Genomic DNA, 56,045 nt, shown 5'->3' with positions numbered 1-56,045 from the left:
ACGACCGTGAGGCCGCGCGGGCCGCGGGCCACACCGACGTCGTCGCCCCGACGACGTTCCCGGTGGTCTTCACCTGGCCCGCGACCCGGCGCGTCGTCGACGACCCGGCGCTGGGCCTCGACTTCACCCGCGTCGTGCACCGCGAGCAGTCGATCGAGCTGTCCCGCCCGCTGTACGCCGGCGACGTCGTCACCTCGGTGGTCGTCGTCGAGGACATCCGCGACCTGGCGGGCAACGACGTCATCACCTTCCGCTGCGACGTCACCGACGCCGACGGTGGCGACGTCCTGACCACCCGGGCCGTCCTCGTCGGCCGCGCGGAGCCCGACGCATGAGCGCCCTGTCCGACGCCGCCGCGGGCGACCAGCTGGAGCCACGCACGGCGATGATCACCCGCGCCGACCTCGTCGCCTACGCCGGCGCCTCGGGCGACCTCAACCCGATCCACTGGAACGAGCGCGTCGCCGTCGACGTCGGCCTGCCCGGCGTCATCGCGCACGGCATGCTGACCATGTCGCTGGCCGCGCGCTACGTCGCCGACCTGGCCGGCGACCCGGCCGCCGTCGTCTCGTTCTCCACGCGCTTCACGCGCCCCGTGGTCGTCCCGGACGACGACACGGGCGCCACCGTCGAGCTGGGCGGGAAGGTCACCGAGATCGCCGACGACGGTGCCCGCACGGTGAGCATCACGGCCACCCACGAGGGCAAAGGCGTCCTCGGCAAGGCCGTCGCCGTCGTCCGCCCGCGCTAGACCGTCGAGGCGGTCGTCCGCCCGGCGAGACGGACCCCGCTGCCGCCGGTCGGTGGGGATCGCTGCGCCGTGTGCGCCCACGCCCGACGAACGAACGGCACTCTCGCTGCTACCGAAGCAGCGAGAGCGCCGTTCGTTCGTTCTCGGAGGGCGCACTCGCGGGCGGGCGCGCTCCCGGGGCGGGCCCGGGGATGTCAGGCGGCGGCGGGGACGCCGAGGGTGGCGAGGACGGCGCGGGCCAGGGCCTGGGCGCCGAGGGCGTTCGGGTGCACCGGGGCGGCCGGGGCCGTGGGGACGAGCCCCTCGATCCAGCGCTGCCCCGGCACCGCGCAGACGTCGTGGCCGACGGTCGGCGTCGCGGTGTCGACGTAGGTCGCGTCCCCGTCCGACGCGGCGTCCGCGATGGTGTCGTTGAGGTGCCCGAGCACGCCGCGGAGGTACGCGACGTCGCCGGCGGTGTAGGGCACGAGCGGGTAGCAGCCGGGACCCTCGGCGGGCAGCACCGACGGGTAGCCGACGAGCAGCACGCGGGCGGCGGGGGCGCGGTCGTGGACCTCGTCGAGGACGTCGTCGAGACGGTCGCCCAGCGTGTCGATGCGCGCCTCGATCTCGTCGTGGCTGCCCACCGTGTAGCGGTCCTCGCAGGGCGTGCCGAACGGCGTCGGGCTCACGCAGTTCTGGACGATCTCGGAGAACCCGATGTCGTTGCCGCCGATGCCCACCGTCACGAGCTGGGTGCCGGTGCCGAGGGCGTCGTACTGCGGCGGGTTCGCGCCGCCCTGCACCGCCTGCGGCGCCGCGAAGTCCTTGGTCTGCGCGCCGCTGCAGCTGACGTCGGTGAGCTGCGCGCCGGTGCGCTCCGCGACGAGGTGCGGGTAGTTGTTCTTCGACCGCAGGCAGCCCGGCGGCGGGCCGGCGGGTGCTCCGGTCAGCGGCGAGGCCGTGTAGGAGTCACCGAGCGCGACGTAGGTCTGCCCGGCGGACGCCGGGGCGCCCATCGCCACGGGCGCGACGACGAGCCCGAGGACCCCGACGGCGACGGTGACGAGCACGCGCAGGACGACCGGGCGAGAGCCCACCGGCACTCCTCCAAGGACACGGGGGCCCCGGCGGGACCGTCGGGCGGGATGATCGCGCGGCTCAGCGGGCTTCGGCCAGCAGCTCGCCCATCCGGGTGACGCCCGCGCGCAGGTCGTCGTCGCCGAGGGCGTAGGAGAGACGGAAGTAGCCCGGGGTGCCGAAGGCCTCGCCCGGCACGACCGCCACCTCGGCGTGCTCGAGCACCAGGGCGGCGAGGTCGACGCTGGTCTGCGGGCGCTCGCCGCGCAGCTCCTTGCCGAGCAGGCCGGCCACCGAGGGGTAGGCGTAGAAGGCGCCGCGCGGCGTGGGGCACGTGACGCCGGGGATCCCGGAGAGCAGCTCGACTATCACGCGACGGCGGCGGTCGAACGCCGCGCGCATCTCCGCGACGGCGTCGAGCGGACCGGTGACGGCCGCGAGCGCCGCGCGCTGGGCGACGTTGCAGACGTTCGAGGTCAGGTGCGACTGCATGTTGATGCCGGCCGCGACGACGTCCGCCGGCCCGATCATCCAGCCGACGCGCCAGCCGGTCATCGCGAAGGTCTTCGCGACGCCGTTGAGCACGACGCAGCGGTCGGCGATCTCGGGCACGGCGACGGGCATGGACACGTGCTCGGCGCCGTCGTAGACGAGGTGCTCGTAGATCTCGTCGGCGATCACCCACACGCCGTGCTCGGCGGCCCAGCGCCCGACGGCCTCGACGAGCTCGCGGGGCGCCACCGAGCCGGTGGGGTTCGACGGCGAGCACCACAGCAGCGCCTTCGTGCGCGGGGTGCGCGCGGCCTCCAGGGCCTCGACGGTCGGCAGGAAGTCGGTCGACTCGTCGGTGTCGATCTGGACGGGGTCGCCGCCGGCCATCCGCACGGCCTCGGGGTAGGTCGTCCAGTACGGCGCGGGCAGCAGGACCTCGTCGCCCGGGTCGATCAGCGTCGCGAACGCCTCGAACACCGCCTGCTTGCCGCCGTTGGTGACGAGGACCTGGCGGGCCTCGACCTGCCACCCCGAGTCGCGGGCGGTCTTCGCCGCGATCGCGTCGCGCAGCTCGGGCAGGCCTGCGGCGGGGGAGTAGCGGTGGTTCTTGGGGTCCGAGCAGGCCGCGATCGCCGCGTCGACCACCGGCTGGGGCGTGGGGAAGTCCGGCTCGCCGGCCCCGAACCCGATGACCGGTCGGCCGGCGGCCTTCAGCGCCTTCGCCTTCGCGTCCACGGCCAGCGTCGCCGACTCCGCGATGCCGCCGACCCGGGCCGAGATGCGGCGGTCGGTGGCAGCGGGTTGGAGGGACACCGAGGTGGACGACGACGTCATGACAAGGGATTCTGGCAGACCGCTTCCCGCGACCGGCCTGCCCGGGGAGGTCTCCCGGCGCCGACGCGCCCCGGCGCCGTCCTCCTCCGGTGCTTGACGTAGCATGGTTCTCCAGGACGCTTCGTCCGTCGCTCCCGCGCGCTCGTCGCCGTGGGACAGCGCCGCCGATCCGTCCGGGGCGTGCCTCCGGGGACGCCACAGGGGCGTAGCTCAATTGGCAGAGCAGCGGTCTCCAAAACCGCAGGTTGCAGGTTCAAGTCCTGTCGCCCCTGCACCGATGGCGAGGAAGGCCCCGCGGGGGCGACGAGGACGGTGAGGACGGCGTAGTGAGCGAGGACAGCAGCCGGCGTCGGCGCGCGAGCGACGACGACGACGCGCGTCCGGTCACCGCCGCGGGACGTCGTCGGCGCGCGGGGGCGGACAGCGCGGGCGACGGGTCGGCCGACGGGTCCGGCGACTCCGCGCGGCGCACCGGCGGGAAAGGGACGGCCACCCCGACACGTGACCGCCCCCAGGCGACGTCGGAGGGGTCGGTGCTCGCCCGCCTCCGTCGGTTCCTGCGCGAGGTGGTGGCCGAGCTCCGCAAGGTGCACTGGCCGACCCGGCGGCAGATCGTGGTCTACACGGCCGTCGTCCTCGTGTTCGTGTCGTTCATGGTGGCCCTCGTGGCGGGTCTCGACTGGGTGTTCGCCAAGGCCGTGTTCGCCCTCTTCGGCTGACCGTTCCGCCGAGCGGCCGGCCGGGCACCGCGCCGCGGTGCCCGCCGTGCAAAGGAAGTGAGACAGAAGTGACCTCCGCAGGATCCGGCGCAGAGCCCGACGACGGCACGACCCCCGACGGCGGCGAGCCCGAGCTCGTCGGCGAGTCGCGCACGCGTGGCGTCATGGTGCGCGAGGGCAGTGGCACCTACGGGGACCTCAGCACCGAGGAGAACCCCGCCACGCTCGACGACGGCGAGGTCGCCCGGGCCGCGCGGGAGGCCCGTGAGGCCGGCGAGGGCGAGGACGTCGACGAGGCGCACGACCCGGAGGCCGACCTGGCCGCCGCCCGGGCCGCGCTCGGCGGCGACGAGGACGACAGTGATCTCCCCGAGGAGTCCGCGGGCACCGGCGATGTCGCCGCCCGCGAGGACACCGAGGACGACCTGCAGGTCGAGGAGGAGCCCGCCGCCGAGACCGCCGACGTCGCCGAGGCCGCCGAGGCCGAGGAGGAGGTCGACCCGGCCCAGGCCCTCAAGGACTCGCTGCGGCTCGCCCCCGGCGACTGGTACGTCGTGCACTCCTACGCGGGCTACGAGAACAAGGTGAAGGCCAACCTCGAGACCCGTGTCCAGACCCTGGACGTCGAGGACTTCATCTTCCAGGTCGAGGTGCCCACCGAGGAGGTCACCGAGATCAAGAACGGGCAGCGCAAGCAGGTCCAGCGCAAGGTGCTGCCCGGCTACATCCTCGTGCGGATGGACCTCAACGACGCCTCGTGGAGCGCGGTGCGCAACACCCCGGGCGTCACCGGCTTCGTCGGCGCGACGTCGCGCCCGTCGCCGCTGACCCTCGACGAGGTCGTCAAGTTCCTCCTCCCGCGCCAGGAGACGCCGAAGAAGGCCAAGGGCGCGGAGAAGGCCGGCACCGAGTCGTTCGGCAGCAAGCCCGCGGTCGAGGTCGACTTCGAGGTCGGGGAGTCCGTCACCGTCATGGACGGCCCGTTCGCGACGCTCCCGGCCAGCATCTCCGAGGTCAACGTCGACGCCCAGAAGCTCAAGGTGCTCGTCTCGATCTTCGGCCGGGAGACCCCGGTCGAGCTGGGCTTCAACCAGGTCTCGAAGATCTGATCCAGCCCGCCCCTGACGTCGGCGCCAGCTCCGCTGCGCTCCGTGTCGCCACCATCCCGACAACGAGGAAGTCATGCCCCCGAAGAAGCGGCGGCTCTCCGCCATCGTCAAGCTGCAGATCAGCGCCGGCGCGGCGACGCCGGCACCGCCGGTCGGCCCGGCCCTGGGTCAGCACGGCGTCAACATCATGGAGTTCTGCAAGGCCTACAACGCGGCCACCGAGGCGCAGCGCGGTCAGGTCGTGCCGGTGGAGATCTCGGTCTACGAGGACCGGTCCTTCACCTTCGAGCTCAAGACCCCGCCGGCGGCCAAGCTGCTGCTCGCCGCGGCCGGCGTGAAGTCCGGCTCCGCGACGCCGCACAGCAAGAAGGTCGGCTCGGTCACGCAGGAGCAGGTCCGCGAGATCGCGCAGACCAAGATGGCGGACCTCAACGCCAACGACCTCGACCAGGCCTCGAAGATCATCGCCGGCACCGCCCGGTCGATGGGCCTGACGGTCGCCGAGTGACCCCCGTCGGCCGGTGACCACCGGCCGACGACCCCGTGGGAGGGCCGCGCAGCCCTGACCACACCTGATCCACGAAGGACAGAACATGAAGCGCAGCAAGGCGTACCTGAAGGCCGCCGAGAAGGTGGACTTCGACAAGCTCTACAGCCCGCTCGACGCGGCCACCCTGGCCAAGGAGACGTCGACGACGTCCATGGACGCGACCGTCGAGGTCGCCATGCGCCTGGGTGTCGACCCGCGCAAGGCCGACCAGATGGTCCGCGGCACCGTGAACCTGCCGCACGGCACCGGCAAGACCGCCCGCGTCATCGTGTTCGCCACCGGCGATACCGCCGCGGCCGCCGAGTCGGCCGGCGCCGATGTCGTGGGCTCCGACGACCTCATCGAGCGGATCCAGGGCGGCTGGCTCGAGTTCGACGCCGCCGTCGCCGCGCCCGACCAGATGGCCAAGGTCGGCCGGGTCGCCCGCATCCTCGGGCCGCGCGGGCTCATGCCGAACCCGAAGACCGGCACGGTCACCCCGGACGTCGCGCGCGCCGTCGGCGACATCAAGGGCGGCAAGGTGAACTTCCGCGTCGACAAGCAGGCCAACCTCCACCTGATCATCGGGAAGGCCAGCTTCGACACCGAGAAGCTCGTCGAGAACTACGGCGCCGCGCTGGACGAGATCCTGCGCGCCAAGCCGGCCGCCGCGAAGGGCCGGTACATCAAGAAGATCACCGTCACCACGACGATGGGTCCCGGCATCCCCGTCGACCCGAACCGCACGCGCAACCTCCTCGCCGCCGAGGCGTGAGGTCGGTGGTGGTGCCGCCCTGCTGCGCGGGGCGTCACCACCGCCGCGTAGACTGAAATCAGATCGAACCTGAGATCCACCCGAGACCGCTGGTCTCCGTCCGGGCCCGCCCGGTCGGACGAAGTGCCCCACGACGGGGCGGCCCGCGCAGGAGGACGAGGGTCGCGACGCCGTCCGGGCCATCGGCCCGCGCTCGTCCCGACGCCCCGTGCGCCTGCGCACGGGGCGTTTCGTCGTTCCGGGCCCCCCGCGGTCGCCCGAGGACAGAAAGGAGGCGCGCATGGCTGCTGAGACGAGAGCTCCGGCCGCCGACAAGGTGGCCTCGGTCGCCGAGATCGCCGCGGAGTTCCGCGACGCGTCGGCCATGGTCGTCACCGAGTACCGCGGCCTGTCGATGAAGCAGATCTCCAAGCTGCGTCGTTCGCTGGGCTCGGACGTCACCTACACCGTCGCCAAGAACACCCTGGTCAAGCGGGCTGCCGCCGACGCCGGGGTCGAGGGTCTCGACGACCTGCTGGTCGGCCCGACGGCCATCGCGTTCGTCGCCGGTGAGCCCGTGGACGCCGCCAAGGCGCTCCGCGAGTTCCAGCGCGAGAACCGGGCCCTGGTCGTCAAGGGTGGCTACATGGAGGGCCGCGCGCTCTCCGCCACCGAGGTCGAGAAGCTCGCCGACCTCGAGTCCCGCGAGGTGCTGCTCGGCAAGCTCGCCGGCGCGATGAAGGGCAACCTCACGAAGGCCGCCCAGCTGTTCAGCGCCCCGGCCTCGCAGGTCGCCCGCCTCGCGGCGGCCCTGCAGGACAAGCGCGCCGCTGAGGGCAGCGCCAGCACCGAGGACGCGGTCGCCGCGGTCGAGTCCGCGGACGCCGAAGCCGACGCCTGAGTCCGGCTCCCCCACACACCCCCATCATCGAAGAAGGAGCGCCCACCATGGCGAAGCTGTCCACCGACGAGCTGCTCGACGCCTTCAAGGACATGACCCTGATCGAGCTCTCGGAGTTCGTGAAGAAGTTCGAGGAGGTCTTCGAGGTCACCGCGGCCGCCCCGGTCGCGGCCGCCGCCCCGGCCGCCGCCGGCGGCGGTGCCGCTGCCCCGGCCGAGGAGGAGAAGGACGAGTTCAACGTCGTCCTCGACGCCGCCGGCGACAAGAAGATCCAGGTCATCAAGGTCGTCCGCGAGGTCGTCTCGGGCCTCGGCCTCAAGGAGGCCAAGGAGCTCGTCGAGAGCGCCCCGAAGCCGATCCTCGAGGGCGTCAACAAGGAGGCCGCCGACGCGGCCAAGGCGAAGCTCGAGGAGGCCGGCGCCTCGATCAGCCTGACCTGATCGGGCGCGCTCTCCAGCGCGACACCGCACGACGGGGCGGGGACCTGAGGGTCCCCGCCCCGTCGTCGTCTGCGGGGCCTGTGGCACTGTCGAGAAGTGCCCGCCCGGGTGTCGCCCCGTCCGGCGATCCGGCACGGTGCGGCGGTCGTCTGCGAGACGAGCGGCAGCTCGACACCCGCCGATCGCGTGAAACACACCGCCCGTCGCCACCCGCCCGGCCCAGTCACCGTTCGTGACCGGCCCACTGCGACCCGGCCGTTGCCCAAGTTTCCGGCCGAGTAACCTCCGACCTCACTCCGTCGTTGCAGACGTGACGCCCCTCTCGTGGGGTGCCGGCTCCATGGCGTCGGTAACAGCAGGGCGTGCATGCGTCGACACCACGACTCTCCGGGAGGACTGCATGGCCGGCGTCGAGGTCGGGATCAAGAATCTGTCGAAGTCGTTCGGCAGCTCCAACATCTGGTCCGACGTCACGCTGACCCTTCCCGCCGGGGAGGTGAGCGTGCTGCTGGGCCCGTCGGGCACGGGTAAGTCCGTGCTGTTGAAGTCGATCATCGGACTGCTCAAGCCCGAGAAGGGCTCGATCTTCATCCACGACACCGACCTCGTGCGGTGCTCGGAGTCGAAGCTCTACGAGATCCGCAAACTGTTCGGGGTGCTGTTCCAGGACGGCGCGCTGTTCGGGTCGATGAACCTGTTCGACAACATCGCCTTCCCGCTGCGTGAGCACACCCGCAAGGGCGAGAAGGAGATCTCCGACATCGTCATGGAGAAGCTCGACATGGTCGGGCTCTCCGGCGCCGAGGACAAGCTCCCCGGCGAGATCTCGGGCGGCATGAAGAAGCGCGCCGGGCTGGCCCGCGCACTCGTGCTCGACCCCGAGATCATCTTGGTCGACGAGCCCGACTCGGGACTGGACCCGGTGCGCACCGCGTACCTCAACCAGCTCATCGTCGATCTGAACGCCCAGCTGGACGCGACGATCCTCATCGTCACCCACCACCTCGGCACCGCCCGGTCGCTCCCGGACAACATCGGGATGCTGTTCCGCCGCAACCTCGTGATGTTCGGTCCCCGCGAGGTCCTGCTGACCTCGGAGGAGCCGGTGGTCCAGCAGTTCCTGCAGGGCCGGCGCATCGGCCCGATCGGCATGTCCGAGGAGAAGGACTCGGCCCAGATGGAGGCCGAGATGGCGGAGCTGAAGAAGAAGGGCGGTTCGGCCGAGGCCGAGGAGTCCTTCATCGACCCGCAGCTCGACGTCAGCGAGGGCCTGCCCCAGCGCAAGGCGGTGCAGCGGCGCAAGGACCGCGTCATGCAGGTCCTGCACACCCTGCCCCCGAAGGCTCAGACGGCCATCCTCGAGTCGCTGACCGAGGAGGACATGGAGCGGTACGGGATCTCCCGTGACCAGGACCGCACCGAGCTCATCGAGATCACCTACAACAACCCGCCCTCCGACGCCGACCCCTTCGGGTACCAGGCGATGCAGGAGGCCGAGGACAACTCGATGGTCGAGGAGGCCCCGGCCGGCGAGGGCGAGGGCGAGGGCGACCAGGCCGGCAGCGGCGACCCCGACGCGGACGCCGAGGCGCGCAAGGCGCCGCCTGCCCCGCCGGAGTCCGACGAGCCCCTGGTCGGCGTGCCCGCCGACGAGGACGCCGGCGGCACCGTCGTGCTCCCGCAGGCCGGCGAGCACACCAAGAGCGACGACGAGGAGTCCGACGAGGCCGGCAACCCGCCCGAGGACCAGCAGTCGGGTCAGGACGACCAGCAGGGCGACCAGCAGGACGCCTCCGACGACGCGCGGACCGAGCAGATCGCGGTGCCCCAGCAGGATCAGCAGTCGCAGCAGTCGCAGGAGTCCCAGCCGCCGGGCGACGACGCGCAGACCGGCCGGCACCACTGGCGCGACCAGCCCGCGAACGACCAGGGCGCCCAGACGAACCTGAGCGCGCGGTCCGACCAGGGCGCGCAGGGCGGCCAGGCCGGCGGGATCGTGCCGATGGAGCGCCGCGAGGACCGCGAGGGCAGCGAGGACGCATCGCACGGCGACCAGGGCGCCGGCGCCCCGAGCGGCCGCGAGCCCGCCCCGCAGCAACAGCAGGACGAGGGTCTCGTGGGCGGGCTGCGCCGCATGTTCCGCCGGGGAGACTCGTGAGCAACCGCATCGCGACGGGCAACTTCCCGGGTGCCGGGGCGCTGTCCGCCACCGGGAAGCTGTTCGCTCTCGGCCTCGACGTCGTCGTCGGCATCTTCCAGCGGCCGTTCCAGACGCGCGAGTTCATCGAGCAGTGCTGGTTCATCTCCCGGGTGTGCATCCTCCCCTCGGCGCTGGTCTCGATCTCCTTCGGTTCGGTCATCTCGCTGCAGCTCGGGTCGCTGATCCGCCAGTTCGGTGCGCAGTCGTTCTCCGGTGCGGCGAGCACCCTGGCCGTCATCCAGCAGGCGGCGCCGGTCATCTGCGCGCTCCTGGTCGCCGGTGCCGGCGGCTCCGCGATCTGCGCCGACCTCGGTGCCCGCACCATCCGCGAGGAGATCGACGCGATGGAGGTGCTCGGGGTCAACCCCATCCAGCGCCTGGTCGTGCCCCGGGTCCTCGCCGCGATCCTCGTGTCGTCGCTGCTCTTTGGGCTGGTCTGCCTCGTGGGTGTGGCCGGCGGCTACTACTTCAACGTCGTGCTGCAGGGCGTCACCCCGGGCGCCTACGTGCAGGGCTTCTCGGCGCTGTCGAAGACCGGCGACCTCATCGTCGGCTTCATCAAGGCAGCGCTCTTCGGTCTCGCCGCGGGCGTCGTCGCCGCCTACCGGGGGCTCAACCCCGCCGGCGGACCGAAGGGTGTGGGCGACGCGGTCAACCAGGCCGTCGTCATCACCTTCATCCTGCTGTTCGCGATCAACGTGATCGTGACGGCCGTGTACCTCAACCTCGTGCCCCCGTCCAAGTTCTGATCTCTCCGACCCAGCTCTGACGTTCTGACCGCCGCTCCCCAGGCCAGGATTCGATGACGATCACTTCACGCGCTCGGCGCGTCGCCGAGGCACCCCTGGGTGTCCTCGACACCCTCGGCGACCAGGCGTCGTTCTTCGCGCGCACCATCGGGTGGATCCCGAAGTCGGTCACGCGCTACCAGCGCGAGGTCCTCCGTCTGCTGACCGAGGTGGCCTTCGGGTCGGGCGCGCTCGCGCTCATCGGCGGCACGGTGGTCATCGTCGGCACGCTGACCTTCTTCACCGGCAGCGTCGTCGGCCTCCAGGGCTACTCGGCGCTGAACCAGATCGGCACCTCGGCGTTCGCGGGCTTCGTCACCGCCTACTTCAACACCCGCGAGGTCGCGCCGCTGGTGTCGGCGCTGGCGCTGTCCGCGACGGTCGGCGCGGGCTTCACCGCCCAGCTCGGCGCCCAGCGGGTGTCGGAGGAGATCGACGCCCTCGAGGTCATGGCGGTGCCCTCGCTGCCGTTCCTGGTGACCACCCGCGTGGTCGCCGGGTTCATCGCGGTCATCCCGCTCTATGTCATCGGCCTCGTGAGCTCGTACCTCGCGTCCCGGCTGCTCGTCACGAACTTCTACACGCAGTCGCCGGGAACGTACGACCACTACTTCAACCTGTTCCTGCCACCGCAGGACGTGGTCTATTCGTTCGCGAAAGTGCTCGTGTTCGCCTTCGCGATCATCCTCGTGCACTGCTACTACGGCTACAACGCCAGCGGCGGGCCGGCCGGGGTGGGCGTCGCGGTCGGCAACGCCGTCCGGAACTCGATCGTCATCTTCAACATCCTCGACAACCTGCTGACGCTGGCCATCTGGGGCACCACGACCTCGATCAGGATCGCCGGATGAGCGCCCCGACCCAGACCATGGAGCGGGAGGACGAGGGCCCGCAGGTCAAGGACAAGCGGCCGCCGCTGAGCCCCACCCGGCGGCGCCTCAGCGGCCTGGTGCTGCTCCTGATCATGGCGCTGATCGTCGCGCTGTGCATCGCCAACTTCAACAAGGTGTTCAAGCCGGTCGATACGGTCTACCTGCGCACGGACACGGTCGGCAACCAGCTCTCCAAGCAGGGCGACGTCAAGGTCCGCGGCGTCATCGTCGGCGAGATCAAGTCCGTCGACAGCGACGGGTCGGGCGCCGTGATCGAGATGGCGATGGACCCCGACTTCCTGCCGACCATCCCCAGCAACACCACGGCGATGCTGATCCCGAAGACCCTCTTCGGCGAGCGCTACGTGTCGCTCTCGATCCCGCCGAACGGGAGTGCGCGCCCCCTCGAGGAGGGCGACACGATCGCCCAGGACCGCTCGCAGAACGCCACCGAGACCGAGCAGGTGCTCAACAACCTGCTGCCGGTGCTCACGGCGGTGCAGCCGGAGAAGCTCTCGGACACCCTGGGTGCGGTCTCCCAGGCGCTGTCCGGGCGCGGCAAGAACCTGGGCAACACCCTGGTGCTGCTCAACCAGTACGTCGAGGGCGTCATCCCGGCGCTGCCCGACCTGCAGGCCAACCTGCGGGCGCTCGCCCCGACGGCGGACATCTACAACCAGGCGAGCCCGGACCTGATCCTCGCGCTCGACAACCTCGTCACCACCAGCCGGACCCTCGTCGAGCAGCGCGCGGCGTTCGAGTCGACCTTCCGCTCGGTGACCTCGGCGTCGGACACGACGACGGCCTTCCTCGCGGCGAACCGGGAGAACATCATCGAGCTCGCCGCCACCTCGCGACCGATCCTCGAGCTGCTCGCGCGCTACAGCTCGGAGTTCCCCTGCCTGTTCCGGCAGCTGACGGACCTCACACCGAAGATCAACGAGGTCCTGAAGCCGGACACCGGTATCCAGATCGACGCCGAGATCACGATCGACCGGGGCAAGTACGTGCCCGGCGAGGAACCTCGGTACCTCGACACCCGCGGCCCGCGCTGCTACCAGATCCAGGGCCAGGCGCCCCAGGACCCGCCGGGAGGTCCCATCCAGGACGGGTCCAACCACCCGGAGGCGTCGCGGAGCACGCAGGACGCCTACGCCGGCGGGCAGGGCGAGCAGATCGACCAGGACTCGCAGACCGGTGACGAGTCCGCCTCGGCGGCGCGCACGGGCGGCCAGAACGGCGGCGGCCAGACCGAGGGCCAGGCGGCGTCGGGCCGCGTCGACGGCGCCAACATCGGCCTGCCGAACAGCCCGAACTCGCCCGAGGAGCGGGGGCTGGTGACCGAGGTGACGGCCATGCAGATGGGGATCACCCCGGCGCAGGTGCCCTCGTTCGCGCCCTACCTCACGGCGTCGACGCTCCGCGGGGCCCCGGCGGTGGTCCGATGAGGGGGCTCGCTCCGCCGCTGATCAAGCTGGTGATCTTCACCATCGTCACGGTGCTGTCGGTGGCCCTGCTGGCCACGGCCATCCAGAACTCCTACTTCGGCAGCACCGAGAACTACAAGGCGCGGTTCACCGACGCGTCCGGCCTCATCTCCGGCAGCGACGTGCGGATCGCCGGGGTGCGGGTCGGTCAGGTCACCGACGTTCAGCTCGTCGACCGCAACGTCGCGGAGGTGACGTTCAAGGTCGACGAGAACCGCAAGCTGCCGACGGGGTCGATCTTCTCGATCAAGTACCAGAACCTCGTCGGTCAGCGGTACCTCGAGATCGCCCGCGGCAACGGGCCGATGAACGCGATGCTGGCGCCCGGCGCGACGGTCCCCCAGAGCCAGACCCGGCCGCCGCTGAACCTGACGGTGGTCTTCAACGGCTTCAAGCCGCTGTTCCAGGCGCTGAACCCGACCGACATCAACCAGCTGTCGTTCGAGATCATCCAGGTGCTGCAGGGCGAGGGCGGCACGGTGAACTCGCTGCTGGCCCGCACCGCGTCGCTGACGTCGACGATCGCCGACCGCGACGCCGTGATCGGCAGTCTGATCAACAACCTGAACGCCGTGCTCGACACGGTCAACGCCCGGGACGACCGGCTGTCCGGTCTCATCGTGTCGCTGCAGCAGCTGGTCAGCGGCCTCGCCGCCGACCGCGTCTCGATCGGGGAGACCCTGCAGCCGATCGCCGACCTGACGACGACCACGGCCGGCCTCCTGGCCGACGCCCGCCCGCCGCTGCGCGACGACATCGTGCGGCTGGGGCAGCTGTCGTCCAACCTCAACGACAACCGGGGCCTCGTGGAGAACTTCCTGCGGCTCACGCCGCAGAAGGCGAACAACTTCGGCCGGGCCGGCAGCTACGGCTCCTGGTTCAACTTCTACCTGTGTGCCGCGGGCGGCAGCATCAACTTCGGCGGCAAGCCGATCGGCGACGTGTTCCCGATCCTGGGACCGGTCCTCCCCGATCCCGACGGCGCCGGTCCGCAGAAGCCCGGCGACTTCACCCTCCCCCTCCCGGATACGGCGGACCGATGCAGCGGATGAAGCCGTTCCGCAAGCGGAACCCGATCCCGATCGGCGCGGCGAGCCTCGCGATCCTGCTGCTGCTCATGGCCGCGTCGCTGAACATCAAGGACCTGCCGCTGATCGGGCAGGGCCCGACGTACACGGCACGGTTCAGCGAGTCGGCGGGTGTGCTGCCCGACGACGATGTGCGGGTGGCCGGCATCCGGGTCGGCACCGTGACCGACCTCGAGCTCGACGGCACGGACGTCGTCATCTCGTTCAAGGCGCCCGACGCCTGGATCGGGAACCGGACCTCGGCGTCGATCGAGATCAAGACGGTGCTCGGGCAGAAGTACATCGCCCTCGACCCGGCCGGTGACCAGCCGCTCGACCCGGACCAGGCGATCCCCCGGCAGCGCACGCGGGCGCCGTTCGACGTCATCCAGGCGTTCTCGCAGCTGTCGACGACGGTCGAGGACATCAACACCGACCAGCTCTCCCAGAGCCTCGGCGTGCTGTCGACGACCCTCGACGGCGCCGCCGGCCCGGTCCGGGGCGCGCTCGACGGCCTGAGCAGGCTCTCGCGGACGATCTCCTCGCGCGACCAGGAGCTGTCGAGGCTGCTGGCGAACACCCGCACGACCACCCAGGTGCTCGCCGACCGGGACGCCGAGGTGGAGCGGCTGATCAACGACGGCAACCTCCTGCTGGGCGAGCTGCGGGCCCGCAAGGCCGCCATCGACAACCTGCTCAACGGCACGATCGCGCTCGCCGAGCAGCTCCGGGGCCTCGTCGCCGACAACGAGGCGACGCTGCGCCCGACGCTCGAGGAGCTCAACGGCGTGCTCACGACGCTCGAGGAGAACTCGGCGAACCTCGAGAACGGCCTGCGCCTGCTGTCGCCGTTCATCCGGGTGTTCGGCAACGTCGTCGGCAACGGCCGGTGGTTCGACGCGTACATCTGCAACCTGGACCCGCCGGGTGACCAGGCGTGCGACCCGGGCTCGAGCCTGGATCCGGCCGGCCTGCTCGGCGCGGTCGACCCGGCGGTGCTCCTGCAGATCCTGCAGGCCGCGCTGGCCCAGCTCGGCCTGCCGGCGCTGCCGGCCACCCCGGCCGCGCTGGCGCAGGCCATCGCCGGCCTCAACCCCGCACAGCTCACCCAGCTCCAGGGTCTGCTCGGCGGTGGCCCGAACGGTCTGACTCCGCAGCAGCTGGCGATCCTCTTCCCGAACGGGGTGCCCGACGTGAACGCGCTGACGGCGGCGCTGGCCCCGCGTGCGGGCGGCGCCGCGCCCGCCCTGCCCGGTGAGACTCCCGGCGGCACGGGCGGGGGCAACTGATGTCGAACCGTGTCGCCACGTTCTTCGAGAGCGCGTCGCGCACCCTGGCCGTGGCCGTCGTGCTCGCCCTGCTCGCCACGGTCGGGCTCTGGTACGCCCTGCAGCGCGGGACCCAGCGCACCGTCACCGCGTACTTCGCCAACACGGTCGGCCTCTACGTCGACAACGAGGTGACGATCCAGGGCATCCCGGTGGGGTCGGTCGACGCGATCGTGCCCCAGGGCAACGTGGTGCGGGTCGTGCTCAAGGTCGACAACGATGCGCCGGTGATGGCCGACCCCCAGGCCGTCATCGTGGCGCCGACCCTGGTCAGCGACCGTTACGTCCAGCTCGGCCCGACCTACACCGGCGGGCCCCAGCTCGCCGACGGCGCGGTGATCCCGGTCGAGCGCACGGCGACGCCGGTCGAGCTCGACCGCGTCTACCAGAGCCTCGACACGATCGCGAGGGCCCTCGGGCCGAACGGCGCGAACCGTACGGGCGCCCTCAACCAGCTGCTGCAGTCGTCGGCGGGTGCCCTCGGCGGGAACGGTGAGCTCCTCAAGAGCACCATCACCGAGCTCGGTGGCGCGGTCGGCACGCTGGCCGACAACCGCGACAACCTCTTCGCGACGGTGGACAACCTCGGGCAGTTCACGAACATGCTCGCCCGCAACGACGGGGCGGTCCGGGACCTCAACAACCAGCTCCAGGACATCGCCGGCTTCCTCGCCTCGGAGCGCGGCAACCTGTCGACGGTGCTGGCGACACTGCCGCCGGCGCTCGACGACGTCGCCCGCTTCATCCGGGACAACCGCGACATCCTGCGCACCGACGTCGGCCGCCTCGCCCGCATCACCGACATCCTCGTGCGCCAGCGCGCCGCGATCACGGAGTTCGCCAACGTGGCGCCCGCGGCCCTGGGCAATCTGACGAACTCGTACAACGCCACGTCCGGGACGCTCGACGTGCGACCGGTCCTCGCGCCGGAGCTCATCGGTGACGGTCTGGACCCGCGGGCCCTGCTCTGCAACCTGCTCGCGAACCAGCCAGGGGTGCCGGCGATCCTCCAGGGGCCGCCGAGCGCGGCCGTGACGCAGCTGGCGCGGGCCTCGGTGGTGTGCGGGGCGATCCTCGGGAACGGCACGGGGGGCACCACGCCGCTCGGCGTCTCCCTGGCCCCGATCCAGAACCTGCTCAACCTCTTCAACGGCACGCCGACTCTCGACGCGCTGAAGCCCGTGACGAACAACCTCTTGCCGGGCGCCGGCGGCCAGAACGGCGGCGCCACCACGGGCGAGGGCGGCAACGGCGGGGGCGGCGGCGCCGGCGGGGGCGGGGTCCTCCAGCCCGGCAGCGGCATCCTCGGCTTCGAGAGCACCGGAGGTGGCCAGTGAGCGCGCCGCGGAAGGAGCGCCGGACGCTGCCGCGTCGGACGCGGGTGGCGACGCTGCTGGTGGTCGCCGTGTTCGCGCTGACGGGCTGCGGCCTCAACTCACTGCAGGAGGTCCCGCTCCCCGGCGGCGCGGCCCTCGGCCCGAACCCGTACACGGTGACGGCGCAGTTCTCGAACGTCGTCGACCTGGTGCCCAACGGCAGCGTGCGGGTCAACGACGTGCCCGTCGGGATCATCCGTGACGTGTCGCTCGCTCCGGACGGCTGGACCGCGCAGGCGACGGTCGAGGTCAACGGCGCCGTCGTCCTGCCGGCCAACGCCACGGCCAAGCTGCGCCAGACGAGCCTCCTCGGCGAGAAGTTCGTCGAGCTCCTGCCCTCGCCCACTGACCCTCCGCACGGACGCCTGCAGGCGGGCGCGGTGATCCCGGTCGACCGGACCGACGTCGGGGCCCAGGTGGAGGAGGTCCTCGGGGCGCTCTCGCTGCTGCTCAACGGCGGCGGCGTCGAGAAGATCCAGACGATCTCCCGCGAGCTCAACGCGGCGACCACCGGCAACGAGGCGCAGCTGCGGTCGCTGCTGACGAACCTCGACACCCTGGTCGGCACGCTCGACCGCCAGAAGGCGGACATCGTGCGGGCGATCGACTCCCTCGAGCGCCTGACCCGCACGCTCGCCGACCAGCGGGCGCGGATCGCGAACGTCATCGACAACCTCGGCCCGGGCCTGGACGTGCTCAACCAGCAACGGGCCCTGCTCGTGCAGACCCTGCAGTCGCTGAACCGGCTCTCGGACGTCGGGACCGACGTCATCCGCCGCAGCCAGGCGAACACCGTCGCCGACCTGCGGGCCCTCCAGCCGATCCTGCGCAACCTCGTCGAGTCCGGCGACGCTCTGCCCGGGTCGCTGCAGATCCTCCTGACGATCCCGTTCGCGGACAACTCGCTCAACGTCATCAAGGGCGACTTCGCGAACATCAACGTCACGGTCGACCTGGACCTCCAGGCGATCCTGACGAACATCCTCAACAACCCGCAGGTGCCGGGGGTCGACGCGATCTTCAAGCTCCTGCAGCCGCCGGGCACGACGCCGCAGGAGGGCACGACGGCGACCGAGGGCACGGGTTCGCCTGGGAACAACCAGACCGCCGCCGGACCGTCGCCCCAGCTCCCAGGCCTCGGCGGCGGGAACAGCGGAGGGAGCGGCGGATGATCGGCACACGCACGCTGCGGCTGGTGGCGCTCTTCGCCGTCATCTCGATCGTCGGCATCGGCTACGTGAGCCTGCGCTACGTCGGCGCCGACTCGCTGATCGGCCTCGGCCCGTACGTCGTGAAGGTGGAGCTGGCCGACTCCGGCGGCATCTTCCCGGACGCCTCGGTGAGCTACCGCGGGGTCGAGATCGGCAAGGTCGGCGACATGCGGGTCACCCCGCAAGGTCTCGAGGTCGACCTCGAGATCGAGAACGACTCGCCGGACGTCCCGGCGTCGGCGACCGCGGTGATCGCCAACCGGTCGGCTGTCGGTGAGCAGTTCGTCGATCTCGAGCCGCCGTCGGACGCCGGCCCGTACCTCGAGGACGGGTCGATCATCCCGCAGGAGCGGACCCGCACCCCCGTGCCGGTGGACCAGCTGCTCGCCGACCTCAACGCCCTGGCGACCTCGGTGCCCCTGCCCGAGCTCCGCACCACGGTCGACGAGCTCTACAAGGCGTTCGACCGCGCGGGGCCGGACCTGCAGCGCCTGCTCGACGGGACGAACGCCCTGATCCCCGACGCGATCCGCAACCTGCCGCAGTTCACGCAGCTGCTGCGCGACGGGCGCATCGTCCTGAACACGCAGGCCTCCCTCGGGCCGCAGATCATCTCGTTCAGCCGCGACCTGCAGCTGTTCACGGCTCAGCTCAAGGCCGACGACCCGAACCTGCGTCGGCTGGTCAACTCGGCCCCGCCGGCCGCGAGGGAGCTCGAGGGCCTCATCCGGGACGTCGGCCCGGACCTCAGCCGCACGATCGCGAACCTGCTGACCGTCACCCGCATCATCCAGCCGCGGCTGGCCGGGGTGGAGCAGGTGCTCGTGACCTACCCGGCGCTCTCGGCGGCGGCCCCGACCGTCGTCCCCGGCGACGGCCGCGTGCACTTCGGCCTGGTGCTGAACATCGCCGACCCGCCGTACTGCCGCAACGGCTACCTGACCCCGGACAACGGCTGGCGGCCGGCGACGGCGAAGGACTTCATCCCGATGGACACCAGCGTGCGTTGCAACGAGGCACCGCCGGTGGACGTCCGCGGCAGCCAGAACGTGGGGCCCGCGCCGTTCAACTCGTCGAACCCCGGCGGACCCGCCGCCAGTGGCGGATCCGGGCAGCAGCAGAATGACCAGCAGGACACGACGGCGCTGGCCTCGTTGCCGGCCGGCGGTGTCCTGGCGGGCAGTGGCCGGGGCGCACCTCCGGTGATCATTCCGGGGCTGGGCACCGACTGACCCGAGCAGCACGACCGCCGGGACCCCGAGACCCGGCGGACGACCTGAGGAGCTGAGCGCCACGTCTTCCACGGACACGGCCGACAAGCCCACCGAGACCACCGACGGTTCCCCCGACGCCGCGGCCACCGCCGCGCGGCGTCGCCGTCGAAGCATCACGGTGCTGGCGATCCTGACCGTCCTGGCCCTCGCGGCCGCCGTCGTGAGCGGCGTCTACTGGTGGTCCGGCACGCAGAGCGAGAACGCGACCTCCGCGGCCATGCGCGACGAGGCCGTCGACGCCGCCCAGCAGATCGTCGTCAACATCAACACGGTGCGGCCCTCGACGCTGGACGCGGATCTGAACGCCGCGCAGACGTCGCTCACCGAGCCGATGCTCGGCCAGTACCAGCAGGTGCGACAGAAGTTCGCCGAGAACCTGCGCCAGTCGCAGGCCGAGGTCGTCGCGACCCCGGTCTCCGCGGCCCTGACCGCGTTCGATCCGCAGCACGACCCGCCGACGGCCTCGGCAATCGTCGCGATCGACGTCAACGCCCGCAGCGCCACGGCGCAGCCCCAGTCCAAGCAGCAGCTGTTCCTCGTCGAGATGATCCGCACGCCGGAAGGCTGGAAGGCCTCCAAGGCGACGCCCTCGACCGGCCAGCAGTAGCTCGGCGACCCAGAAAGGGGGAGTGACCGTGCCACCCCGCTCCCGCACGAAGCCCGGCTCGACCAACCGTCGCCCCAAGGTCGCCGGCCTGCGTCAGCACGCCCACGCCGGCGCGGCCGGACCGGGCGTCGATGACGACGACCTGGACACCCTCGAGGACTCCGTCACCGAGGCCCCCGCCGCGACCGAGACCTCGGAGACGCCGCGCGACGCGGCTCCCGGGGCGCCGCGCGAGACCGAGGACGCCACGAGCGCCTCGGCCACGGCCGACACCACCGAGGCGCCCGCGGCCGACGCCGCGGACGTCACGGACACCACCGCGCTCCCGATGGGGGCCACCGAGCCCGCGGAGGGCGCCGACGCCGCCGGGGACACCGCGACGACCGCAGCGTCGACGACGTCCGCCGTGACCGCGGAGTCGCCGTCCCCGACGGCACCGGGAGAGCCCACGGCGGTCACGGACGCCGCCGACACGACGGACACCACGGACGCCGCCGACACCACCGGGGCGTCCGGGGCGACCGCCACGACCGACGTCGACGACGCCACCGAGACGACCGACGACGCCTCGGCCGAGGCGGCGACGGCCGGCACCGCGAGCACCGCCACGCGGGCCGGCAAGGTCCGCCGGGGCTCCGGGATGGCGCCGCGCGCCTCGGCGCCCACGACGGAGCGTCCGCGCCGCGCCGCGGACGACATCGCCGCGTCCCCGACGCGGACCGCGCGCCCGGTCCGCACCGGCGGTCGGAAGACCGAGCCGGAGGCGGCCCCGAGCCGCCTCGACGGCGTCCGCGAGCGCCTCCGGACCTTCGGGGACTCCCGGGCCCTGCCGGTCACGCTGGTCGCCGTCATCGTCGTGTGCCTCGTGCTGGCCGGCCTGGCGTTCTGGCAGGGCCGCCAGGCGTGGACGTCGGGCCCGGTGAGCAACCAGGCCACGGTGGACGTCGGCGGCACCGCGGAGCTGGTCGGTCAGAGCCGCGAGTCCATCGAGAAGATCTTCTCCTACGACTTCTCGAAGCTCGACGACTCGGTCGACGCCGCGCGGCAGATGTCGACCGGCCAGTTCACCGACCGCTACCTCTCGGTGTTCGACCAGACGATCCGGCAGCCGGCACAGCAGCAGCAGCTGCGGCAGACCGCGACCGTCGTGAACATCGGCGTGGTGTCCATGAACGGGGACCGCGCCGAGGTGATGGCGCTGACCCAGTTCTCCGCCCAGCGCACCACGACCGGCCAGTCGACGAATGCCCCCGGTCTGCTGCGCCTGCAGATGGAGCGCGTCGACGGGCGCTGGAAGCTGGCCGAGCTGACGCCGCTGACCGCCAACCGCTGATCACCACCACGACGCGCCGGGCGCGCCACGACGACACCGTGGCGGGCCCGGCGCGTTCGTGTGTGTCCTGACCTGCACCGAACCCGGTCGGGCCGAGGGGATGACACCGGGCGCGCCCCACTTGACTCCGGGGGCACGGGCGGTCACTCTGTTCGCAGCGCGGCACCCCGCGTCCGACCCCGGAGGTCGATCCCGCCCCAGGCGGAGCATCCTTCCCGGCGCGTCACGAGGGGGGCCGTTCGACAGGTGCCACCATACGTGGCTAGACTGTCGGATCGCGCTGCCCTACGTCTGTCCGCCCCCTCGTGTGTCGACGCACGGGCCGCGCCCCCGCCGCCCGGGTCGCTGCGCTGCTTTCCGGACGGTACAGCTACTGACAGCGTTCAGACAGCGTTGTTCCGGAAGGACGCATCTTGGCAGTTACCCGCGCCACCAAGGTCTCGAACCACCACGCGTCGTTCCCCGGGGCACCCACCCGGGTCTCCTTCGCCAAGCTGGACCAGCCCCTCGAGGTTCCCGACCTGCTCGCCCTGCAGACCCAGTCGTTCGAGTGGCTGGTCGGCAGCGAGGAGTGGTTCGAGCGTCGCGTGGAGGCGGGTGAGGAGCTCCCCGCCGGTGGCCTGGAGGAGGTCCTCGCCGAGATCTCGCCGATCGAGGACTTCTCAGGCTCGATGAGCCTGTCCTTCTCCGACCCGCGCTTCGACGAGGTCAAGGCCTCCGTCGAGGAGTGCAAGGACAAGGACATGACGTACTCGGCGCCCCTGTTCGTCACCGCCGAGTTCACCAACAACACCACCGGCGAGATCAAGAGCCAGACGGTCTTCATGGGCGACTTCCCCGTGATGACCGACAAGGGCACCTTCATCATCAACGGCACCGAGCGCGTCGTCGTGTCGCAGCTCGTGCGTTCGCCCGGGGTGTACTTCGACCGCACGGTCGACAAGACGACCGACAAGGACGTCTACAGCGTCAAGATCATCCCCAGCCGCGGCGCGTGGCTGGAGTTCGACGTCGACAAGCGCGACACCGTCGGCGTGCGCATCGACCGCAAGCGCCGCCAGCCCGTCACCGTGCTGCTGAAGGCGCTGGGCTGGACCACCGAGCAGATCCAGGAGAAGTTCCACTTCTCCGAGACGCTGCTGGCCACCCTGGAGAAGGACTCGACCGCCGGGCAGGACGAGGCCCTGCTCGACATCTACCGCAAGCTGCGTCCGGGCGAGCCGCCGACGCGCGAGAGCGCGCAGACGCTGCTGGAGAACCTCTTCTTCAAGGACAAGCGCTACGACCTCGCGAAGGTCGGCCGCTACAAGGTCAACAAGAAGCTGGGCTCGGATGTCGAGCCGTCGGTCGGCACGCTGACCGAGGACGACATCATCAACACGATCTCCTACCTCGTGCGCCTGCACGCGGGGGAGACCGAGGTCGAGGCCCCCGACGGCTCCGGCGAGATCCCCGTCGAGACCGACGACATCGACCACTTCGGCAACCGCCGCCTGCGCACCGTCGGCGAGCTCATCCAGAACCAGATCCGGGTGGGCCTCTCCCGCATGGAACGCGTCGTGCGCGAGCGCATGACGACCCAGGACGTCGAGGCCATCACGCCGCAGACCCTGATCAACATCCGGCCGGTCGTGGCCGCGATCAAGGAGTTCTTCGGCACCTCGCAGCTCTCGCAGTTCATGGACCAGACCAACCCGCTCGCGGGCCTGACCCACAAGCGCCGGCTCTCGGCGCTGGGTCCGGGCGGTCTGTCCCGTGAGCGCGCGGGCATGGAGGTCCGCGACGTCCACCCGTCGCACTACGGCCGCATGTGCCCGATCGAGACGCCGGAAGGCCCGAACATCGGCCTGATCGGCTCGCTGTCGAGCTTCGCGCGGGTCAACCCGTTCGGCTTCATCGAGACGCCGTACCGCAAGGTCGTCGACGGGGTCGTCATCGACCAGATCGACTACCTGACCGCGGACGAGGAGGACCGCTTCGTCGTCGCGCAGGCCAACGCGCCGCTCGACGAGGACGGCCACTTCACCGAGGACCGCGTGCTGGTCCGCCGCAAGGGCGGCGACGTCGACCTCATCGCGCCCGGGCGCGTGGACTACATGGACGTCTCGCCGCGCCAGATGGTGTCGGTCGCGACGGCGATGATCCCGTTCCTCGAGCACGACGACGCCAACCGCGCCCTGATGGGCGCGAACATGCAGCGCCAGTCGGTGCCGCTGCTGCGCTCGGAGTCGCCGCTGGTCGGCACGGGCATGGAGCTGCGGGCCGCCGTCGATGCCGGTGACGTCATCGCCACCGACCGCGCCGGCGTCATCGAGGAGCTCTGCGCGGACTACATCACGATCATGGACGACGAGGGTCAGCGCACGACCCACCGTCTCCACAAGTTCACGCGGTCCAACCAGGGCACCTGCATCAACCAGAAGCCGATCGTCGCCGAGGGCGACCGCGTCGAGGCCGGCCAGGTCCTCGCCGACGGTCCCTGCACCGAGGACGGCGAGATGGCCCTCGGGAAGAACCTCCTCGTGGCGATCATGCCGTGGGAGGGTCACAACTACGAGGACGCGATCATCCTGAGCCAGCGCCTGGTGCAGGACGACGTGCTCACCTCGATCCACATCGAGGAGCACGAGATCGACGCCCGCGACACCAAGCTGGGTGCCGAGGAGATCACGAGGGACATCCCGAACGTCTCCGAGGAGGTCCTGGCCGACCTCGACGAGCGCGGCATCATCCGCATCGGCGCCGAGGTCGCGGACGGCGACATCCTCGTCGGCAAGGTGACCCCCAAGGGCGAGACCGAGCTGACCCCCGAGGAGCGCCTGCTGCGCGCCATCTTCGGTGAGAAGGCCCGCGAGGTGCGCGACACCTCGCTGAAGGTCCCGCACGGCGAGACCGGCAAGGTCATCGGCATCCGGGTGTTCTCCCGCGACGACGACGACGAGCTGCCGCCCGGGGTCAACGAGCTGGTCCGCGTCTACGTGGCCCAGAAGCGCAAGATCTCCGAGGGCGACAAGCTCGCCGGCCGCCACGGCAACAAGGGCGTCATCGGCAAGATCCTGCCGGTCGAGGACATGCCGTTCCTCGCCGACGGGACGCCGGTGGACATCGTCCTCAACACCCACGGCGTGCCGCGACGCATGAACATCGGCCAGGTCCTCGAGACCCACCTCGGGTGGATCGCGAAGAGCGGCTGGGAGGTCGACCCGGACAACACGGCCGAGTGGGCCGTGACGATGCCCGACGACATGCGGCACGTGCCGCCGGACACGAACACCGCGACGCCGGTGTTCGACGGCGCGCGGCAGGCCGAGATCTCGGGGCTGCTCGGGTCGACGCTGCCCAACCGCGACGGCGTGCGGCTGGTCGGCGAGGACGGCAAGGCGCAGATCTTCGACGGACGTACCGGCGAGCCCTACCCGCACCAGATCGCGGTGGGCTACATGTACATCCTCAAGCTGCTGCACCTCGTGGACGACAAGATCCACGCCCGGTCGACGGGGCCGTACTCGATGATCACCCAGCAGCCGCTGGGCGGGAAGGCGCAGTTCGGTGGCCAGCGCTTCGGCGAGATGGAGTGCTGGGCGATGCAGGCCTACGGCGCGGCGTACACGCTGCAGGAGCTGCTGACGATCAAGTCCGACGACGTGCTCGGCCGCGTGAAGGTCTACGAGGCCATCGTCAAGGGCGAGAACATCCCCGAGCCGGGCATCCCCGAGTCGTTCAAGGTGCTGCTCAAGGAGCTCCAGTCGCTGTGCCTCAACGTGGAGGTGCTGTCCTCGGACGGCGCCGCCATCGAGATGCGCGACGGCGACGACGAGGACCTCGAGCGCGCCGCGGCGAACCTCGGCATCAACCTCTCGCGCAACGAGTCGCCGTCGGTCGACGACGTCGTGAACTGACCTCACAGTCGGGGGGCTCCGCCCCCCGACGACCCCCCGGGCTGTGGTCACCGCCCGGCCCGGGGGGCCTGTGGGCCCCCTCTAGAAAACAGCTCACCCATCCAGGGGAGAACCTTTGCTCGACGTCAACTTCTTCGACGAGCTGCGGATCGGTCTGGCCACCGCCGACGACATCCGCCAGTGGTCCTTCGGCGAGGTCAAGAAGCCCGAGACCATCAACTACCGCACGCTCAAGCCCGAGAAGGACGGACTCTTCTGCGAGAAGATCTTCGGTCCGACGCGGGACTGGGAGTGCTACTGCGGCAAGTACAAGCGCGTCCGCTTCAAGGGCATCATCTGTGAGCGCTGCGGCGTCGAGGTGACCCGGGCCAAGGTGCGCCGTGAGCGCATGGGCCACATCGAGCTGGCCGCGCCGGTCACGCACATCTGGTACTTCAAGGGCGTCCCCTCGCGCCTGGGCTACCTGCTCGACCTGGCGCCCAAGGACCTCGAGAAGATCATCTACTTCGCTGCCTACGTGATCACCGAGGTGAACACCGAGCAGCGGCATAACGACCAGTCGACGCTCGAGAACGAGATCTCGGGCGAGCGCAAGCGTCTCGAGACCCAGCGCGACAACGACCTCGAGGCCCGCGCCCAGAAGCTCGAGTCCGATGTGGCCGAGCTCGAGGCCGAGGGCGCGAAGTCCGACGTGCGGCGCAAGGTCAAGGAGGGCGGCGAGCGCGAGATGCGCCAGCTGCGCGACCGTGCGCAGCGCGAGCTCGACCGCCTCGACGAGGTCTGGACCACGTTCACCAAGCTCGACCGTGGCCAGCTGATCTCGGACGAGACGCTTTACCGCGAGCTCTACGACCGCTACGCCGACTACTTCACCGGTGCCATGGGTGCCGAGGCGATCCAGAAGCTCCTGGAGACCTTCGACATCGACGCCGAGGCCGACAACCTCCGCGAGACCATCCGCAGCGGCAAGGGGCAGCGCAAGCTGCGCGCGCTCAAGCGGCTCAAGGTCGTCGCGGCCTTCCAGGCCACCGGCAACCGGCCCACCGGCATGGTGCTCGACTGCGTCCCGGTCATCCCGCCGGACCTGCGCCCGATGGTGCAGCTCGACGGTGGCCGCTTCGCGACGTCGGACCTCAACGACCTGTACCGCCGGGTCATCAACCGCAACAACCGCCTCAAGCGACTGATCGACCTCGGTGCGCCCGAGATCATCGTCAACAACGAGAAGCGGATGCTGCAGGAGGCCGTCGACGCGCTGTTCGACAACGGCCGCCGCGGCCGCCCGGTCACCGGGCCGGGCAACCGCCCGCTCAAGTCGCTGTCCGACCTGCTCAAGGGCAAGCAGGGCCGGTTCCGCCAGAACCTGCTCGGCAAGCGCGTCGACTACTCGGGCCGTTCGGTCATCGTGGTCGGCCCGCAGCTCAAGCTGCACCAGTGCGGCCTGCCCAAGCAGATGGCGCTCGAGCTGTTCAAGCCGTTCGTCATGAAGCGGCTGGTCGACCTCAACCACGCCCAGAACATCAAGTCCGCGAAGCGGATGGTCGAGCGTCAGCGCGGCCAGGTCTGGGACGTGCTCGAGGAGGTCATCAACGAGCACCCGGTGATGCTGAACCGGGCGCCCACGCTGCACCGCCTCGGCATCCAGGCCTTCGAGCCGCAGCTGGTCGAGGGCAAGGCGATCCAGCTGCACCCGCTGGTCTGCGAGGCGTTCAACGCCGACTTCGACGGCGACCAGATGGCCGTCCACCTGCCGCTGTCGGCCGAGGCGCAGGCCGAGGCCCGCATCCTCATGCTGTCGGCGAACAACATCCTCTCGCCGGCGTCGGGCAAGCCGCTGGCCATGCCGCGCCTGGACATGGTGACCGGCCTGTACTACCTCACCCAGCGCACCGAGGGTGCCGACGGCGAGGGCCGGGCCTACTCGTCGCCCGCCGAGGCGATCATGGCGTACGACCTGGGGTCGCTCGACCTCCAGGCGCCGATCAAGATCCGCCTCAGCGAGACGGTCGTGCCCGGGCCGGGCATGACCAACGGCGAGTACGAGCCCGGCAAGCCGTGGCTGGCCGAGACGACGCTGGGCCGGGTGCTCTTCAACGAGCTGCTTCCGGAGGACTACCCCTTCGTCAACGACCAGCTCCCGAAGAAGCGCCAGGCCGCGATCATCAACGACCTGGCCGAGCGGTACTCGATGACCGAGGTCGCGATGACCCTGGACCGGCTCAAGGACGCCGGCTTCCACTGGGCCACGCGCTCCGGGGTCACCATCGCCATCGACGACGTCGTCGTGCCCCCGCGCAAGCAGGAGATCCTCGACGAGTACGAGGGCCGCGCGGAGCAGGTCAACAAGCGCTACCAGCGCGGTGCGCTCTCCTACCAGGAGCGCAACGACGAGATGGTGCGCATCTGGGGCCAGGCCACGGAGGAGGTGGCGAAGGCGATGGAGGACAACTTCCCCGCCGACAACTCCATCTCCAAGATCGTCGCCTCGGGGGCGGCCGGCAACATGACCCAGGTCCGCCAGCTGGCGGGCATGAAGGGTCTGGTCGCGAACCCGAAGGGCGAGTTCATCCCGCGGCCGATCAAGTCCAACTTCCGCGAGGGCTTCTCGGTGGTCGAGTACTTCATCTCGACCCACGGCACCCGCAAGGGTCTCGCCGACACCGCCCTGCGCACCGCCGACTCGGGCTACCTGACCCGGCGCCTGGTCGACGTGTCGCAGGACGTCATCGTCCGCGAGGTCGACTGCGGCACCGAGCGCGGCATCCCGATGCCGATCGGCGAGGAGGGCCCCGACGGGACCCTCGTGCGCGACGTGCACGTCGACACCAGCGTCTACACCCGCACGGCGGCCTCGGCCGTCACGGACGACGCCGGCAACGAGCTGCTCGGCCGCGGTGCCGACATCGGCCAGCAGGCGATCGACGCCCTCCTGGGCGCCGGCGTCGGCAAGGTCCGGGTCCGCAGCGTCCTGACCTGCGACTCGGCGCAGGGCGTCTGCGCGATGTGCTACGGCCGCTCGCTGGCGACCGGCAAGCTCGTCGACGTCGGCGAGGCGGTCGGCATCGTCGCCGCCCAGTCGATCGGTGAGCCCGGCACGCAGCTGACGATGCGCACCTTCCACACCGGTGGCGTCGCGGGTGAGGACATCACCACGGGTCTGCCGCGTGTACAGGAGCTCTTCGAGGCCCGCGTCCCGAAGGGCAAGGCGCCCATCGCCGACGTGGACGGCCGCATCCAGCTCGAGGACGGCGACAAGTTCTGGAAGATCACCCTCATCCCGGACGACGGGAGCGAGGAGGTCGTCTACGACAAGCTGTCCAAGCGCCAGCGGCTCGCGACCATCGCGGCCGACGGCTCCGAGCGCCCGCTGCAGGACGGCGACCACGTCGGCGTCGGCCAGCAGCTGCTCGAGGGCACGGCGGACCCGCACGAGGTGCTGCGCGTGATGGGCCCCCGCGAGGTGCAGCTGCACCTCGTCGACCAGGTGCAGAAGGTGTACCGGTCGCAGGGTGTGTCGATCCACGACAAGCACATCGAGGTCATCGTCCGGCAGATGCTGCGCCGGGTGACGATCATCGACTCGGGCGCCACCGAGTTCCTGCCCGGTGGTGTCGTCGACCGCGCCGAGTTCGAGGCGGCCAACCGCAAGGTGGTCTCCGAGGGCGGCGACCCGGCGGCGGCCCGCCCGGTGCTCATGGGCATCACGAAGGCCTCGCTGGCCACCGAGTCGTGGCTGTCCGCCGCCTCCTTCCAGGAGACGACGCGCATCCTCACGAACGCGGCCATCGAGGGGAAGTCCGACAGCCTCGTGGGGCTGAAGGAGAACGTGATCATCGGCAAGCTGATCCCGGCCGGCACCGGCATCAACCGGTACCGGAACATCCAGGTCCAGCCCACCGAGGAGGCCCGCGCGGCCGCCTACGCCCTGCCGAGCTACGACGACGGGTACTACGCCCCCGACGTGTTCGGCTCCGGCACCGGTGCCGCGGTCCCGCTCGACGACTACGACTTCGGGCAGTTCCGCTGATCTTCGGAGACGAAGCGGAGCGGAGCTCGACCATCGAGTCCTAGTCGCCGCACGACACCGGAGGGCGTCCCCGCACCGCGGGGGCGCCCTCTGTCGTGTGTGCGGGCGACCCGCGGCGTCGGCGAGATCAGGAGCGCGTCATCCACCCCGGTGCGCCCGCCGAGGTGGACCAGGTGCTCGTGATCTCCGAGGTCGCCGCCGCCGGGCGCGCAGCGAGGGCGTCCCTCGCTGCCTGGGACGCAGCGAGGGACGCCCTCGCTCCACCACCCTCGCTCCACCACCCTCGCTTCAACGGAGGCCCCCGGTCCGCCGCGGGACGCCGGCCCGCGCAGCGGAATGGGCGGGGCGGGCGGGGCGTTGCACATCACGCGAGGGCGGGTGCCGGGTGTGGCTTGCGGGCCGTGGCGGTGGAGGTATCCTCGCGATCAGTCCGGTCGACGTGGTGGCTCCACCCTCGTCGGCATGGCCGCCACCGACAGGCGGTCGAGGACGTCCGAGGGGCCGCGGCACAGGACACCGACGGCGTCGCCGGGCCGCTGCGAGCGGCGTCCGGCACCCTGATCCGACCCGCCGGAACGCGCTCTCGCGCGGGCGCGTACCCTGGCTACCAGTGCCCGACGTGGTCGGGTCGCTCCGCGTGCCGGTCCCCGTGCGGTGCGCCGGTCCCCGTGCGAGAGGGATCGCGCCGCTCGGAGGGGGAGCCGGCCGGTGCACCGGGGGAGTCCCCGCGACGACGCGTACGACGTCGCCGGGGTGTCCCGGGCGCGGAGGTACGAGCCCGACGCAGAACACAGAGGAACGGAAGACAACTACCTCGATGCCCACCATCCAGCAGTTGGTCCGTCGGGGCCGCGAGGACAAGGTCGAGAAGACCAAGACCGCGGCCCTCAAGGGGAGCCCGCAGCGCCGCGGCGTCTGCACGCGCGTCTACACCACCACGCCGAAGAAGCCGAACTCCGCGCTGCGCAAGGTCGCGCGTGTCCGGCTCTCCAACGGCATCGAGGTCACGGCCTACATCCCCGGTGAGGGCCACAACCTCCAGGAGCACTCGATCGTGCTGGTGCGCGGCGGTCGTGTGAAGGACCTGCCGGGCGTGCGCTACAAGATCATTCGCGGTGCCCTCGACACGCAGGCGGTCAAGAACCGCAAGCAGGCCCGCAGCCGCTACGGGACCAAGAAGGACAAGAGCTGACATGCCGCGCAAGGGACCCGCTCCGAAGCGTCCGCTCGTCGCCGACCCGGTCTACGGGTCGCCGCTCGTGACGCAGCTCGTGAACAAGGTGCTCGTCGACGGCAAGCGCTCGCTGGCCGAGCGCATCGTCTACGGCGCGATGGAGGGCTGCCGCGAGCGCAACGGCGCCGACCCGGTCGTCACGCTGAAGCGCGCGCTGGACAACGTGAAGCCGGCCCTCGAGGTCCGCAGCCGCCGTGTCGGTGGCGCGACCTACCAGGTGCCGATCGAGGTGCGTGCCGGGCGTTCGACCACCCTCGGCCTGCGCTGGCTGATCACGTATTCCCGGGCGCGCCGGGAGAAGACCATGATCGAGCGGCTCACGAACGAGCTGCTCGACGCCTCGAACGGCTTGGGCGCGAGCGTCAAGCGCCGCGAGGACACGCACAAGATGGCGGAGTCGAACAAGGCGTTCGCGCACTACCGCTGGTGATCGGCGCGGCCTCGGCGGGTGTGATCCACCCGCGGGGCCGTCCGGTCCGAGAACACCCCGCCGCGGGACCCGCGGCGACGAACCGACGGGAAGAGGAATCTCGTGGCACGCGAGGTGCTGAGCGATCTGGGCAAGGTCCGCAACATCGGGATCATGGCCCACATCGACGCGGGCAAGACCACCACGACCGAGCGCGTCCTGTTCTACACCGGCATCAACTACAAGCTCGGTGAGGTCCACGACGGCGCGGCGACGATGGACTGGATGGAGGAGGAGCAGAAGCGCGGCATCACGATCACGTCCGCCGCGACGACCTGCTTCTGGAAAGACCACCAGATCAACATCATCGACACGCCCGGCCACGTCGACTTCACGGTCGAGGTGGAGCGCTCCCTGCGCGTCCTGGACGGCGCCGTCGCCGTCTTCGACGGCAAGGAGGGCGTCGAGCCGCAGTCCGAGACGGTGTGGCGCCAGGCCGACACCTACAACGTCCCGCGCATCTGCTTCGTCAACAAGATGGACAAGCTCGGGGCGGACTTCTACTTCACCGTGCGCACCATCAAGGACCGCCTCGGCGCCAAGCCGCTGGTCCTGCAGCTGCCGATGGGGTCGGAGTCGGAGTTCTACGGCGTCATCGACCTGGTGCGCATGCGCGCGCTGACGTGGCGCGGCGAGGTCTCCAAGGGCGAGGACTACGCCGTCGAGGAGATCCCGGCCGACCGCATGGACGAGGTCGAGGAGTACCGGACGACGCTGCTCGAGGCCATCGCCGAGAACGACGAGGCGCTCATGGAGCGCTACTTCGCCGGCGAGGAGCTCACGGTCGAGGAGATCGAGCACGGCATCCGCGCCGTCACGGTCACCGGCGACTACTACCCGGTGCTGCTGGGCTCGGCGTTCAAGAACAAGGGCGTGCAGCCCATGCTCGACGCCGTCATCGCCTACCTGCCGGCGCCGACCGACGTGCCGCCGGTCAACGGCACGCTGCTCGACGGCGAGACCGCGGTGCAGCGCTCGGCCTCGACGGACGAGCCCTTCTCGGCGCTCGCGTTCAAGATCGCCGCGCACCCGTTCTACGGGAAGCTGACCTACGTCCGCGTGTACTCGGGCAAGCTCGCCCAGGGCACGCAGATCATCAACTCGACCAAGGACCGCAAGGAGCGCATCGGCAAGCTGCTGCAGATGCACTCCAACAAGGAGAACCCGGTCGACGAGGCCCGCGCCGGCCACATCTACGCGGTGGTGGGCCTGAAGGACACGACCACGGGCGACACCCTCTGCGACCCGCAGAACCCGGTGATCCTCGAGTCGATGACCTTCCCGGAGCCGGTCATCTCCGTCGCGGTCGAGCCGAAGTCGAAGGCCGACCAGGAGAAGCTCTCGACGGCGATCCAGCGGCTCGCCGACGAGGACCCGACCTTCCGCGTCAACCTCGACGAGGAGACCGGGCAGACGATCATCTCGGGGATGGGCGAGCTCCACCTCGACGTGCTCGTCAACCGGATGAAGTCGGACTTCAAGGTCGAGGCCAACATCGGCAAGCCGCAGGTGGCCTACCGCGAGACCATCCGCCGGCCGGTCGAGAAGTTCGAGTACACGCACAAGAAGCAGACCGGTGGGTCGGGTCAGTTCGCGCGCGTCATCATCGCGCTCGAGCCGCTGCCCCGCGGGCCGGAGCTGCCGCTCTACGAGTTCGCCAACAAGGTGACCGGCGGCCGCGTGCCGCGCGAGTACATCCCGTCGGTGGACGAGGGTGCCCAGGACGCCATGCAGTACGGCGTCGTCGCCGGCTACCCGCTGGTGGGCATGAAGGTGACGCTGCTCGACGGTCAGTACCACGAGGTCGACTCGTCCGAGATGGCGTTCAAGGTCGCTGGGTCGATGGCGCTCAAGGAGTCGGTCCGCAAGGCCGACCCCGCGCTGCTCGAGCCGGTGATGGCCGTCGAGGTGTCGACCCCCGAGGAGTACATGGGCGACGTCATCGGCGACCTCAACTCCCGCCGTGGCCAGATCCAGGCCATGGAGGAGCGGACCGGCGGTGGCCGCGTCGTGCGCGCGATCGTCCCGCTCTCGGAGATGTTCGGCTACGTCGGCGACCTGCGGTCGCGGACCCAGGGCCGGGCGAACTACTCCATGCAGTTCGACTCCTACGCGGAGGTCCCGGCCAACGTGGCCAAGGAGATCATCGCGAAGGCGACCGGCGAGTGACACCGGTCCGTGACCCGGGCGAGAGCCCGGGTCACGGCGGCCGGAGGCGCGGCGGAGCTGCCGCGCCGACGGCCGACGACGGACCAGGTCGCGGGCCCGCGCGAGGCTTTCGCTAGCCTCGTGACGGGTCTCTCGGTCCTCCGAGACACGGCAGGACCCACACCGACGAGCACCACTTGGCCCGGCTCCACCACGGGACGGGTCAGGAGAACAGAAGTCCAGGAGGACGAGAGCAGTGGCGAAGGCCAAGTTCGAGCGGACCAAGCCGCACGTCAACATCGGCACGATCGGTCACATCGACCACGGGAAGACGACGCTCACCGCGGCGATCACCAAGGTGCTGCACGACAAGTTCCCGCAGCTCAACCAGGCGTCGGCGTTCGACATGATCGACAAGGCGCCCGAGGAGCGGCAGCGCGGCATCACGATCTCGATCGCGCACGTCGAGTACCAGACCGAGAAGCGCCACTACGCGCACGTCGACTGCCCCGGGCACGCCGACTACGTCAAGAACATGATCACCGGCGCGGCCCAGATGGACGGCGCCATCCTCGTGGTGGCCGCCACCGACGGCCCCATGCCGCAGACCCGCGAGCACGTGCTGCTCGCCCGCCAGGTCGGCGTCCCCTACATCGTGGTGGCGCTGAACAAGGCGGACATGGTCGACGACGAGGAGATCATGGAGCTCGTCGAGATGGAGGTCCGTGAGCTGCTCAGCTCGCAGGACTTCCCCGGCGACGACCTGCCCGTGGTCCGCGTCTCCGCGCTGAAGGCGCTCGAGGGCGACGCCGAGTGGGGCGACGCCATCATGAGCCTGATGGACGCCGTCGACGACAGCATCCCGTCGCCCGAGCGTGACACCGACAAGCCGTTCCTCATGCCCGTCGAGGACGTCTTCACGATCACCGGTCGCGGCACCGTCGTCACCGGCCGCGTCGAGCGCGGCATCGTCAAGGTGAACGAGGAGGTGGAGATCATCGGCATCCGCGCGAAGTCGACGAAGACCACCACCACGGGCATCGAGATGTTCCGCAAGCTCCTCGACGAGGGTCGCGCCGGCGACAACGTCGGCCTCCTCCTGCGCGGCATCAAGCGCGAGGACGTCGAGCGCGGCATGGTCATCGGCAAGCCGGGCTCGATCACCCCGCACACCGAGTTCGAGGGCCAGGTCTACATCCTGGGCAAGGACGAGGGCGGGCGGCACACGCCGTTCTTCAACAACTACCGCCCGCAGTTCTACTTCCGGACCACCGACGTCACCGGCGTCGTGACGCTCCCGGAGGGCACCGAGATGGTCATGCCCGGTGACAACACCGAGATGTCCGTCCAGCTGATCCAGCCGATCGCCATGGAGGAAGGCCTCCAGTTCGCCATCCGCGAGGGTGGCCGGACGGTCGGCGCCGGTCAGGTCACGAAGATCCAGAAGTAGTACCGGGGCCCCGGTGCAGGGCCGCGAGAGCGGCCGTGCGACACTGGAGTCCTAGCTCGCACAGGGCGGTCGGCTCATGCGGTATCGAGTCGGCCGCCCTGCTGTGAGCGGGGGTCCGAGAGCCACACCGTGGGCCCGGGTCCCCGGCCATGCCGGGGCCCACCGTGCCGCCGCCCGCCACGGGCGCGGGACGGACACACGTTGAACAGCGCGAGGTCCGCGGGCCCGCACCGTGCGCGAGCACGTGGCGGAGCCCGGCGACGGATTCGACACGCCCGACCGCGTGGACCGCCAGACGGTCCCGGTCGGGGATGTGGATCCGGCCGGCACGCACCGGGGCGTCTCGAGAACCTGGCCAGCCACCGGGGGCGCACGCCCCCGGCGGGACGAGAAGAGGAACGGCAAAGCCACCATGGCGGGACAGAAGATCCGCATTCGGCTCAAGGCCTACGACCACGAAGCGATCGACGCGTCGGCTCGAAAGATCGTCGAGACCGTGACGCGCACCGGCGCCTCCGTGGTCGGGCCCGTGCCGCTGCCGACCGAGAAGAACATCTACTGCGTCATCCGCTCGCCGCACAAGTACAAGGACTCGCGCGAGCACTTCGAGATGCGCACCCACAAGCGACTGATCGACATCGTCGACCCGACGCCGAAGACGGTGGACGCGCTCATGCGCATCGACCTGCCGGCGAGCGTCGACGTGAACATCCAGTGAGGTCGGCAGTGACTACAGCGACTGCAGCGAACGTCGCTCCGGCGCGGCCGGAGCGGAAGATGAGCGGCGTCCTCGGCACCAAGGTCGGCATGACCCAGGTCTTCGACGAGTCGAACCGCGTCGTGCCGGTCACGGTCGTCAAGGCCGGGCCGTGCGTCGTCACGCAGGTGCGCACCCCGTCGGTGGACGGCTACAACGCCGTGCAGATCGCGTACGGCGCGATCGACCCGCGCAAGGTGAACAAGCCGGAGACCGGCCACTTCTCGAAGGCCGGCGTGACCCCGCGCCGCCACCTCGCCGAGCTGCGCACCAGCGACGCGAGCGAGTACGAGGTCGGCCAGGAGATCAACGCCGAGGCGTTCTCCGCCGGCGCCGTCGTGGACGTCTCGGGCACGAGCAAGGGCAAGGGCACCGCCGGTGTCATGAAGCGCCACGGCTTCGGCGGCCTCGGGGCCAGCCACGGCACGCAGCGCAAGCACCGCTCGCCCGGCGCCATCGGCGGCTGCGCCACCCCGGCGCGTGTCTTCAAGGGCACGCGCATGGCCGGCCGCATGGGCCACGTCAAGACCACCACCCAGAACCTGACCGTCCACGGCGTGGACGCCGAAGCGGGCCTGCTGCTGATCCGCGGCGCGGTCCCCGGCCCCCGCGGCGGTCTGGTCCTGGTCACCACGGCCGCCAAGGTCGATCCCGCGAAGGGCGGTGCCCAGTGACGACCCCCGACGGACACACCCCCGGTGTGAGCGACACCGAAGGTGTCGACGGCGGCGAGCAGGTCTCCGCCGGCACCGGCTCGGCGACGGCGGCCGCCACGGCCACGCTCGAGCGGTCCCGGCGCGGCGGCGAGACGCGCCGCAGCGGCTACTCGGCCGGCGAGGCCCGGCGTCTCGCCCGTCGCGACGCGCACGCGCAGGCCGCCGGCGAGACGCGCTCGGTGCCGGTGCACACGCCCGCGGGCGGCACCGACGGCTCCGTCGAGCTCCCCGGTGAGCTCTTCGACGCGCCGGCCAGCACCGCGCTGATGCACCAGGTCGTCACCGCGCAGCTCGCGGCGGCCCGCCAGGGCACGCACGACACCAAGACCCGCGGTGAGGTCCGGGGCGGCGGCAAGAAGCCGTACCGGCAGAAGGGCACCGGCCGCGCCCGCCAGGGTTCGGTGCGCGCCCCGCAGTTCACCGGCGGCGGCACCGTCCACGGCCCGACGCCGCGCGACTACGACCAGCGGACCCCGAAGAAGATGAAGGCGGCGGCCCTGCGCGGCGCGCTGTCGGACCGCGCCCGCCACGAGCGCATCCACGTCTTCTCCGCGCTGGTCGACGGCGGGGCGCCGTCCACCAAGGGCGCGCGCAGCGCGCTCGAGGGCGTCGTGGAGCCGAGCCGGGAGCGCCGCACGGTGCTCGCGGTCATCACCCGCGACGACGAGGCCGGCCGCCGCAGCGTGGCCAACCTCCCGACGGTCCACCAGCTCACGCCGGACCAGCTGAACACCTACGACGTCCTGCGCGCCGACGACGTGGTCTTCACGTCGGCCGCGCTCGAGGCCTTCGTGGCCTCGCGCCTGCGGGGACAGGAGGACGAGAAGTGATCACCGACCCGCGAGACGTGATCATCGCGCCGGTCATCTCCGAGAAGAGCTACGGCCTGCTCGAGGAGCGCCAGTACACGTTCCTGGTGCGCCCGGACGCGAACAAGACGCAGATCAAGATCGCCGTCCAGGAGATCTTCGACGTGCAGGTGGCCAGCGTGAACACGCTGAACCGCGAGGGCAAGCGCAAGCGCTCCCGCCGCGGCTTCGGCAAGCGCAAGGACACCAAGCGCGCGGTCGTGACGGTGACGCCCGAGAGCCGGACCATCGACGTCTTCGGCGCACCCGGGGCAGGGAGCTGACCATGGGAATCCGCAGGTACAAGCCGACGACCGCCGGGCGGCGCGGCGCGAGCGTCTCGGACTTCGCCGAGATCACGCGCGACCACCCCGAGAAGTCGCTGGTCCGTCCGCTGCACAACAAGGGCGGCCGCAACGTCCACGGGCGCATCACCACCCGACACCAGGGCGGCGGCCACAAGCGGGCGTACCGGCTCATCGACTTCCGTCGCAACGACAAGGACGGCGTGCCGGCCAAGGTCGCGCACATCGAGTACGACCCCAACCGCAGCGCCCGCATTGCCCTGCTGCACTACGCCGACGGCGAGAAGCGCTACATCATCGCGCCGGAGCGTCTGGGCCAGGGCGACACGGTCGAGGCCGGCCCCAAGTCCGACATCAAGCCGGGCAACAACCTGCCGATGCGCAACATCCCCACCGGCACGGTGATCCACGCGATCGAGCTCCGCCCCGGCGGCGGCGCGAAGATCGCCCGCTCGGCGGGCGCCCGCGTGCAGCTGGTGGCCAAGGACGGCCCGTACGCCCAGCTGCGGATGCCCTCGGGCGAGATCCGCAACGTCGACGTCCGCTGCCGCGCCACCATCGGCGAGGTCGGCAACGCCGAGCACTCGAACATCAACTGGGGCAAGGCGGGCCGCAACCGCTGGCGGGGCAAGCGCCCCACCGTCCGCGGCGTCGTCATGAACCCGGTCGACCACCCGCACGGCGGTGGTGAGGGCAAGACCTCCGGCGGTCGCCACCCGGTCAACCCCGCCGGCACCCCCGAGGGCCGCACCCGGAGCCGGAAGGAGAGCGACCGCATGATCGTGCGTCGCCGCCGCACCGGCAAGGGCAAGAAGAAGCGCTGACGAGAGCAGGAGGGAGCGAAGCGATGCCACGCAGTCTCAAGAAGGGCCCGTTCGTCGACGACCACCTGCTCAAGAAGGTGGACGCGCTCAACGAGGCCAACCGCAAGACCGTCATCCGGACCTGGTCCCGGCGATCGACGATCATTCCGGACATGATCGGCCACACGCTGGCCGTGCACGACGGGCGCAAGCACGTCCCGGTGTTCGTCTCGGAGTCCATGGTCGGGCACAAGCTCGGCGAGTTCGCCCCGACCCGCACGTTCCGCGGGCACGTCAAGGAGGACCGCCGCTCCCGTCGCCGCTAGGCGACGGCGAGAGCGCGGGACCCCCCATGGCTCGAGACAAGGAAGGTACGTCCGAATGACCGCAGCAGCCGACACCGCCACGGCCCCCCGCGGGGCCGTCGCGCGGGCGCGCTACGTGCGCATGTCGCCGATGAAGGTCCGCCGCGTGGTGGACCTGGTGCGCGGCATGCCCGTCGGCCAGGCCGCCTCGGTGCTGGAGTTCGCCGAGCTCAAGGCGGCCCGCCCGGTCGCCAAGCTCGTCGCGAGCGCGGTGGCCAACGCCGAGAACAACTTCGACCTGGACTCCGCGAACCTGGTGATCTCCACGATCACCGTGGACGAGGGTCCGACCATGAAGCGGTTCCAGCCCCGCGCGCAGGGCCGGGCGTACCGCATCCGGAAGCGGACCAGCCACATCTACGTCGAGGTCACCGAGGTGGCCCCGGCGCAGGGCGGCCGGTCGCGCGCGAAGAGGAGTGGCCGCTGATGGGCCAGAAGATCAACCCGCACGGCTTCCGCCTCGGCATCACCACCGACTGGAAGTCGCGCTGGTACGCCGACAAGCAGTACGCCGACTACGTCGCCGAGGACGTGAAGATCCGCCGCATGCTCTCCAAGGGCATGGAGCGGGCCGGCATCTCCAAGGTCGAGATCGAGCGCACCCGTGACCGCGTGCGCGTCGACATCCACACCGCCCGCCCGGGCATCGTCATCGGCCGCCGCGGCGCCGAGGCCGACCGCCTGCGGGGCAACCTCGAGAAGCTGACCGGCAAGCAGGTCCAGCTCAACATCCTCGAGGTCAAGGGCGCCGAGGCGGACGCGCAGCTCGTCGCGCAGGGCGTGGCCGAGCAGCTGTCCAACCGCGTGTCCTTCCGGCGCGCGATGCGCAAGGCCATGCAGTCGGCCATGCGCTCGCCCGGCGTGAAGGGCATCCGGGTGCAGTGCTCCGGCCGGCTCGGCGGCGCCGAGATGTCGCGCTCCGAGTTCTACCGCGAGGGGCGGGTGCCGCTGCACACGCTCCGCGCGGAGATCGACTACGGCCTGTTCGAGGCCCGGACCAACTTCGGCCGCATCGGCGTGAAGGTCTGGATCTACAAGGGCGACGTCGTCGGCGGCAAGCGCGAGTCCGAGCGCCAGGCCGCGCTCGACGCCGCGACCCGCGACCCGCGCGGCGGCCGTGGTGGCCGCGGTGGTGGTGGCGACCGTCCCCGTGGCCGTCGGTCCGGCTCGTCCGGCACCACCGGCACGAGCACCGAGGCCGGGCGCGCGGCGGCGGAGCAGGCGGCTGCCGGTGCCAGCACGGGCGGGGCCCCCGCCGGCGCCGCCCCCGAGGCGACCACGCAGACGGAGTCCTAGAGCCATGCTGATCCCCCGCAAGGTCAAGTACCGCAAGCAGCACCGGCCGGACCGGACGGGCGCCGCCAAGGGCGGCACCCAGATGTCCTTCGGCGACTACGGCATCCAGGCCCTGGAGCACGCCTACGTCACCAACCGGCAGATCGAGTCGGCCCGTATCGCCATCACGCGGCACATCCGTCGTGGCGGCAAGGTGTGGATCAACATCTTCCCGGACCGGCCGCTGACCAAGAAGCCCGCCGAGACCCGCATGGGCTCCGGCAAGGGCTCGCCCGAGAAGTGGGTGGCGAACGTGAAGCCGGGCCGGGTCATGTTCGAGATGAGCTACCCCAACGAGGCCACGGCCCGCGAGGCGCTGCGCCGCGCGCAGCACAAGCTGCCGATGCGCTGCCGCATCGTGAGCCGTGAGGAGACGTTCTGATGGCCGCCGGCACCCCCGCCAGTGAGCTGCGCGAGCTGACCGGAGAAGAGCTCGTCGCCCGGGCCCGCGAGGCCAAGGCGGAGCTGTTCAACCTCCGGTTCCAGATGGCCACCGGGCAGCTGGACAACAACCGTCGACTGCGGACCGTGCGTCACGACATCGCGCGCATCTACACGGTGATGCGCGAGCGTGAGCTCGGCCTGTCGGTCGCCCCCGATGAGGAGGGAGCGGCATGAGCGAGACCCCAGAATCGACGACTCCGTCCAGCTCGGGGGCGACGGCCCCGGAGCGTGACGAGCAGGAGCAGGTCCGCGCCGAGGTCAAGCAGGGCGAGAACGCCCAGCAGAGCCCGGCGTCGGAGCGCAACGACGACCGCGGCCTGCGCAAGGTGCGTGAGGGCCTGGTCGTCTCCGACAAGATGGCCAAGACCATCGTCGTCAGCCTCGAGGACCGGGTGAAGCACCCGCGCTACTCGAAGGTCATCCGGCGCACGAAGAAGGTCAAGGCGCACGACGAGGAGAACACCGCCGGCCCCGGCGACCGCGTGCTCCTCATGGAGACCCGGCCGCTGTCGGCCACCAAGCGGTGGCGCCTGGTCCAGATCCTCGAGAAGGCCAAGTAGTCACCCTCGGGGCTCCGCCCCCGAGAAACCCCATGAACAGAGCCGGAAACCATCCGCCGCGTGCGGGTAGGTCAGGAGAGAAGCAGTGATCCAGCAGGAGTCGCGCCTCCGGGTCGCCGACAACACGGGAGCCAGGGAAATCCTGTGCATCCGCGTGCTCGGTGGCTCGTCCCGGCGCTACGCGGGGATCGGGGACGTCATCGTGGCGACCGTCAAGGAGGCCATCCCGGCCTCCGGCGTGAAGCGCGGTGACGTCGTCAAGGCCGTCGTCGTGCGCACCCGCAAGGAGAAGCGCCGTCCCGACGGCTCGTACATCAAGTTCGACGAGAACGCCGCCGTGATCATCAAGAACGACCGTGAGCCCCGCGGGACCCGCATCTTCGGCCCGGTGGGTCGCGAGCTGCGCGACAAGCGGTTCATGCGGATCATCTCGCTCGCGCCGGAGGTGCTGTAGCAGATGAAGGTCAAGAAGGGCGACACGGTCGTCGTCATCGCCGGCAAGGACAAGGGCGCCAAGGGCAAGGTCATCCAGGCCTACCCCGACCGCGAGCGCGTGCTCGTCGAGGGCGTCAACCGGATCAAGAAGCACACCGCCCAGTCGGCCAACCAGCGCGGCGCGCAGAGCGGCGGGATCGTCACGCAGGAAGCGGCGATCCACGTCTCGAACGTCATGGTGGTCGACCCCGACGGCAAGCCGACCCGCGTCGGCGTCCGCGCCGGCGGCGAGGGTGAGTCGAAGCGCGTGCGCATCGCGCGCCGCAGCGGGAAGGACCTCTCGTGACCAGCACCGAAGCTCCCGCGGCGAACGGGACGCGCAGCGGAGCGGAGCCGGCCCCTCAGAACCGCCCGCGCCTCAAGCAGCGCTACCACGACGCGATCAAGCCGGCCCTCAACGAGGAGTTCGGCTACGCGAACCCGATGCTGATCCCGGGTGTGGTCAAGGTCGTCGTGAACATGGGCGTGGGCGAGGCCGCCCGCGACTCCAAGCTCATGGAGGGCGCGGTCCGCGACCTCACCCTCATCGCCGGCCAGAAGCCCGAGATCCGCCGGGCCCGCAAGTCGATCGCGCAGTTCAAGCTGCGCGAGGGCATGCCGATCGGCGCCCGCACCACCCTGCGGGGTGCGCGGATGTGGGAGTTCCTGGACCGCCTGCTGACCATCGGCCTGCCGCGCATCCGCGACTTCCGCGGGCTGTCGCCCAAGCAGTTCGACGGCTCGGGCAACTACACGTTCGGTCTGACCGACCAGACGATGTTCCACGAGATCGACCAGGACTCGATCGACCGGCCGCGGGGGATGGACATCACCGTGGTCACCTCCGCGACGACCGACGAGGAGGGCCGGGCGCTGCTCCGTCAGCTCGGCTTCCCGTTCAGGGAGAACTGAGATGGCGAAGAAGGCACTGGTCAACAAGGCGGCGCGCAAGCCGAAGTTCGCGGTGCGCGGCTACACCCGCTGCAACCGCTGCGGGCGGGCCCGCGCCGTGCTGCGCAAGTTCGGGCTCTGCCGCGTCTGCCTGCGCGAGATGGCGCACCGGGGCGAGCTCCCGGGCGTGAGCAAGGCGTCCTGGTGAGCGACGAGAACGCCCAGCCGCTCGAGGACGCGCCGCTCGAAGGGGAGGCCATCTCCCCCGAGCTCCTGCGCCTCATCCAGCGCGTGGCCCACCGCGAGTACCTGCTCGACGGGACACCGGCCCCGCGCACCCGACCCACCGCTGACAGCAGCTCCACACGCCGCAGGCCCGCCATCGGGAGCGTCCGCAGGACCTCTCTGCGCGCCACCCGGGGAACCACGGCGAGGAAGGTGACCTGGTCATGACGATGACCGACCCGATCGCGGACATGCTCACGCGCATCCGGAACGCCAACTCGGCGTTCCACGAGAGCGCGACCATGCCGCACAGCAAGCTCAAGACCCACGTGGCGCAGGTCCTGCTCGACCAGGGCTACATCGCCGGGTACCGCACCGAGGCGGCGACGGTGGGCCAGTCCCTCGTGGTCGACCTCAAGTACGGCCCCAACCGCGAGCGCAGCATCGCCGGCATCAAGCGGGTCTCCAAGCCCGGCCTGCGGGTCTACGCGAAGTCCAACGAGCTCCCGCGGGTGCTCGGCGGCCTCGGCGTCGCGATCATCTCGACGTCCTCGGGCCTGCTGACCGACCGCCAGGCCCACCAGCGACGGATGGGCGGGGAAGTCCTCGCCTTCGTCTGGTAGCGGGAAGGGGAACCGAACCATGTCACGCATCGGCAAGGCCCCGATCACCGTGCCGTCGGGCGTCGACGTCACCGTCGACGGGCAGAACGTCACGGTCAAGGGCCCGAAGGGCACCCTGAGCCACCAGGTCGACGAGCCCATCATGGTCTCGCTCGACGACGGCGTGCTCTCGGTGCAGCGCCCCGACGACGAGCGCGAGAGCCGTGCGCTGCACGGCCTGTCGCGCTCGCTGCTGAACAACCTCGTGCAGGGCGTCTCCCAGGGTTACGAGCGCAAGCTCGAGATCCACGGCGTCGGCTACCGCGTCCAGCTGCGCGGCTCGGATCTCGAGTTCGCGCTGGGCTTCAGCCACCCGGTGAAGATCGCTCCGCCGGACGGCATCACGTTCGCGGTCGAGAGCCCCACGCGGTTCTCCGTGCAGGGCATCGACAAGCAGCTGGTCGGCCAGGTGGCCGCCAACATCCGCTGGCTGCGCCGTCCCGACCCGTACAAGGGCAAGGGCGTCCGCTACGCCGGCGAGCAGATCCGCCGCAAGGTCGGGAAGACGGGCAAGTGATGGCAGAGACAACGACGAAGGCACGCGGACACCTCGGCAAGAACGTGTCGGAGACCCGCCGCGCGGGTCGCACCCGGCGCCACGTCCGGCTGCGCAAGAAGATCGCCGGTACGCCGTCGCGGCCCCGCCTGGTCGTCACCCGCTCCACGCGGCACATCACGGCCCAGGTCGTCGACGACATCGCCGGGCACACCCTCGCCCACGCCTCGACCCTCGAGGCCGACGTGCGCGGGATGGAGGGCGACAAGAAGGCCCAGGCCGCCAAGGTCGGGCAGCTCGTCGCCTCCCGCGCCAAGGACCAGGGGATCGACGCGGTCGTCTTCGACCGCGGCGGTCGCCGCTACCACGGCCGCATCGCGCAGCTCGCGGATGCGGCCCGCGAGGGGGGTCTGCAGTTCTGATGGGAGACGCAGCGAAGCGGAGCTCGACCCGTCGGGACCGCACCCCCGAGATGACCACGAACGGAAGGAACTCCTGATGCCGGGACGTGCACGGCGCGACGGCCAGCAGGGCCCGGCCGGCTCCGGGCAGCAGGGCGGCGAGCGCCAGGGCGGCAGCGCCGGCCGCGATCGCCAGCAGGGCGGCCGCGACCGCTCGCAGGACCGCACCCCGCACCTCGAGCGGGTCGTCGCCATCAACCGCGTGGCGAAGGTCGTCAAGGGCGGCCGGCGCTTCAGCTTCACCGCGCTCGTCGTCGTCGGTGACGGCGACGGCATGGTCGGTGTCGGCTACGGCAAGGCCAAGGAGGTGCCCGCCGCGATCGCGAAGGGCGTGGAGGAGGCGAAGAAGAACTTCTTCCGCGTCCCCCGCGTCGGCGGCACCATCACGCACCCCGTGCAGGGCGAGGAGGCGGCGGGCGTGGTCCTGCTGCGCCCCGCCAGCCCCGGTACCGGTGTCATCGCCGGCGGCCCGGTGCGCGCGGTGCTGGAGTGCGCGGGGATCGCGGACGTGCTGTCCAAGTCCCTGGGCAGCCAGAACGCGATCAACATCGTGCACGCCACCGTGGCGGCGCTGAAGGCCCTCCAGGTGCCCGAGGCCGTCGCCGCCCGCCGTGGCCTGCCGATCGAGGACGTCGCGCCGGCCCGCATGCTGCGGGCCCGCGCCGGTCAGGGGGCGTGATGTCGGACCTCAAGGTCACGCAGACCCGCTCGGAGATCGGCGGCAAGCGCAACCAGCGCGAGACGCTGCGGACCCTGGGGCTGCGTCGCATCGGCGCGAGCGTCGTGCGACCGGACACGCCCCAGAACCGCGGCCTGATCAACACCGTCCGTCACCTCGTGACGGTGGAGGAGGTGTCCGGCAATGGCTGAGTCGCCCATCAAGCTGCACCACCTGCGTCCGGCGCCGGGGTCGAGGACCGAGAAGACCCGTGTGGGTCGCGGTGAGGCCTCCAAGGGCAAGACCGCCGGCCGCGGCACCAAGGGCACCGGCGCCCGCAAGAACGTCCCCGCGACGTTCGAGGGCGGCCAGATGCCCCTGCAGATGCGTCTGCCGAAGCTCAAGGGCTTCCGCAACCGCAACAAGGTGGTCGCGCAGGTCGTGAACGTCGGCGACCTGGCGCGCCTGTTCCCCGACGGCGGCGGGGTCGGCCCGGCCGAGCTCGTGGCCGCCGGCGCCGTCCGCCCGGGCCACCCCGTCAAGGTGCTGGGCACCGGCGAGGTCGGCTCGGTGGCGCTGCACGTGAGCGCGCACGCGTTCTCGGGCTCGGCGAGCGAGAAGCTGTCCGCCGCGGGCGGCAGCGCGACCGTCGTCGAATAGTCACCCGCCGGCCCCGGCGCCGCCCTCCGCGAGGTGGAGGAGCGGCCCGGGGCCCTCGGCGTGTGCCCGTGTAGTCTCGCCCCGGGTCAGCTCGACGAGACCCGGCCCGACCCCGCCGCCTCCCCGCAGCGTGTGGTCGGCGACCACGCGGCCCCCGCGCGACCCACGGTCGGCGGCGCGGCCGAACGACATCTGGAGGTCCGAGTGCTCGGCGCCGTGCGGTCAGCCCTGACCACACCGGACCTGCGCAAGAAGATCCTGTTCACGCTCGGGATCGTCGCGGTGTACCGCCTCGGAGCCACGCTCCCGGCGCCGGGCGTCTCCTACTCGAACGTGCAGGAGTGCCTGCGGCAGGTCCAGGGCAGTGACGCCGCGAGCGTCTACTCGCTGATCAACCTGTTCTCCGGCGGAGCGCTGCTCCAGCTCTCGATCTTCGCGCTGGGCATCATGCCCTACATCACGGCCAGCATCATCATCCAGCTGCTGACCGTGGTCATCCCGCGCTTCGAGCAGCTCAAGAAGGAGGGGCAGAGCGGTCAGAGCAAGCTCACGCAGTACACGCGCTACCTGACCATCGCCCTCGCGATCCTGCAGTCGACCGGCATCGTCGCCCTGGCCGACCGCAACCAACTCTTCCAGGACTGCGACCCCTCGCAGTTCCCGATCCTGCCGAACGCCGACATCTTCGACCTCGCGGTCATCGTCATCGTCATGACGGCCGGCACCGCCGTGATCATGTGGTTCGGCGAGCTCGTCACCGAGCGCGGCGTCGGCAACGGCATGTCGCTGCTGATCTTCACCTCGATCGCGGCCCGCATCCCGGCCGAGGGCAACACGATCCTCTCCAACGCCGGCCCCCTGGCGTTCACGGTCGTCTGCGCCTTCGGGCTCGTCATCATCGCGAGCGTCGTGTTCGTCGAGCAGGGCCAACGGCGCATCCCGGTGCAGTACGCCAAACGCATGGTCGGGCGGCGGATGTACGGCGGGACCTCGACCTACCTGCCCCTGAAGGTCAACCAGGCGGGTGTCATCCCGGTCATCTTCGGGTCGTCCCTGCTCTACCTGCCCGACCTGCTCTCGCGGATCACCGGCAACCAGAACTCGGGCTTCTCCCGGTTCGTGCAGACCTACCTGGCCAACCAGTCGAACTGGCTGCACATCCTGCTGTACTTCGCCCTGATCATCTTCTTCACGTACTTCTACGTCGCGATCACGTTCAACACCGAGGAACGCGCCGACGAGATGAAGAAGTTCGGCGGGTTCATCCCCGGCATCCGTCCCGGGCGTCCCACGGCCGAGTACCTCAGCTACGTGTTGTCGCGCATCACCTTGCCGGGCTCCATCTACCTCGGCATCATCGCCGTCCTGCCGAACTTCTTCCTCGGCCTGACCGGTCAAGGGCAGAACCAGAACTTCCCCTTCGGGGGCACGGCTGTTCTGATCATGGTGGGCGTCGGGCTGGACACGGTGAAACAGATCGAGAGCCAGCTGATGCAGCGCAACTACGAGGGTTTCCTGCGCTGACCGGGACACCACCGGGACGGCGCGGGTCGGAAGTTCTTCCACAGGGATGTCGGGCGAGGGAGTGTCGCAGTGAGGATCGTGCTGGTGGGCCCGCCGGGCGCGGGCAAGGGAACGCAGGCTGCGCGTCTGGCCGAGCGTCTCGACGCGCCGCACATCTCCACCGGCGACATCTTCCGCGAGAACATGAAGAACGAGACCGAGCTCGGCAAGGAAGCCCAGCGCTACGTCGACGCCGGTGACCTCGTGCCCGACGAGGTCACGGTGAAGATGGTGAAGGACCGGCTCGCCCAGCCCGACGCGCAGGAGGGGTTCCTGCTCGACGGCTTCCCCCGCAACAGCGCGCAGGCGCAGGAGCTCGAGAGCGTGCTCGGCGACCTCGGCCAGCGGCTCGACGCGGTCCTGATCTTCGAGGTCGACGACGACGAGCTGGTGAAGCGGCTCCTGGCCCGCGGTCGCTCGGACGACACCGAGGAGACCATCCGGCACCGTCAGGACGTGTACCGCTCCGAGACCGAGCCGCTGATCGAGCACTACCGGGACATCGCCGTGCGCGTCGACGCCATCGGGTCGGTCGAGGAGATCACCGACCGGGCGATGGACGCGCTCGCCGACGAGCCCGACGACTGAGTGGGGCCGAACCGTAGCCTCGCCGACGTCGTCTCCGCGGGGGTCGGTGGCATCGCGGACCGGGTACGGGGGCGCCTCGTGGAGATGAAGACCCCGGGTCAGGTCGAGGCGATGCGCGCCGCCGGTCTGGTGGTCGCGGACGCGCTCGCGGCCGTCACCGAGGCCGCCCGGCCGGGGGTGAGCACCGCCGACCTCGACGAGGTCGCCGAGGGCGTCATCCGCGAGGCCGGCGCGGTGCCCTCGTTCCTCGGGTACATGGGCTTCCCCGCCTCGATCTGCGCCTCGGTCAACGAGCAGGTCGTGCACGGCATCCCTTCGCGCGAGCAGGTGCTCGGCGACGGGGACCTCGTGTCCGTCGACTGCGGGGCGATCCTCGAGGGCTGGCACGGCGACGCCGCGGTGACGCTGCTGGTCGGCACGCCCGCGGCCGGCGACGAGGACCTGTCGGGCGCCTGCCGCGCGGCCATGGACGCCGGCATCGCGGCGCTCGTGCCCGGCGGTCGTCTCGGCGACGTCGGCCACGCCATCGAGGCCGAGGCGCGGCGTCGGGCCGCGGCCGACGGCCGGGAGTACGGGATCGTCGCGGACTACGGCGGCCACGGCATCGGCACCTCGATGCACATGGAGCCGTTCGTCCCCAACCTCGGCCGCGCCGGCAGCGGGATGCGCCTGCGCACCGGGATGGTGCTCGCGATCGAACCGATGCTCACCGGGGGCACCGACGAGACCGAGGAGCTCGAGGACGGCTGGACCGTCGTCACCGCGGACGGCAGCCGCGCCGCGCACTGGGAGCACTCGGTGGCCGTCACCGACGACGGCCCGCGCATCCTGACCGCACCCGCCTCCTGATCGTCGCGCGGGCGGTCTGTCCGATTCCCGCGTTCGGCACGTGCGCGGCGCCCGCGCGTGCCAGACTCGATCACCGTGATCACTCGATCGGGTGTCGAGCCGGGGCGTCGCTCGTCCGTCCGGGCGGTGGTCGCGGCCGTGGTGTCCGTGCTCGCCGCGGTGCTCGGGGTGCTCCCGACGGCCGGGGTCGCCGGCGCGGCCGAGGCGCCGACGTCGCGGGACCTCTACGCCTGGCCGTTCGCGTGGAACTCGATCTGGAACCTGCCGCTGGCGACGACGGCGCGGTACGGCGAGTTCGACTCGCGGATCGGCGACCTCTACGCCGACGTCGAGAACATCTCGGTCGACCCCGATGCGCCCGTGCGGACCCTCGGCGGGGCGGGGTCGGGGGAGGTGCGCGTCGATCCCGACCTCCGGGCGGACGGCTCGTGGAACAACTGCTCGACCCTGCTCGTCGCGAGCCCGGACGAGCGGACCGTCGTGCAGGGGCAGCCGATGGAGCTGGAGCCGGGCGGGGACCCGAGCTGGGAGTACGCCTGGCCCGCGCAGTCGCTCGCCGGCGACGGCACCGAGGGCTGCCACGGCGGGTCGGGGCTGTCCGGCATCGGCGGCACGATCCGCGAGGGTGAGCTGTCCTCGGGCGAGCCCCTGCGCCACGCGCTCAAGATGAGCCTGCCGTGCACCACGAGCTGCTCCCCGGAGAACGGCGGGTTCCGGTGGCCCGCGGTGAAGGCCGACGACGGCTACGAGGGCCGGTACGGCGGCGAGAACCCCCAGGTCGCCATGGGGTCGCTGCTCGCCCTCCCGCCGGACACGGACCTGTCGGGGATCACCGAGCCCGACGTCCGCGCGGTCGCCGAGGCGCTGCGCACCTACGGCGCCTACGTCGTCGACGAGACGGGCGGGGCGCCGTCCGGGTCGTTCCAGGTGCAGAGCACCGCGCTGCGCGAGTTCCCGCACCTCGACTCGGCGGCGATGCGGGAGGTGGTGGACCAGCTCGCGGTCGTCGAGAACAACGGCCCGTTCACCCCGGCCGGTGGCACGCTGCTGGCGGCCCGCCGGGCGGCGTGCGCGCCGCCGTTCGACGACGGGACGGGCGGCGCCCCCGCGACCTGCCGTCGGGACACCGAGGCAGAGTGACACCCGATAGCGGATAGTAGAACTAGCCGCTGCCTGCTATCGTCGAGGGCGACTCGAGGAGTGGGGTGGTCGCGGTGGCCGGGACGGACCGGATGCGGGTGGGGGACGCCGAGCGCGAGCGTGTCGCCGAGCGGCTGGCGTCGGCGCACGGCGAGGGCCGGCTGACTCTCGCGGAGTACGACGAGCGGGTGCGCGCGGCGCACGGCGCCGTGGTCGCGGCCGACCTCGAGCCGCTGACGGCGGACCTCCCGACAGGGCCGGGGCCGGCATCCGCGCCCGCTCGGGCCTCCGCGTCGCCCGCGACGGTCCCCGAGCGCCGGCGCCCCTCGCCGCTGCGCGTGGCGGTGGCCGTGTGGGCGGTCGTGTCGCTGATCAACGTCGTGATCTGGGTGGCCGTGTCGGTGGGCACCGGGGCCGCCGTGGCGCCGTGGTGGATCTGGGTGGCCGGCCCCTGGGGCGTGGTGCTCGCGGTGCACGCGCTCGCCGGGCGGGCGGGCCTCCCGGTCCCGGCGCCCTTCCCGTTCGCCTGCGGGGCGCGCTCCCTGCGGCGCTGAACCCCCGGTGGCGAGGTCCTCGCCTCACCGCGCGTACACTTGACAGCTGGTGCGCGAGTCGTGCCGGCTTCGGCGTGCGCTCGCGGGCGTCGGGGCCGTGACGAGCGCGCCGTGTCCCTCGGACCTCCGCCGCCTCCGGCGTCGGTCGTCCCGTGCGGACGACAGCGTACGTCGAGAAGAATGCGGAGGACATGGCGAAGAAGGACGGCGCCATCGAGGTCGAGGGCCGGGTGATCGAACCCCTGCCCAACGCGATGTTCCGGGTGGAGCTCGAGAACGGGCACAAGGTCCTGGCGCACATCAGCGGCAAGATGCGCCAGCACTACATCCGGATCCTCCCTGAGGACAAGGTCGTCGTGGAGCTCTCGCCCTACGACCTGTCGCGCGGCCGGATCGTCTACCGCTACAAGTAAGCCGAGTCAGCGAGGAAGAGGACGTGAAGGTCCAGCCGAGCGTCAAGCGCATCTGCGCCAAGTGCCAGGTGGTCCGCCGTCACGGGCGGGTCATGGTCATCTGCGACAACCTGCGTCACAAGCAGCGCCAGGGCTGACGCGCACGACCGGGCACGGCCCGGACGCGGCCCGCGTGGCCGCACACCAGAAACCTCCCCGCACCTACGCCGGCACGTCCCGGCGGAGCACCCCCGGCACGGGAGGCCGGGGCCCGGACACCGAGCAGTCGGGGTCCGGGACGGGCGGGGAGCCAGACCTCCCGGACGACATCAGGAGCACGCCACCCCATGGCACGCATCTCCGGCGTCGACCTCCCCCGCGAGAAGCGGATGGAGATCGCGCTGACCTACATCTTCGGGATCGGCCGCAGCCGGTCTCGAGAGATCCTCACCGAGACCGGGATCGACTTCGATCTCCGCTCCAAGGACCTGTCCGACGGTGACGCCGCCACCCTGCGCGCGTACATCGAGAACAACTTCCGGGTCGAGGGCGACCTGCGCCGCGAGGTCCAGGCGGACATCCGGCGCAAGGTCGAGATCGGCAGCTACCAGGGCCTGCGGCACCGCCGCAACCTGCCGGTGCACGGGCAGCGGACCAAGACGAACGCCCGCTCGCGCAAGGGTCCGAAGAAGACCGTCGCCGGCAAGAAGAAGGCCGCACGCAAGTGAGCGCCCCCTCGAACCAGGAGAACCGCTAGATGCCACCCAGGACTCGCGCCGGCGCCGCGGGGGCCAAGAAGGTCCGCCGCCGGGAGAAGAAGAACGTCTCCCACGGCCACGCGCACATCAAGAGCACGTTCAACAACACGATCGTCTCCATCACCGACCCGACCGGCAACGTCATCAGCTGGGCGTCCGCCGGGCACGTGGGCTTCAAGGGCTCGCGCAAGTCGACGCCGTTCGCGGCGCAGATGGCTGCCGAGAACTGCGCCCGCAAGGCCGCCGAGCACGGCATGAAGAAGGTCGACGTCTTCGTGAAGGGCCCGGGCTCGGGCCGCGAGACCGCGATCCGCTCGCTGCAGGCGGCGGGCCTCGAGGTCGGCACGATCTCGGACGTCACCCCGCAGCCGCACAACGGCTGCCGCCCGCCGAAGCGTCGCCGGGTCTGAGGCGGAGAGGAGACACACGATGGCCCGCTACACCGGTCCCGCCACCCGCAAGTCCCGCCGCCTGAAGGTCGACCTGATCGGCGGCGACAAGTCCTTCGAGCGCCGCCCGTACCCGCCGGGGCAGCACGGCCGGATCCGCATCAAGGAGTCCGAGTACCTGCTGCAGCTGCAGGAGAAGCAGAAGGCCCGCTTCACCTACGGCCTCATCGAGAAGCAGATGCGCGCCTACTACGAGGAGGCGAACCGTCGCGAGGGCAAGACCGGCGACGAGTTCCTGCGCCTGCTCGAGTCGCGTCTCGACTCGGTGGTCTACCGCGCCGGGATCGCACAGACCCGTCGCCAGGCCCGCCAGCTCGTGGGGCACGGCCACTTCCTGGTCAACGGCCAGAAGGTCGACGTCCCCAGCTACCGGGTGACGCAGTACGACATCATCGACGTCCGGGACAAGTCCCGGAACATGCTGCCCTTCGTGGTGGCCAAGGAGAACTTCGGCGAGCGCCCCGTGCCCGGGTGGCTGCAGGTCGTCCCGGACTCGCTGCGCATCTTCGTCCACCAGCTCCCGGAGCGGTCGCAGATCGACACGCCCGTCTCCGAGCAGCTGATCGTCGAGTTCTACTCGAAGTAATACCCACGGGGGGCTCCGCCCCCCGTGAACCCCCCGCAGGACCCCCCGGTGCCGGTTCGTGCACCGGGGGTTCGGGTTCGGCGTCAAATAGCGGACGCCGCATCGGAAGGAAACGTACGTGCTGATCTCCCAGCGTCCTGCCCTCTCCGAGGACGCCATCGACGACACCCGTTCCCGGTTCGTCATCGAGCCGCTGGAGCCGGGTTTCGGTTACACCCTCGGCAACTCGCTGCGTCGCACCCTGCTGTCGTCCATCCCGGGCGCGGCGGTGACCAGCATCCGTGTCGACGGCGTCCTCCACGAGTTCACCACCGTCCCGGGGGTGAAGGAGGACGTCACCGACATCATCCTGAACCTCAAGGAGCTCGTCGTGAGCTCCGAGGAGGACGAGCCGGCGACGATGTACCTGCGCAAGCAGGGTCCCGGCACGGTGACCGCGGGCGACATCGTCCCGCCGGCCGGCGTGACGGTGCACAACCCCGACCTGCACATCGCGACCCTGAACGACCAGGGCCGCCTGGAGGTCGAGCTGGTCGTCGAGCGTGGCCGCGGCTACGTCCCGGCCGCGCAGAACAAGGCGTCCGGCGCCGAGATCGGCCGCATCCCGGTCGACTCGATCTACTCGCCGGTGCTCAAGGTCAGCTACAAGGTCGAGGCGACCCGCGTCGAGCAGCGCACCGACTTCGACAAGCTGATCCTCGACGTCGAGACCAAGCCGTCGATGACGCCGCGCGACGCGATCGCGTCCGCGGGTCGCACGCTGGTCGAGCTCTTCGGGCTCGCCCGCGAGCTCAACGTCGACGCCGAGGGCATCGAGATCGGCCCCTCGCCCGCCGAGGCCGACTCGATCGCCGCGTTCGCGATGCCCATCGAGGACCTGGACCTCACGGTCCGGTCCTACAACTGCCTCAAGCGGGAGGGCATCCACACGGTCGGCGAGCTCGTCGGCCGCTCGGAGGCCGACCTGCTGGACATCCGCAACTTCGGTGCGAAGTCCATCGACGAGGTGAAGATGAAGCTGGCCGGGCTGGGCCTCGCGCTCAAGGACAGCCCGCCCGGGTTCGACCCGTCGGCCGCGGCGGCGGACTACCCGTCCGAGGGCTTCGAGTCCTACGGCTCCGACGGCGGCTTCGGCGGCTACGGGGTCCCGGACGACGACGGCCAGGACTACGCCGAGACCGAGCAGCTGTAATCAGTCCCAGATAACTCTGACGTGCTGCCCCCTCCCCGGCCCCGCTCGCGGGCCGGGGAGGAAAGGCGTCACGAGACAGGAGCAGTGACATGCCCCAGCCCACCAAGGGCCCGCGGCTCGGGGGTTCCCCCGACCACCAGAAGCTGATGCTGGCCAACCTGGCCACGTCGCTGTTCACGCACGGCCGCATCCACACCACGCGGGCCAAAGCCGAGCGCCTGCGCCCGTACGCGGAGCGGCTGATCACGAAGGCGAAGAAGGGCGGCCTGCACAACCGTCGCCTGATCTCTGAGCAGATCCGGGACAAGGACGTCGTGCACCGCCTCGTGGCCGAGATCGGCCCGTTCTTCGCCGACCGTCCCGGCGGTTACACCCGCATCGTGAAGACGCTGCCGCGCAAGGGCGACAACGCCCCCATGGCCGTCATCGAGCTGGTGAACGAGCGGACGGCGTCGGCGGAGGCCTCGCAGGCCACCCGCACGGCCGCCGCGCCGACTCCGCCGACCACGCCGTCGGGTCCCGGCGCCGAGGTCGGCGAGACCGCCACGGGTGCCGCCGCCACCGCGGCGACCATCGCGGCGGCGGAGGAGGCCGACGCCACGGAGGACACCACCGTGGAGGAGACCACCGACGCGGTGACCGATTCGGCGACCGACTCGGACTCCGACTCGGGGTCCGACGAGGTTCCCGAGGAGATGGCCGAGAACTCGGCGGCCGCCGCCGGTCTCGACACCTCGGACTCCGACGACGACGCGGACGAGTCGGACGAGTCGAAGTCCTGACCGAGCCGTCAGCCCGCGAGCCCGCTCCCGACACCGGGGGCGGGCTCGCGGTGTCTCTGACGCGCTACCGGCTCGACCTCGCCTACGACGGCACCGACTTCTCGGGGTGGGCGCGCCAGCCCGGTCTCCGCACGGTGCAGGGCGTCCTCGAAGACGCCCTGGCGACGGTCTGGCGGGTGCCGGTGGCGCTCACCGTCGCGGGCCGCACCGACGCCGGCGTCCACGCGGACGCCCAGGTCTGCCACGTCGACCTGCCGGAGTCCGTCGCGCTGCACCCGGGCCTGGTCGGGCGCCTGGCGCGGATGCTGCCATCGGATGTCAGGGTCCGGGCGGTGTCCGCGGCGCCGGAGGGCTTCGACGCCCGCTTCTCGGCGCTGCGCCGGCACTACGTCTACCGCGTGAGCACCGCTGCGTGGGGGCCCGAGCCGCTGCGGGCCCGCGACACCCTGCGCTGGCCGCGACCCCTGGACGTCGACGCGATGAACGAGGCCGGGCGGGGTCTGCTCGGCGAGCACGACTTCGCCGCCTACTGCCGTCCCCGCGTCGGCGCCACGACCGTCCGCGAGCTCCAGCACCTCGCCTGGACCCGCGAGCCCGGCGAGTCGGACGTCCTCGCCGCCCGCCTGTCGGCCGACGCGTTCTGCCACTCGATGGTCCGCTCGGTCGTCGGCGCGCTCCTCGCCGTCGGCGAGGGCCGCCGCCCCGTCTCCTGGCCCGCGGAGCTCCTCGCGGCGCGCGAGCGCTCGAGCGAGGTCACCGTCGTCGCCGCCCGCGGCCTGCGCCTGACGGGCGTCGACTACCCCCCCGACGCCGACCTCGCCGCCCGCACCGCCCGGACCCGCCGCCGCCGCGACGAGGGGTGAGCGGGTTGTCAGCGAAGTGTCGTCACGGACGCTGAGTGTCCGTATCGGGACTTCGATCACCGCGTCCCGGACCCGGGACCGACCCCTAGTGATCGAAGTACGTTTCCAGACGCTGAGTGTCCGCAACGGCACTTCGCTGACACGTCCACGTGCTCAGCCGCCGCTGCCGTAGGGGCGGGTGAGGATCTCGAGGTTGTGGCCCTCGGGGGAGTCGAAGTAGGCGCCGCGGCCACCGTCGTTGGTGTTCTCGCCCGGCCGGCGGTGGCCGGGGTCGGCGAAGGTGGGGACGCCCTTGGCCCGCAGCCGGTCCGCGATCACCGGGAACTCGTCGTCCGAGACCAGGAACGCGTAGTGCTGGGAGTGCGGGTCGGCGACGGTCATGAAGTCGAGGCTCGTCCCGTGGGCGACCTCGACGACCGTGAACGGCCCGAAGTGAAACGGCGCGGGCAGCCCGAGGACCTCGGCGAGGAAGGCCGCGCCGCCGTCCGGATCGGCGGACTCGACGATGGTGTGGTTCAGCTCGACGCTCATACCCACGAGGGTGCGACCTCGAGCAAGGTCGAGGTCAAGCGCGCGGCGCCACCGCGATGGTGCCGTCCTCGACGCGGCAGGGGTGGGCGACGAGGTCGCAGTCGCCCGGGTCGATCCCGCGCCCGGTGGTCACGTCGAAGGTGTAGCGGTGGTTCGCGCAGGTCAGGATGCCGCCGGCGAGGGTGCCGCGCTCGAGGGGCCAGGCCCGGTGGGGGCAGCGGTTCTCGTAGGCGCGGACCGCGTCGCCGGTGCGCACCAGCAGCACGCGGGTCGACCCGACCATGACGGCGCGCATCGTCCCGTCGCCCAGCTCGGCGAGCGGCAGGACCGGCGTGAACGTCGCCTCCACGAGCAAGGAGCGTAAGGCCTCAGTCGCCGCGGCGGACCGGGCCGAGGATCGCGGTCTCGCGGGGGCCGGTGACGAGGTCGACGCGGCGCCAGAGGTTGCGGCCGAGGAGGACCGCGCCGCGGTCGGGCAGGGTCCGCAGGGTCTCGGTCATCGCGGGCGTGAGCCGCCAGAGGCGTCCGGCGAGCTCCGCCTCGTGCGGGGGCAGGCGCTGGATGAGCACGAGGTCGGCGTCGTCGGCGAGGTCGGAGACCGCGGGCACCAGCGACGGCAGGACCACGAGCGTCGTCTGGTGCGGGCGGCGCGCCGGGGCGGGCCCCCGCGCGGTGGCCCCGCGGTCGTGGACCACGAGCAGGGGCGGCCCGTGGCCGACGGCGAGGTCGCCCGGCGCCTCGCGCAGGATCCGGACGACGTCCTCGGCGCCCTCCCCGAAG

Annotated in this window: 64 protein-coding genes, 1 tRNA gene and 1 pseudogene (2 of these 66 cut by a window edge); 61 read left to right on the top strand and 5 right to left on the bottom strand. The window is 71.1% G+C overall.

From position 1 onward, the window contains the following. Window positions 1–335: the 3' portion of an FAS1-like dehydratase domain-containing protein gene (locus QSK03_RS04290; protein ID WP_285648729.1), read on the top strand. It extends 115 nt beyond the left edge of the window; 335 of the gene's 450 nt are visible here — the last part of the coding sequence; the start codon falls outside the window, past its left edge; its stop codon occupies window positions 333–335. Beyond that, complete coding sequence (locus QSK03_RS04285; protein ID WP_285648728.1) at window positions 332–751, top strand: MaoC/PaaZ C-terminal domain-containing protein; 420 nt, start codon at window positions 332–334, stop codon at window positions 749–751. The genes QSK03_RS04290 and QSK03_RS04285 overlap by 4 nt, the downstream gene beginning before the upstream one ends. A gap of 194 nt (window positions 752–945) precedes the next feature. Here QSK03_RS04285 and QSK03_RS04280 read toward each other — a convergent pair whose 3' ends face one another. Together QSK03_RS04280 and QSK03_RS04275 are read right to left on the bottom strand one after the other, a co-directional pair. Continuing rightward, entirely contained in the window at window positions 946–1,830 is an 885-nt protein-coding gene (locus QSK03_RS04280; protein WP_285648727.1) for an SGNH/GDSL hydrolase family protein, read from the bottom strand. Between the two features lie 61 nt (window positions 1,831–1,891). Beyond that, on the bottom strand, window positions 1,892–3,136 hold the full coding sequence (locus QSK03_RS04275; protein WP_285648726.1) for a pyridoxal phosphate-dependent aminotransferase: 1,245 nt from the start codon (window positions 3,134–3,136) through the stop codon (window positions 1,892–1,894). 199 nt (window positions 3,137–3,335) lie between these two features. On the opposite strand from QSK03_RS04275, the gene QSK03_RS04270 reads away from it, so the two are divergent. The 59 genes and pseudogenes from QSK03_RS04270 (at window position 3,336) to truA (ending at window position 54,734) form a co-directional block, all read left to right on the top strand. Continuing rightward, window positions 3,336–3,408: transfer RNA gene (locus QSK03_RS04270), tRNA-Trp, on the top strand. A gap of 54 nt (window positions 3,409–3,462) precedes the next feature. Continuing rightward, window positions 3,463–3,855 carry a preprotein translocase subunit SecE gene (gene secE, locus QSK03_RS04265; protein ID WP_285648725.1) on the top strand — a complete coding sequence of 131 codons (393 nt, stop codon included), beginning with the start codon at window positions 3,463–3,465 and terminating at the stop codon, window positions 3,853–3,855. Between the two features lie 68 nt (window positions 3,856–3,923). Continuing rightward, window positions 3,924–4,964, top strand: a complete 1,041-nt coding sequence (gene nusG, locus QSK03_RS04260) for a transcription termination/antitermination protein NusG (RefSeq protein WP_285648724.1) — start codon at window positions 3,924–3,926, stop codon at window positions 4,962–4,964. Between the two features lie 73 nt (window positions 4,965–5,037). Beyond that, entirely contained in the window at window positions 5,038–5,472 is a 435-nt protein-coding gene (rplK, locus tag QSK03_RS04255) for a 50S ribosomal protein L11 (RefSeq protein ID WP_285648723.1), read from the top strand. Between the two features lie 85 nt (window positions 5,473–5,557). Then, the gene (rplA, locus tag QSK03_RS04250) at window positions 5,558–6,268 is read left to right on the top strand and encodes a 50S ribosomal protein L1 (protein ID WP_285648722.1); all 711 of its coding nucleotides are present in this window, start codon (window positions 5,558–5,560) and stop codon (window positions 6,266–6,268) included. Between the two features lie 280 nt (window positions 6,269–6,548). Beyond that, the gene (rplJ, locus tag QSK03_RS04245) at window positions 6,549–7,148 is read left to right on the top strand and encodes a 50S ribosomal protein L10 (RefSeq protein WP_285648721.1); all 600 of its coding nucleotides are present in this window, start codon (window positions 6,549–6,551) and stop codon (window positions 7,146–7,148) included. A gap of 47 nt (window positions 7,149–7,195) precedes the next feature. After that, the gene (rplL, locus tag QSK03_RS04240) at window positions 7,196–7,588 is read left to right on the top strand and encodes a 50S ribosomal protein L7/L12 (RefSeq protein WP_285648720.1); all 393 of its coding nucleotides are present in this window, start codon (window positions 7,196–7,198) and stop codon (window positions 7,586–7,588) included. Between the two features lie 400 nt (window positions 7,589–7,988). Next, a pseudogene (locus QSK03_RS04235) lies at window positions 7,989–8,987 on the top strand (ABC transporter ATP-binding protein); the annotation flags it as partial. A 755-nt stretch (window positions 8,988–9,742) separates the two neighbouring features. After that, complete coding sequence (locus QSK03_RS04230; protein WP_285648719.1) at window positions 9,743–10,537, top strand: MlaE family ABC transporter permease; 795 nt, start codon at window positions 9,743–9,745, stop codon at window positions 10,535–10,537. Window positions 10,538–10,590: 53 nt separating this feature from the next. Further along, complete coding sequence (locus QSK03_RS04225; RefSeq protein ID WP_285648718.1) at window positions 10,591–11,427, top strand: MlaE family ABC transporter permease; 837 nt, start codon at window positions 10,591–10,593, stop codon at window positions 11,425–11,427. Continuing rightward, entirely contained in the window at window positions 11,424–12,896 is a 1,473-nt protein-coding gene (locus QSK03_RS04220) for an MCE family protein (protein WP_285648717.1), read from the top strand. Before QSK03_RS04225 ends, QSK03_RS04220 begins: the two co-directional genes overlap by 4 nt. After that, window positions 12,893–13,987: an MCE family protein gene (locus QSK03_RS04215; protein WP_285648716.1), complete on the top strand. Its 1,095-nt coding sequence runs from the start codon at window positions 12,893–12,895 to the stop codon at window positions 13,985–13,987. Before QSK03_RS04220 ends, QSK03_RS04215 begins: the two co-directional genes overlap by 4 nt. Next, window positions 13,975–15,291, top strand: a complete 1,317-nt coding sequence (locus QSK03_RS04210; RefSeq protein ID WP_352231942.1) for an MCE family protein — start codon at window positions 13,975–13,977, stop codon at window positions 15,289–15,291. Before QSK03_RS04215 ends, QSK03_RS04210 begins: the two co-directional genes overlap by 13 nt. Beyond that, entirely contained in the window at window positions 15,291–16,667 is a 1,377-nt protein-coding gene (locus tag QSK03_RS04205; protein WP_285648715.1) for an MCE family protein, read from the top strand. The genes QSK03_RS04210 and QSK03_RS04205 overlap by 1 nt, the downstream gene beginning before the upstream one ends. Further along, window positions 16,664–17,878, top strand: a complete 1,215-nt coding sequence (locus QSK03_RS04200; RefSeq protein ID WP_285648714.1) for an MCE family protein — start codon at window positions 16,664–16,666, stop codon at window positions 17,876–17,878. Before QSK03_RS04205 ends, QSK03_RS04200 begins: the two co-directional genes overlap by 4 nt. Then, window positions 17,875–19,149 carry an MCE family protein gene (locus QSK03_RS04195; RefSeq protein ID WP_285648713.1) on the top strand — a complete coding sequence of 425 codons (1,275 nt, stop codon included), beginning with the start codon at window positions 17,875–17,877 and terminating at the stop codon, window positions 19,147–19,149. Before QSK03_RS04200 ends, QSK03_RS04195 begins: the two co-directional genes overlap by 4 nt. 160 nt (window positions 19,150–19,309) lie before the next feature. Further along, window positions 19,310–19,798 carry a hypothetical protein gene (locus QSK03_RS04190; RefSeq protein WP_285648712.1) on the top strand — a complete coding sequence of 163 codons (489 nt, stop codon included), beginning with the start codon at window positions 19,310–19,312 and terminating at the stop codon, window positions 19,796–19,798. 28 nt (window positions 19,799–19,826) lie between these two features. Then, window positions 19,827–21,131: a hypothetical protein gene (locus QSK03_RS04185; protein WP_285648711.1), complete on the top strand. Its 1,305-nt coding sequence runs from the start codon at window positions 19,827–19,829 to the stop codon at window positions 21,129–21,131. A gap of 413 nt (window positions 21,132–21,544) precedes the next feature. Next, window positions 21,545–25,030 carry a DNA-directed RNA polymerase subunit beta gene (gene rpoB, locus QSK03_RS04180; protein WP_285648710.1) on the top strand — a complete coding sequence of 1,162 codons (3,486 nt, stop codon included), beginning with the start codon at window positions 21,545–21,547 and terminating at the stop codon, window positions 25,028–25,030. 115 nt (window positions 25,031–25,145) lie between these two features. Continuing rightward, window positions 25,146–29,057 (top strand): DNA-directed RNA polymerase subunit beta', encoded by a 3,912-nt coding sequence (locus QSK03_RS04175; protein WP_285648709.1) that lies wholly within the window; start codon window positions 25,146–25,148, stop codon window positions 29,055–29,057. Window positions 29,058–29,874: 817 nt separating this feature from the next. Continuing rightward, window positions 29,875–30,249, top strand: coding sequence for a 30S ribosomal protein S12 (gene rpsL / locus QSK03_RS04170; RefSeq protein ID WP_116708457.1), 375 nt, complete (start codon window positions 29,875–29,877; stop codon window positions 30,247–30,249). A 1-nt stretch (window position 30,250) separates the two neighbouring features. Further along, window positions 30,251–30,721: a 30S ribosomal protein S7 gene (gene rpsG / locus QSK03_RS04165; protein WP_274200568.1), complete on the top strand. Its 471-nt coding sequence runs from the start codon at window positions 30,251–30,253 to the stop codon at window positions 30,719–30,721. A gap of 102 nt (window positions 30,722–30,823) precedes the next feature. Beyond that, complete coding sequence (fusA, locus tag QSK03_RS04160; protein ID WP_285648708.1) at window positions 30,824–32,929, top strand: elongation factor G; 2,106 nt, start codon at window positions 30,824–30,826, stop codon at window positions 32,927–32,929. A 235-nt stretch (window positions 32,930–33,164) separates the two neighbouring features. Beyond that, complete coding sequence (tuf, locus tag QSK03_RS04155) at window positions 33,165–34,358, top strand: elongation factor Tu (protein WP_285648707.1); 1,194 nt, start codon at window positions 33,165–33,167, stop codon at window positions 34,356–34,358. Window positions 34,359–34,770: 412 nt separating this feature from the next. Then, window positions 34,771–35,076, top strand: a complete 306-nt coding sequence (gene rpsJ / locus QSK03_RS04150; protein ID WP_116708461.1) for a 30S ribosomal protein S10 — start codon at window positions 34,771–34,773, stop codon at window positions 35,074–35,076. A 59-nt stretch (window positions 35,077–35,135) separates the two neighbouring features. Further along, entirely contained in the window at window positions 35,136–35,789 is a 654-nt protein-coding gene (rplC, locus tag QSK03_RS04145; RefSeq protein WP_285648706.1) for a 50S ribosomal protein L3, read from the top strand. A 221-nt stretch (window positions 35,790–36,010) separates the two neighbouring features. Next, window positions 36,011–36,661: a 50S ribosomal protein L4 gene (gene rplD, locus QSK03_RS04140; RefSeq protein ID WP_285649233.1), complete on the top strand. Its 651-nt coding sequence runs from the start codon at window positions 36,011–36,013 to the stop codon at window positions 36,659–36,661. Continuing rightward, window positions 36,658–36,963 (top strand): 50S ribosomal protein L23, encoded by a 306-nt coding sequence (gene rplW / locus QSK03_RS04135; protein WP_285648705.1) that lies wholly within the window; start codon window positions 36,658–36,660, stop codon window positions 36,961–36,963. The genes rplD and rplW overlap by 4 nt, the downstream gene beginning before the upstream one ends. A gap of 2 nt (window positions 36,964–36,965) precedes the next feature. Then, window positions 36,966–37,808: a 50S ribosomal protein L2 gene (rplB, locus tag QSK03_RS04130; RefSeq protein ID WP_285648704.1), complete on the top strand. Its 843-nt coding sequence runs from the start codon at window positions 36,966–36,968 to the stop codon at window positions 37,806–37,808. Between the two features lie 23 nt (window positions 37,809–37,831). Next, complete coding sequence (gene rpsS / locus QSK03_RS04125) at window positions 37,832–38,113, top strand: 30S ribosomal protein S19 (RefSeq protein WP_116708465.1); 282 nt, start codon at window positions 37,832–37,834, stop codon at window positions 38,111–38,113. Between the two features lie 55 nt (window positions 38,114–38,168). Then, a complete protein-coding gene (rplV, locus tag QSK03_RS04120) occupies window positions 38,169–38,579 on the top strand; it encodes a 50S ribosomal protein L22 (protein WP_285648703.1) in 411 nt (136 codons plus the stop codon). Then, the gene (rpsC, locus tag QSK03_RS04115; protein WP_285648702.1) at window positions 38,579–39,448 is read left to right on the top strand and encodes a 30S ribosomal protein S3; all 870 of its coding nucleotides are present in this window, start codon (window positions 38,579–38,581) and stop codon (window positions 39,446–39,448) included. Before rplV ends, rpsC begins: the two co-directional genes overlap by 1 nt. A gap of 4 nt (window positions 39,449–39,452) precedes the next feature. After that, window positions 39,453–39,869, top strand: a complete 417-nt coding sequence (gene rplP, locus QSK03_RS04110) for a 50S ribosomal protein L16 (protein WP_133829614.1) — start codon at window positions 39,453–39,455, stop codon at window positions 39,867–39,869. Beyond that, window positions 39,869–40,105 (top strand): 50S ribosomal protein L29, encoded by a 237-nt coding sequence (gene rpmC / locus QSK03_RS04105; RefSeq protein WP_169186800.1) that lies wholly within the window; start codon window positions 39,869–39,871, stop codon window positions 40,103–40,105. The genes rplP and rpmC overlap by 1 nt, the downstream gene beginning before the upstream one ends. A gap of 143 nt (window positions 40,106–40,248) precedes the next feature. Next, window positions 40,249–40,491 (top strand): 30S ribosomal protein S17, encoded by a 243-nt coding sequence (gene rpsQ / locus QSK03_RS04100; RefSeq protein ID WP_285649231.1) that lies wholly within the window; start codon window positions 40,249–40,251, stop codon window positions 40,489–40,491. An 85-nt stretch (window positions 40,492–40,576) separates the two neighbouring features. Beyond that, on the top strand, window positions 40,577–40,945 hold the full coding sequence (gene rplN / locus QSK03_RS04095; RefSeq protein ID WP_116708470.1) for a 50S ribosomal protein L14: 369 nt from the start codon (window positions 40,577–40,579) through the stop codon (window positions 40,943–40,945). A 3-nt stretch (window positions 40,946–40,948) separates the two neighbouring features. Further along, window positions 40,949–41,272 carry a 50S ribosomal protein L24 gene (rplX, locus tag QSK03_RS04090; RefSeq protein ID WP_285648701.1) on the top strand — a complete coding sequence of 108 codons (324 nt, stop codon included), beginning with the start codon at window positions 40,949–40,951 and terminating at the stop codon, window positions 41,270–41,272. Next, a complete protein-coding gene (rplE, locus tag QSK03_RS04085) occupies window positions 41,269–41,877 on the top strand; it encodes a 50S ribosomal protein L5 (RefSeq protein ID WP_285648700.1) in 609 nt (202 codons plus the stop codon). Before rplX ends, rplE begins: the two co-directional genes overlap by 4 nt. A 1-nt stretch (window position 41,878) precedes the next feature. Then, window positions 41,879–42,064, top strand: a complete 186-nt coding sequence (locus tag QSK03_RS04080) for a type Z 30S ribosomal protein S14 (protein WP_116708473.1) — start codon at window positions 41,879–41,881, stop codon at window positions 42,062–42,064. Continuing rightward, complete coding sequence (locus QSK03_RS04075) at window positions 42,061–42,309, top strand: hypothetical protein (RefSeq protein ID WP_285648699.1); 249 nt, start codon at window positions 42,061–42,063, stop codon at window positions 42,307–42,309. Before QSK03_RS04080 ends, QSK03_RS04075 begins: the two co-directional genes overlap by 4 nt. Next, window positions 42,306–42,704, top strand: a complete 399-nt coding sequence (gene rpsH / locus QSK03_RS04070; protein WP_285648698.1) for a 30S ribosomal protein S8 — start codon at window positions 42,306–42,308, stop codon at window positions 42,702–42,704. The genes QSK03_RS04075 and rpsH overlap by 4 nt, the downstream gene beginning before the upstream one ends. A 19-nt stretch (window positions 42,705–42,723) precedes the next feature. After that, window positions 42,724–43,260, top strand: coding sequence for a 50S ribosomal protein L6 (rplF, locus tag QSK03_RS04065; protein ID WP_285648697.1), 537 nt, complete (start codon window positions 42,724–42,726; stop codon window positions 43,258–43,260). Continuing rightward, on the top strand, window positions 43,260–43,661 hold the full coding sequence (gene rplR / locus QSK03_RS04060) for a 50S ribosomal protein L18 (protein ID WP_285648696.1): 402 nt from the start codon (window positions 43,260–43,262) through the stop codon (window positions 43,659–43,661). The genes rplF and rplR overlap by 1 nt, the downstream gene beginning before the upstream one ends. Before the next feature lie 76 nt (window positions 43,662–43,737). Continuing rightward, a complete protein-coding gene (gene rpsE / locus QSK03_RS04055; protein WP_285648695.1) occupies window positions 43,738–44,379 on the top strand; it encodes a 30S ribosomal protein S5 in 642 nt (213 codons plus the stop codon). Next, window positions 44,379–44,570 carry a 50S ribosomal protein L30 gene (gene rpmD, locus QSK03_RS04050; protein ID WP_285648694.1) on the top strand — a complete coding sequence of 64 codons (192 nt, stop codon included), beginning with the start codon at window positions 44,379–44,381 and terminating at the stop codon, window positions 44,568–44,570. The genes rpsE and rpmD overlap by 1 nt, the downstream gene beginning before the upstream one ends. Continuing rightward, window positions 44,563–45,018 (top strand): 50S ribosomal protein L15, encoded by a 456-nt coding sequence (gene rplO, locus QSK03_RS04045; protein ID WP_285648693.1) that lies wholly within the window; start codon window positions 44,563–44,565, stop codon window positions 45,016–45,018. The genes rpmD and rplO overlap by 8 nt, the downstream gene beginning before the upstream one ends. Before the next feature lie 204 nt (window positions 45,019–45,222). Beyond that, window positions 45,223–46,542: a preprotein translocase subunit SecY gene (secY, locus tag QSK03_RS04040; protein ID WP_285649229.1), complete on the top strand. Its 1,320-nt coding sequence runs from the start codon at window positions 45,223–45,225 to the stop codon at window positions 46,540–46,542. Between the two features lie 69 nt (window positions 46,543–46,611). After that, window positions 46,612–47,169: an adenylate kinase gene (locus tag QSK03_RS04035; RefSeq protein ID WP_285648692.1), complete on the top strand. Its 558-nt coding sequence runs from the start codon at window positions 46,612–46,614 to the stop codon at window positions 47,167–47,169. Window positions 47,170–47,253: 84 nt separating this feature from the next. Next, entirely contained in the window at window positions 47,254–48,018 is a 765-nt protein-coding gene (gene map, locus QSK03_RS04030; RefSeq protein ID WP_285649227.1) for a type I methionyl aminopeptidase, read from the top strand. A 75-nt stretch (window positions 48,019–48,093) separates the two neighbouring features. Further along, entirely contained in the window at window positions 48,094–49,158 is a 1,065-nt protein-coding gene (locus QSK03_RS04025) for a hypothetical protein (RefSeq protein WP_285648691.1), read from the top strand. Window positions 49,159–49,232: 74 nt separating this feature from the next. After that, the gene (locus QSK03_RS04020) at window positions 49,233–49,712 is read left to right on the top strand and encodes a DUF1707 SHOCT-like domain-containing protein (RefSeq protein WP_285648690.1); all 480 of its coding nucleotides are present in this window, start codon (window positions 49,233–49,235) and stop codon (window positions 49,710–49,712) included. A gap of 191 nt (window positions 49,713–49,903) precedes the next feature. Then, the gene (gene infA, locus QSK03_RS04015; protein WP_030532868.1) at window positions 49,904–50,125 is read left to right on the top strand and encodes a translation initiation factor IF-1; all 222 of its coding nucleotides are present in this window, start codon (window positions 49,904–49,906) and stop codon (window positions 50,123–50,125) included. A 23-nt stretch (window positions 50,126–50,148) separates the two neighbouring features. Next, window positions 50,149–50,262, top strand: coding sequence for a 50S ribosomal protein L36 (gene rpmJ / locus QSK03_RS04010; protein ID WP_018330934.1), 114 nt, complete (start codon window positions 50,149–50,151; stop codon window positions 50,260–50,262). Window positions 50,263–50,451: 189 nt separating this feature from the next. Next, entirely contained in the window at window positions 50,452–50,832 is a 381-nt protein-coding gene (gene rpsM, locus QSK03_RS04005; RefSeq protein ID WP_285648689.1) for a 30S ribosomal protein S13, read from the top strand. A 29-nt stretch (window positions 50,833–50,861) separates the two neighbouring features. Continuing rightward, on the top strand, window positions 50,862–51,272 hold the full coding sequence (rpsK, locus tag QSK03_RS04000) for a 30S ribosomal protein S11 (protein ID WP_285648688.1): 411 nt from the start codon (window positions 50,862–50,864) through the stop codon (window positions 51,270–51,272). A gap of 19 nt (window positions 51,273–51,291) precedes the next feature. Then, on the top strand, window positions 51,292–51,897 hold the full coding sequence (gene rpsD, locus QSK03_RS03995; protein WP_285648687.1) for a 30S ribosomal protein S4: 606 nt from the start codon (window positions 51,292–51,294) through the stop codon (window positions 51,895–51,897). Window positions 51,898–52,015: 118 nt separating this feature from the next. Continuing rightward, window positions 52,016–53,089, top strand: a complete 1,074-nt coding sequence (locus QSK03_RS03990; protein ID WP_285648686.1) for a DNA-directed RNA polymerase subunit alpha — start codon at window positions 52,016–52,018, stop codon at window positions 53,087–53,089. Between the two features lie 89 nt (window positions 53,090–53,178). After that, on the top strand, window positions 53,179–53,871 hold the full coding sequence (gene rplQ / locus QSK03_RS03985; RefSeq protein ID WP_285648685.1) for a 50S ribosomal protein L17: 693 nt from the start codon (window positions 53,179–53,181) through the stop codon (window positions 53,869–53,871). Between the two features lie 50 nt (window positions 53,872–53,921). Beyond that, complete coding sequence (gene truA, locus QSK03_RS03980; RefSeq protein ID WP_285648684.1) at window positions 53,922–54,734, top strand: tRNA pseudouridine(38-40) synthase TruA; 813 nt, start codon at window positions 53,922–53,924, stop codon at window positions 54,732–54,734. Between the two features lie 153 nt (window positions 54,735–54,887). On the opposite strand, the gene QSK03_RS03975 is transcribed toward truA, so the two are convergent. The 3 genes in view from QSK03_RS03975 to QSK03_RS03965 are tightly spaced (at most 34 nt apart) and all read right to left on the bottom strand, a layout consistent with a single transcriptional unit that may run on beyond the window. After that, window positions 54,888–55,265, bottom strand: coding sequence for a VOC family protein (locus tag QSK03_RS03975; RefSeq protein WP_285648683.1), 378 nt, complete (start codon window positions 55,263–55,265; stop codon window positions 54,888–54,890). Between the two features lie 34 nt (window positions 55,266–55,299). Further along, window positions 55,300–55,614: a Rieske (2Fe-2S) protein gene (locus QSK03_RS03970; RefSeq protein ID WP_285648682.1), complete on the bottom strand. Its 315-nt coding sequence runs from the start codon at window positions 55,612–55,614 to the stop codon at window positions 55,300–55,302. A 19-nt stretch (window positions 55,615–55,633) separates the two neighbouring features. Beyond that, a protein-coding gene (locus tag QSK03_RS03965; protein WP_285648681.1) for a hypothetical protein crosses the window boundary here: on the bottom strand, window positions 55,634–56,045 show its 3' portion. The gene runs 308 nt beyond the window's last position; the window shows 412 of its 720 coding nt (coding positions 309–720); its start codon lies off the right edge, out of view; its stop codon occupies window positions 55,634–55,636.

Origin of the sequence: Actinomycetospora sp. NBRC 106375 (genome assembly GCF_030269665.1) — a bacterium.
GTDB lineage: Bacteria > Actinomycetota > Actinomycetes > Mycobacteriales > Pseudonocardiaceae > Actinomycetospora.
This window is presented reverse-complemented; position numbering and strand designations above follow the sequence as displayed.

Excerpts from the sequence above, each read along its gene's own strand:
- QSK03_RS04220 (WP_285648717.1), top strand. The coding sequence starts at position 11,424 with ATGAGCGCCCCGACCCAGACCATGGAGCGGGAGGACGAGGGCCCGCAG.
- rplF (WP_285648697.1), top strand. The coding sequence starts at position 42,724 with ATGTCACGCATCGGCAAGGCCCCGATCACCGTGCCGTCGGGCGTCGAC.
- rpsL (WP_116708457.1), top strand. The coding sequence starts at position 29,875 with ATGCCCACCATCCAGCAGTTGGTCCGTCGGGGCCGCGAGGACAAGGTC.
- map (WP_285649227.1), top strand. The coding sequence starts at position 47,254 with ATGAAGACCCCGGGTCAGGTCGAGGCGATGCGCGCCGCCGGTCTGGTG.
- QSK03_RS03975 (WP_285648683.1), bottom strand. The coding sequence starts at position 55,265 with ATGAGCGTCGAGCTGAACCACACCATCGTCGAGTCCGCCGATCCGGAC.
- rplK (WP_285648723.1), top strand. The coding sequence starts at position 5,038 with ATGCCCCCGAAGAAGCGGCGGCTCTCCGCCATCGTCAAGCTGCAGATC.
- rplQ (WP_285648685.1), top strand. The coding sequence starts at position 53,179 with ATGCCCCAGCCCACCAAGGGCCCGCGGCTCGGGGGTTCCCCCGACCAC.
- rplO (WP_285648693.1), top strand. The coding sequence starts at position 44,563 with ATGGCTGAGTCGCCCATCAAGCTGCACCACCTGCGTCCGGCGCCGGGG.
- rplC (WP_285648706.1), top strand. The coding sequence starts at position 35,136 with ATGAGCGGCGTCCTCGGCACCAAGGTCGGCATGACCCAGGTCTTCGAC.
- rpmD (WP_285648694.1), top strand. The coding sequence starts at position 44,379 with ATGTCGGACCTCAAGGTCACGCAGACCCGCTCGGAGATCGGCGGCAAG.
- rplV (WP_285648703.1), top strand. The coding sequence starts at position 38,169 with ATGACCGCAGCAGCCGACACCGCCACGGCCCCCCGCGGGGCCGTCGCG.
- rpsS (WP_116708465.1), top strand. The coding sequence starts at position 37,832 with ATGCCACGCAGTCTCAAGAAGGGCCCGTTCGTCGACGACCACCTGCTC.
- QSK03_RS04210 (WP_352231942.1), top strand. The coding sequence starts at position 13,975 with ATGCAGCGGATGAAGCCGTTCCGCAAGCGGAACCCGATCCCGATCGGC.
- rpsK (WP_285648688.1), top strand. The coding sequence starts at position 50,862 with ATGCCACCCAGGACTCGCGCCGGCGCCGCGGGGGCCAAGAAGGTCCGC.
- rpsE (WP_285648695.1), top strand. The coding sequence starts at position 43,738 with ATGCCGGGACGTGCACGGCGCGACGGCCAGCAGGGCCCGGCCGGCTCC.
- rpsJ (WP_116708461.1), top strand. The coding sequence starts at position 34,771 with ATGGCGGGACAGAAGATCCGCATTCGGCTCAAGGCCTACGACCACGAA.
- rplA (WP_285648722.1), top strand. The coding sequence starts at position 5,558 with ATGAAGCGCAGCAAGGCGTACCTGAAGGCCGCCGAGAAGGTGGACTTC.
- rplL (WP_285648720.1), top strand. The coding sequence starts at position 7,196 with ATGGCGAAGCTGTCCACCGACGAGCTGCTCGACGCCTTCAAGGACATG.
- rplJ (WP_285648721.1), top strand. The coding sequence starts at position 6,549 with ATGGCTGCTGAGACGAGAGCTCCGGCCGCCGACAAGGTGGCCTCGGTC.
- rpmC (WP_169186800.1), top strand. The coding sequence starts at position 39,869 with ATGGCCGCCGGCACCCCCGCCAGTGAGCTGCGCGAGCTGACCGGAGAA.
- QSK03_RS04195 (WP_285648713.1), top strand. The coding sequence starts at position 17,875 with ATGATCGGCACACGCACGCTGCGGCTGGTGGCGCTCTTCGCCGTCATC.
- QSK03_RS04225 (WP_285648718.1), top strand. The coding sequence starts at position 10,591 with ATGACGATCACTTCACGCGCTCGGCGCGTCGCCGAGGCACCCCTGGGT.
- QSK03_RS04080 (WP_116708473.1), top strand. The coding sequence starts at position 41,879 with ATGGCGAAGAAGGCACTGGTCAACAAGGCGGCGCGCAAGCCGAAGTTC.
- rplP (WP_133829614.1), top strand. The coding sequence starts at position 39,453 with ATGCTGATCCCCCGCAAGGTCAAGTACCGCAAGCAGCACCGGCCGGAC.
- rplX (WP_285648701.1), top strand. The coding sequence starts at position 40,949 with ATGAAGGTCAAGAAGGGCGACACGGTCGTCGTCATCGCCGGCAAGGAC.
- rpsH (WP_285648698.1), top strand. The coding sequence starts at position 42,306 with ATGACGATGACCGACCCGATCGCGGACATGCTCACGCGCATCCGGAAC.
- infA (WP_030532868.1), top strand. The coding sequence starts at position 49,904 with ATGGCGAAGAAGGACGGCGCCATCGAGGTCGAGGGCCGGGTGATCGAA.
- rpsM (WP_285648689.1), top strand. The coding sequence starts at position 50,452 with ATGGCACGCATCTCCGGCGTCGACCTCCCCCGCGAGAAGCGGATGGAG.
- QSK03_RS04215 (WP_285648716.1), top strand. The coding sequence starts at position 12,893 with ATGAGGGGGCTCGCTCCGCCGCTGATCAAGCTGGTGATCTTCACCATC.
- rpsG (WP_274200568.1), top strand. The coding sequence starts at position 30,251 with ATGCCGCGCAAGGGACCCGCTCCGAAGCGTCCGCTCGTCGCCGACCCG.
- QSK03_RS04275 (WP_285648726.1), bottom strand. The coding sequence starts at position 3,136 with ATGACGTCGTCGTCCACCTCGGTGTCCCTCCAACCCGCTGCCACCGAC.
- rplR (WP_285648696.1), top strand. The coding sequence starts at position 43,260 with ATGGCAGAGACAACGACGAAGGCACGCGGACACCTCGGCAAGAACGTG.
- QSK03_RS04205 (WP_285648715.1), top strand. The coding sequence starts at position 15,291 with ATGTCGAACCGTGTCGCCACGTTCTTCGAGAGCGCGTCGCGCACCCTG.
- rpsD (WP_285648687.1), top strand. The coding sequence starts at position 51,292 with ATGGCCCGCTACACCGGTCCCGCCACCCGCAAGTCCCGCCGCCTGAAG.
- rplB (WP_285648704.1), top strand. The coding sequence starts at position 36,966 with ATGGGAATCCGCAGGTACAAGCCGACGACCGCCGGGCGGCGCGGCGCG.
- rpsC (WP_285648702.1), top strand. The coding sequence starts at position 38,579 with ATGGGCCAGAAGATCAACCCGCACGGCTTCCGCCTCGGCATCACCACC.
- QSK03_RS04285 (WP_285648728.1), top strand. The coding sequence starts at position 332 with ATGAGCGCCCTGTCCGACGCCGCCGCGGGCGACCAGCTGGAGCCACGC.